The organism is Streptomyces sp. NRRL F-6492, from assembly GCF_001280125.1.
In the GTDB taxonomy this organism is placed as follows: Bacteria; Actinomycetota; Actinomycetes; order Streptomycetales; family Streptomycetaceae; genus Streptomyces.
Map to the genome: position 1 here is coordinate 1 of NZ_LGEG01000243.1, position 43,552 is coordinate 43,552.

Consider the following 43,552-nt stretch of genomic DNA (forward strand, 5'->3'; position numbering starts at 1 on the left):
CCCCCCCCCGCCCCCCCCCCCGCCTCCCCCACGGACGCGGGCTCCGCGGGCGCCACGGCCTCCCCGGGCGCCGCGAGCGCTCCGGCGCCCACGCCCTCGCCGTCGGACCGCCGCCACCGCCCCTCGCGTCCCGACCGGGACGAGGGCGGACGGGACGGAGACGACCGGGGCGGGGACGGGGACGGCTGGGACGGGTGGGACGGGAGCGGACGGGACGGGGTGGGGCGGGGAAGCACCGGCCCCGAAGTCGTCGACCTCCAGCGGCGGCTCCAGCAGCTCCAGCTCTATCCCGGCCCGGCCGACGGCGTCTTCGGCGAGTCCGTGGAGACGGCCCTGCGCCGCTACCAGGTGGCGCGGAACATCCCTCAGGAGGACGGGGTCTACGGCCCCCTCACCCGCGCCGTCCTGCGGACCGAGACCGACTGAGCCCATCCCCGTCCACCCACCCCCTCACAGGAAACCAAGAAAGGTTCACGCACATGAGCTACACCGGAAGAGCACGCACGCGGCTGAGCAGCGCCGTGGCCGTCGCGCTCGTCCTCGGCGTCACCGGCGCGGGCAACGCCCTGGCCGCGCCCCAGGCTCCCGCCCCGGGAACCGCCCGGACCTGCCCGGCTCCCGGCCAGGAACCCCGGATCGGTCACGAGCCGCGGTTCCTCGACGCCAACGTGGCCCTCTACGCAGGCGGCGACTACACCGCCGACGGCGCCACCGCCGAGGCCGAGGGCCTGCTCGTCATCGGCGGGAACGCCACCTTCGCCAAGGCGTCCGGCGGCACCTTCAACGTGGGCCGCGTCGGCGCCGGTTCCGGCATCCTCCCCGACTCCGGAGCGGTCATGCTCTCCGTGGGCGGGAACCTGACGATCGCCCGGGGCACCCGGGTCGACGTCGGCCACGGTCTCACGGCCGGCCCCCGCTACGGCGGCGCGGTCCGCGTCGGCGGGAAGATCGACGACAAGGGCGACCTGGAGACGAACGGCGGCAGCCGCGCCTCCGACCTGGGCGCGCGGGCCGCCCTCGCCCCGTACGACGCCTTCGGCGACACCATACGGGGCGAGTCGACGTCCCTGGGCGCGCTGAAGCCCACCGGCACCAGCGAGCGCTCGGGCGACACCGTCTCCTTCAAGGGCGCCGGCTCCACCGGCCCGCAGGTGTTCGAGATCTCCGCCGGGGAGCTCGACGGCGCCTCGTCCTTCGACTTCCGGGCGATCCCCGACGGGGCCTCGGTCGTGGTGAACGTGACGGGTGACCGGCCGGTCGGCGTCTCCCCGCTGTCCGTCGGCTTCAACGGCGACCGCGTGGACGCCTACGACTCCGCGCGCTTCGGCGAGGCCGCGTCCCGGATCCTCTACAACTTCGAGGCGTCCCCGTCGATCACCCTCGGCGGCGGCGGGAACTTCATGGGCTCGATCCTCGCGCCCGAGGCGTCCGCCGACCTGACGGCCAGCACGAACGGCCGTGTCTACGTCGGCGGGGACCTGCGGACCCACGGCTCGGGCAACGAGACCCACAACTACCCCTGGAACGGCTCCTCGACGTTCGCCTGCAAGCCGACGCCGGGCACCACGCCCGCACCGACGCCGACGTCCACGCAGCCCGGGACCGAGCCCTCCGGGCCGGCGCCCTCCACCACGCCCCCCACCGGCGAGGGCACCACCCCCGCCGCGCCGGGGACGACGGCGCCGGGCACCTCCGAGCCCTCCGCGCCGCCCACGGAGGACGCCTCCGCCCCGGCCGCGCCCGGCACGACCGCCCCCTCGCCGTCCGCCACCGGCACCGGTGACGGCTCGCTCGCGACCACGGGAGCGCAGTTCACCCCGTACGCGGTGGCGGCCGGAGTCCTCGGCGCCGCCGGCGCCGGGATCCTGGTGCTCACCCGCCGCCGCCGGGCCCTCGGCCGGCACTGACCCGGCGACGCCGGTGTCGTCGTCGGCGGGCGGTTCCCCGTCAGCCGACGACGGCACCGACCGGTGCCGGTGCCGGTCGCGGCGCCCCGGCCGCGTACCCTCGCCCCGGAGCGGCGCTCCGTCCCGGTCCTGCGGGACACGGCCGGACGCACGACGAGCGGGGAACGGAAGATGGGCGAGGGGCCCGGGCGGAGGACGCGGTCCGCCGAGTCCGGCGGGGACGGGCGGGAGCGGTCCGCGACCGTGCGCGTGTTCATCGCGCTCGCGCCGCCCGACGACGCGAAGGACGAGCTGGCCGAGGCACTGGGCCCGGCCTACGAGGCGTACCCGCGCATGCGGTGGAACCGCATCCAGGACTGGCACATCACGCTGGCGTTCCTCGGCGAACTCCCGGTCGCGACCGTTCCGCCCCTGCGGCCGCCGCTCGCGGACCTCGCGGCCTCGCGCCGGCCGGTCGCGCTGTCGCTGCGCGGCGGCGGGCACTTCGACGACCGGGTGCTGTGGAGCGGGATCGACGGGGACCTGGAAGGACTGCACGGGCTCGCGGCCGAGGTGCGCGCCGTGGTCGGGGAGTGCGGGATCCCCTTCGAGGACCGGCCGCTGCGCCCGCACCTGACGCTGGCCCGCGCCCGCCGCGACGATCCGGCCTCCGTGGTGGAGGCCGCCTCGGGGCTCGCCGGGTTCACCGGGCGCCGGTGGCTGGCCGGGCGGCTGCACCTGGTCGGCAGCGACTACGGCCGGGGCCCGGGGCCGATCCGCTACCGCGACATCGAGTCCTGGCCCTTCGGCGGGACCTGAACCCGTCCGCCCCGGCGCGCCCGCTCAAGGGCCGTACATTCCGCGGCAGAGGTCGGCCGCTCCCATGGGGGCGTCGATCTGTTCGGCCTGCCGGCAGAGCCGGCGCAGCTCGGGCTGCCCCGCGGTGACGGTGGACGGGCGGCTTCGGGTCCGGAGGGGCTTCTTCTTCGGGGGGTGGGGGACGGCTCGCGCCCGGTTCTTCCCCGTCCTCTTCTTCTCCTTGGACTTCTTCGACTCCTTCGGACTCTTCGGCCTCTGCGGTCCCTCCGCCCTCTCCCTCTCCCTCTTCTCCCCCCGCGCCCGGGCCGGTTCGGGCCGGGGCTCCGTGGTGGCGAGCGTCTCGCGCGGGGCCGCCTGCGTGGGCGCCGGCCAGGTCGGCAGCGGCGAGGGGGCGCGTTCGGCGGCCGGGTCGAGGGCGGCGGGGCGGTCCGGCGGGCCCGGCGCGGGGCCGTGCGGGACGGCCACGCAGCCGGCCGTGAGGAACGCGGCGGTCAGGAGGTACGCGGTGCGGCGGGCGTGCATGGGGCCACGCTGCCCGAGCCCGTACGGGACGGGGAGGCGGCGCGGCCCGTATCACCGTGACGAGTGAACCGGACCCCTCGGGCGAACGGGTCTTGGGACCGGCTCACGTCGCGTTCAGGGCCACCGTCGGGTGGAGACGGGCGGCGCGGAACGCCGGGTAGAGGCCCGCGATCACACCGATCAGGAGGGTGGCGGCCAGTCCTCCCGCCAGGGACCGGGGCGGGACCACCGGCGTCCACCCCTGGAACCGGGCGAAGCCGTACGCCGCCGCCGCGCCCAGGAGCGAGCCCGTCGTCCCCCGAGCGCCGAGCGCCGAGAGCAGCAGCGACTCGGTGCCGAGCACCAGGGTCGTCAGGCCCTCGTCGGCCGCGGCCCTGGCGGCGAGCGCGTCCGAGGGGCGGGAGACCTTGACGCCCGCCTCGTCCCCGGGCCCGAGGGCGCGGGCCTGAGGGCGCGGGCCAGGACCGCCCGCACGTCCTCCACCGACGCGTCCGTGGACCGTTCGAGGACGGTGGTGGGATGCCCGTCGAAGCCGAAGTGGCGTTCGGCGGCGGGGAATCCGGCCAGGGCCACCCGGTCCGGGGTGGGGGCCAGTTCGATCGGCTTCCGCCGACACCGTACGGGCCTCCCTGGCGCTGCGGGGCTGGACGGACCGGGTGCGGACCCGGCTCGACGAGGGCGTACGGGCGGTGGTCGACCGGCGCCGGGTCGACGTGATCGTCGCGAACCTGGTGGGCAACGCGCTGCGGCACGGCGCCCCGCCGGTCACCGTGACCCCCGGGACGCGGACCGGGGCGGACGGCGCGTGGGGGGTGCTGGAGGTCGCCGACCACGGCCCCGGGCCGCCCCCGGAGGTCCGGGAGCGGGTCTTCGACCGGTTCTACAAGGCGGACGCGTCCCGTGCCCGGGGCACGGCCGACGACAGCGGACGGGGCGGCGGGCTCGGCACGCTCGTGCGGGAGCTGGGCGGCTACCCGGTGACGGGCTCGGGCACCCGGGGCACGGCGCGCCTGGAGGACCCCTACACGGGGAACGGGCGCGACCAGGCCACGGGCCGGCTGGTGTGCGCGCCGGCCCGCGCCCGGTCCGTCCTGGAGCCGGCGGCGCGCGCCGAGGACGTCGAGGTCACCCTGCGCCCGGCCGGGGGCCCGGCGGTGGGACCCCACCGGTGCGCGGACTTCCTCACGGGGTGAGGAGACCGGCCGGGGCCCGCGGCTCGTCGCGGCCCAGGAGCCGCGCCAGGGCGTCGCAGGTGTCCGGGTGGGCGGACAGGAGCGCGGCGCCGGCCGTGCCCGGGGGCGGTCCGCCGGCCGGGGCCCACTCCTCGTCGCAGCCCAGGAGCTCCGCCAGCGCGTCACAGGTCGCCGGGTGGGCGGACAGGAGCGACGCGCCGCGCGGGACGGCGGTGGCCGCCGGGGTGGTGCGGGGCGGGGCCGGGGGCCGGCGCCACGGCGGGATCCAGGCGTCCAGGGCGGGGAGCCGGGCCGGGAAGGTCCGTCCCGCCTCGCGGATGAGCAGCGGGGCGAGGTCCGCGGCGGTCGAGCGGAGGGTCGTGACGAGGACCGGCAGCCAGGGCAGCAGGACGGCGTCCGGCAGCCGCCCGAAGGCGTTCGACACGGCCTCCACCACGACGTCCGCGAGGCCGGGCACCGGTTCGAGGGCGTGCACGAAGCCGCTGAGGTAGCGCGGGTAGGAGGGCACGACCAGCGGGCTGGCGAGCAGTTCGTCGCAGCGGGCCCGCAGTTCCTCCCGGGAGAGGGTGCCGAGCCGCACCTGCGCCGCCCAGAGCAGCGCCGTCTTCGCCGGGTCCTTCGGGTGCGACTGGGCGACGGCCAGTTCCAGCTGGGTCCTGTCGCAGCCCAGGGACAGGGCCAGGCCCTCCATGCCGAACAGGAAGCCCAGCATGGCCGCCACCTGTCCCACCGTCGCGTCCTCGTCCCGGAAGGCCGTCGGCAGCAGGGTGCAGTAGTGCGCGTACCCGGCGCGGACGAAGGACTCGATCCACGGGGGCAGCGCCGGTTCGGCGGTGCGGTAGTACACGAGGAGGCCGCGCACCCGGCGCAGCACCTCGGGGGCTCCGTCGACCGTGCGCTCGCCCGACAGGACCTCCAGGGCGCGGGCGCCCAGCTCGTCGGCGAGCCGCCGGCCGCCGAGGTACAGGGTGGCGTCCTCGACGGCCGCGAGGACCTCCGCCGCCGTCGCCCGTGCCCCGTGGGCGGTGCGGCGCAGGCGCTGCTCCAGGACCTGTTCGAGGCTGACGCCCTCGTAGCCCAGCTCGATGAGGGCCCGCTGGTGGGTGCCGAGGGCGAGGTCCCAGGACTCCTGGACGGACCGCTCGCCCAGCCGCCGCTCCCCCGTGATCGGGCGGGCCGCGCCGTGGGGCATCAGGCGGCGCAGCATCCACAGCACGTCGGAGCAGGCCCGCAGTTCCGGCCGGGAGGCCGTGTCGAGCAGGGCCCGTCGCACACCCCGCTGCTGGAGGTCGAGCTCCAGCGGGGCGAGCCGGTCGTGCACGTCGCGGGCGAGGGGCGGCAGCGCCTCGTAGCCGACCCGGCCGATCCGGTCGCCGCCCATCATGCTCTCGACGATCCCGCGGACGTCCCGCCGCCCGGGCACGGTGTCCTTCTCGATGCAGGTGACCGCCGCGTCCTGGAAGTCGTACGGGGTGGGCTTGGCCCGGTCCCGCATCCCGGCGAGCAGGATCGAGGTCTCGAAGACGGCGATGGCGTCGGCGGTGGAGGCGAGGTAGCCGCTGCGGCGGGCGGCGCGGACGACGTCCACGGACCAGCCGAGCAGTTCGGCCTCGTCCAGGGCGTCGAGGGCGGGCGGCCGCTGGAGGAAGCCGGAGAGCCGGTCCTCGGCGGTCGCCGGGTCCGGGACGGGGTTCGCGGCGGGCGCCGCCGACTTCTTCGCCGCCGACTTCTTCGCCGGGGTCTTCCTCGTGCCGGCCTGACCCGCCAGGCGGTACGGCTCCACGCGGGTGCGCCCGAGGTTCTTCGTCCACTGCGCCGCGGCGATCGACACGGAGCCGGAGGCGAGGCCGAACTGCGCCTCGACGGCCGCGTGACTGGACGGGATCAGCCCGTACTGCCAGGTCGTGGCGGTGCGCCGGGGGATCTCGAAGCCGTCGGCGCCGTGCACGCCGAACTCCTCGACGCGGCTGGCGGCGTGGAAGGCGCCGCAGACGTACAGGCAGTCCGCCGGGTCGGTGCCGGTCGCGGCCAGGTGCTCGCGCATCCGGGTCCACATGTACCGCTCGCGGTCCTCGTCGACGCGGACGCGGTCCCCGTCGCCGGGGGCGAGCCGCCGGAAGAGGCTGCCGATGAGGAACATGACCTGGCGGTAGGTGTCGTGGTCGCCGTCGCCGAGGGGGACCTCGACGTACTGGTGCCACCACTCCGACCAGTGCCGCACCTTGCCGTGGCGCAGCAGGTGCTCCTCCAGTTCGGCGAAGCGCGGGCGCAGGTCCCCGATCTCGACGCCGACGGCCTCGCCGTGCAGCGCGGCCCCCGACCCGGGCTCGGCCTCGGTCCCGTCCTCGGGGACGTCGTCGCCGGCCGGCCGGCGGGTGTCCCACTGGAAGACGTGGTCGGAGGAGCGGTCGACGAGGACGAGTTCCACGCCGGGGGTGTCGAGGGCGTACGCGACGGCCTGGTACTCGGCGGAGGCCTCCGTGATCGGGGCGACGACGGACAGCGGGGCCCAGTCGGGCGGGAAGCCGTCGATGTCGCTCGCGAACGCCTGCACCGCGACCGGCAGCCGGCAGTTGCGCAGCTCGGTCAGGAGCGGGGCCATGTCCTCGCACAGCTCCAGATAGACGACCCTGGGCCGCTTCTCGCGCAGCCGACGGGCCATGGCGAGGGCGGAGGCGGGCGAGTGGTGGCAGACGGGGAAGATCTCCAGCGGTTCGCGGACCGCCCGGTCGACGTCGTCGACCATGCCGAGGAGGATGTCCTCCAGGGCGTCCGGTCCGCCCGCGAACTCCTCGGCGGCGGTCTGCAGTTGTCCGCGCAGCGGGGCGAAGGCGCGGGCGGTGTCCGTCCCGGCGCCGGGGGCCGTGCGGCTCTCGGGGGCCGTGCTCATGCCAGCTTCGCGATCGCTTCGCGGCCGCCCTCCAGGAACTCGGGCCAGGGCCCGCCCTCCTCCTTGCCCCGGGGCTCGACGACGCCGTGGAGGTACTTGTTGAGGATGGCGAGGTCCTCGGGCTCGCGGCGGGCGAGGGTGCCGACGAGCGAGGCGGCGAGGGTGCGGGCGGTCAGGGCGCGCTCGCCGAAGAAGTTGCCGTGCAGGATCGAGTCCTCCAGGACGCCGATCTGTTCGGCGGTGGAGAGCGCGGACTCCAGCTTCTCGTCGTCGCCGCCGGCCGCGGCGGCGGAGGCGCGCAGGTCGGCGAAGCTCCGGAGGAGGACGTCGAGGAGGGTGGGCGGCACGTCCAGCTCGATGCGGTGGCGGCGCAGCAGCTCCTCGGTGCGGAAGCGGACGATCTCGGCCTCGCTCTTCTTGTTCGTCACGACCGGGATGCGGACGAAGTTGAACCGGCGCTTGAGCGCGGAGGAGAGGTCGTTGACGCCCCGGTCGCGGCTGTTGGCGGTGGCGATGACGGAGAAGCCGGGCTTGGCGAAGACGATGTTCCCGCCGTCGGCGCCGTCGAGTTCGGGGACGGAGACGTACTTCTCGGAGAGGATCGAGATGAGGGCGTCCTGGACGTCGCTGGTGGAGCGGGTCAGCTCCTCGAAGCGGCCGATGGTGCCGGTCTCCATGGCGGTCATGATCGGCGAGGGGATCATCGACTCGCGGGACTGCCCCTTGGCGATGACCATGGAGACGTTCCAGGAGTACTTGATGTGGTCCTCGGTGGTGCCGGCCGTGCCCTGGACCACCTGGGTGGAGTTGCGGCTGATGGCGGCGGCGAGGAGTTCCGCGAGCCAGCTCTTGCCGGTGCCGGGGTCGCCGATGAGGAGGAGGCCGCGGTCGGAGGCGAGGGTGACGATGGAGCGCTCGACGAAGCTGCGGTCGCCGAACCACTTCTGCGCCACCTCGCGGTCCAGTCCGTCGGCGCGCTCGGAACCCAGGACGAACAGGCGGACCATCTTCGGGGACAGGCGCCAGGAGAACGGCTTGGGGTCGTCGTCGATCGACTCCAGCCAGTCGAGTTCCTCGGCGTACTTGATCTCGGCGGGAGCGCGGAGCAGGTCGGACATGCGGAGGGCCTTTCGGGTTCTCGGGTCTTGGGGCCTGCGGGTCTTGAGGTCTGCGGATCTCGGGGCCTGCGGGTCTTGGGGCCCGCGGGTTCTCGGGTTCTCGGGTCCTCAGGTGAGGAAGGTCTTGAGCTCGTGCACGAGCTTGTCGACGTGGCCGGAGATCACCGGGGTGCCGAGCGCCTTGAACCGCTCCCGGAACCAGGGGTTGACCTCCTGCCGTCCCGAGCTGGTCACCGAACCGACGGGGAGGAACCGCACGCCGGAGCGGTGGACCGCCTCGATGCCCTCGAACAGCGGCTGCGAGCGGTCGAACTCGTAGAAGTCGGAGATCCAGACCATGACGGTGTTCTTCGGTTCGGCGATCTTCGGCCGGGCCATGGCCATCGCCACGGGCCCGTCGTTGCCGCCGCCGAGGTTGGTGCGCAGGAGCACGTCGAACGGGTCGCGCACCCAGGGGGTGAGGTCGATCGCGCGGGTGTCGTACGCGACGAGGTGGACGTCCACCTTGGGGAGCCCGGCGAAGATCGAGGCGAGGATGGTGCAGTTGACCATCGAGTCGACCATGGAACCGGACTGGTCCACGACCACGATCAGCCGCTGGGGCGTGGTCCTGCGGGTCGTGTGCCGGTAGTGGAGGCGGTCGACGTACAGCCGCTCCTCCTCGGGGCTCCAGTTGGTGAGGTTCTTCCAGATGGTGCGGTCGAGGTCCAGGTTGCGGAAGACCCGCTTGGGCGGGACGGAGCGGTCCAGCTCGCCGACGGTGGCCTTCTCCACCTGGGTGCGGAGGACTTCGGCGACCTCGTCGACGTAACGCCGGATGAGGGACTTGGCGTTGGCGAGGGCGTCGCCGGAGAGGTTGCCCTTGTCTCGGAGCAGCTGCTCGATCAGGGACATGCTGGGGATGAGCCGGGCGGCCAGCTTCGGGTCCGCGAGGACCTCGCGCAGGCGCATGCGGCTCACGAGGTCGGCCTCGACGGCGCCGAGTTCGGGTCCGAGGCCGCCGGCGGCCGGTCCGGCGGCCCTGCCGCCGCGCAGCCCGCCGGGCGGGCAGCCGAGCGCGCGCTCCAGCCATCCGGCGTCCGACTGCCAGCGGGCCAGCTGCCCGGCGGACACGGCGCCCGAGCCGGTGGAGAAGACGTTGAGCAGGAGCTTCGAGGCGAGGGCGGCGCGCCGGACCTCGGCGGCCCGGTCGCGCGTCCCGTCCGGTTCGGCCTCCGGGGTCATCAGGCCGTCGAACGCGTCGGCCAGTTCCGGGTGGCGCTGGACGACGGAGTCGACGGAGGTGCCCGGATCGAGCAGGGCCGGCGGCAGACCGATGTCCTCGACGACGGCGAGGCTCGCCGACTCCAGGGCGGGCTGCTCCTCGGGGTCGAAGAGCCGGGCGAGCAGACGCCAGTAGACGACCTGGCGACGGTTGTCGTGGGAATCGGGAACGGGGCCGGTCCCGGTGGGGTCCGTGCTGGTCGGGTCGGTCCCGGTGAGGTCCGTCCAAGTGGGGTCGGTCATGTGCGCAGCAGCTTTCCGGCTCGTTCGCGCAGGACGGCGACCGCGTCCGTGGCCGCCTTCTCCGCGCGGGCCCCGGTCTTGTCGGCGGTGCCTCCGGCCCACGCGCCCGCGTGGACGGCGACGGTCTTCTTCCGGACGGTCGTCTCGACGGCGAGCGGCTGGATGACGAACTCCCCGGCGTCCCAGCGGAGCAGCCCCAGGCACGCGCGGGACGCGAGGACCGCTTCCGGGGTGAGCGGGCCGGCGGCCGGAATCCGGTCGGTGTCGACGGCCAGCCGGTGTCCCGCGACCGTGAGGGCGGGCGTTCCGCCGTCCGGGTGCTCCGCCGCGTATCCCTCCAGGAGGACGGGGACGGCGATGCGGGACGGGTGGCGGTCCAGTGGGGCGGTCACCGGGTCGGTCGCGGTGGAGAGGATCACCCGGGCCGTGGCGAAGGGGTCGGCGGGCTCTCCCGTACGGGCCCGCCCGTCGTCCCAGAGGAGGTCGCCCCCGGCGGTGACGGGCATGGCGTCGAGCTCCATGGAGCGGCCCTCGCCCGCGGCGGCGAGCAGCGACATGCGGGGCCGGAGCAGCTGCCACGGGCCGGCGCCGACGACGGTGTCCGGTTTGGGCGCGGACACCGCGGCCCGGACCAGGCGGGGCGCGGTGCCGTCGGCGGGCTCGAACACGGCGTGGACCTGGGCCTGTACGGCGGTCGCGTGCTCCTGGAGGTCGACGCCGAGCGGCAGGAGGCGGCCGGTCGCGGTGGAGACGGCGGTGGCGCGGTCGGCGCCGGGCAGGGTGAGGAGCAGGGCGCGCGACCACAGGTCGGCCCAGCGGCGCACCGGGACGCGGTCCAGGGTGACTCCCGGGCAGGAGGCGGCGAGTTCGGCCGCGAATCCGTCGAGGAGCGTGGCCTGCCGGCGCAGCGACGGGTCCGGGAGCAGGGCGGAGACGACGGGCGCGGCGCCACCGACGAGGTCGTGGTCGATGCCCCGCCAGCCGGCGCGGGCGAGGTCGCACAGCCAGGCGCGGGCGGCGGCGAGCACGTGCGCGGCGGGCTCCTCCCCCGCGGCGCCCGGGGGCGTCGGCCCGGCGGACGGACGGCCGGTGGCGTCCGCGACGCGGGCCGTCAGGGCGTCGTGCGCGGAGCCCATGAGGGCGGTGCGGGCGGCGGCGAGCGCGACGAAGTGGTCCTCTCCGGCGGCACCGGCCGCGGCCTCGTCGGCCGCCTCGGCGACCCGCGTCGCCAGCGGTGTGCCGGCGACGGCGTCCACGAGGGCGGCGAGTCCGTCGGCCTGTTCGGGGCCGGGGCGGAGCAGTCCGGCGACGAGCACCCGGTCGAAGGCGTCGACGGCGTCCAGGGCCTCGTCGAGGCCGTCGAGGGGATCGCCGAGCAGGTCCGTACGCATCAGGCCACCGTCCTGGTCGGCGGGAACCAGTGCATCTCGGGCACCGGCAGGGTGGTCGGTTCCAGTTCGAGGTAGGCCAGGTGCCGCAGGAACCGGCTGAAGACCGGGGCGGCGGCCGAGGTGTCGCCCTGCGCGGGGCGCGTGGCGGTCATCGCCGAGACGAGCGCGGGGGCGTCGGGCTCCGTGCCGGGCGTGTCGGCCTTCAGGTAGCGGGCGACGCGTCCGGCGCCGTACTGGAGGACGGCCTCGCCGACGAGCGCGCGGAGGTGGTTGCAGAACGTGCCGCGGGCGCCGCCGCAGGGGCGGTTGTTGTTGGTGCTGCACGCGAACGCGTACGTCCCGGCGGTGATCGAGGACACGTACACGCGTCCGATGTCGGATCCGCTGGACACGACGCCCTGCAACCGTCCGTCGGCCAGCTCGACGAACGGCACCTTGGCGAGTTTCCGCGGTCGCGCGGGCGGTACCACCCGCGTCGTACTCGACCTCTCCCAGACCGGCAACGTACCTCTCCCATGCACGTCGAAGGGGGTGTTCACGCCCGTCCGGCGGAACGTCGACGAACCTATCCCCGGCCACTGACAACGGCTCCGGGCTTCGTCGTCGTGGGGGCCCGGGCGGGTCTTCGGGGTGCTTCGGGAGAGTCTTCGCGCGTCTGCGCGGCGGGGAGTTCGGGCCGTGGGCCTCGGGGAGCAGCGTGACCGCTTCGGTGTCCGCGCGACGGCGAGCGGGGCCCGGCGGCCGGTGGGGCCGCCGGGGCGCGCTACGGCAACGCGCGCGTGAGCCAGGCCACTTCGCCGTTCTCCTCCGTGGAGACGCGGTCCCGTTCGAACCCGAGCTTCTCCAGGACGCGCAGCGACGGCGTGTTCCAGGTGCCGACGGTCGACCAGAGGCGCTTGCGCCCGGTCGCGACGGCGGCGTCGAGGACGGCGCACGCCGCCTCGGTGGCGTAGCCGTGTCCGTGCGCGCGCTGGAACAGCTCGTACGCGATCTCCGGCTCCTCCAGGGTGGTGCGGCCGATGATCAGCCCGCAGTAGCCGATGAAGTCGCCCTCGTCGCGGCGCCGGACGGGCAGCAGGGCGATGCCCGTCCTCTCCGTCGCGGCGAGCAGCTCCGCGACGGCAGCCCGGACGCGCTCGACCGGGGGTGTTCCGTTGCCGCGTTCGGAGAGGAGGGCGCTGAACTCGGCGGCGTCCGACTCGGCCCACGGCCGCAGTGTCAGGCGTTCGGTCTCCAGGTGGTACGCCATCGTCTTGTACGGAGTCATGCCCCTCACTCTGCCCCACGGACGATCACGGACCGGGGCCGGGGCGGATTCGGGGCGGAGTACGGGCGTGCGTGGTCACGCCCCCGTCGTGGAGCCGGGGCGGACGATCATCAGGACGGTGACGGTGGCCCACAGCAGGTTGAAGACGCCGGTGAGCGCGGCCAGTCGGCCCGGGTTCACGGGGGTCGGCGGCGCGGTGGGACCCGCCGTCCCGGTCAGGGCGCGGTCCTGGGCGGGCAGGACGAGCAGGGCCAGGACGCCGGCGGCGGCCGCGGTCAGCAGGATCGAGGTGATCAGCCAGGCGTCGCCGAGGACGCCGAGGCTGTTGGCCGTGGCGAGGCCGAAGACGGGGACGGCGACGCCGACGCAGGCGTAGACCCGGCAGATGCGGTGCAGTGTGCGCAGGGTCGTCCGGGCGTCGCCGTCACCGGGGTCGCCGAGGGCGCGGCGCAGCGTCGCGGGGAACATGCTCGCGGCGACGGTGACCGGGCCCACGGCGACGATGGCGGCCAGGACGTGCAGGGTCAGGAGCAGCTTGGTCATGCCCGGCGCTCCGGGGCGGTCCGGCGCTCGCCGGTCACCTTCGAGGCCGGAAGGCGGCCGGCCCTGGAGGTCCCCCGGAGGGTGTCGCCGTCGACCGTCACGTCGAACGCCAGGTTCAGCCGCATGGGCTTGGTGACGGACTGCTTCCAGGTGAGCCGGTCGCCGTCGAGGGCGAGGTCGCCCAGCGGTACCTCCTCGCCGGCTCCGCGGGCGACGCCGGTGAGGACGGTGTCCTGCACACGGAGTTCGAGCACGGCCTTCATCGTGCCGACGGGGGTGGAGACGGACAGGTTCCAGGTGCCTTCGACGGACATGCCGATGCCTTTCCTGACGGTGTGACGCGGGAGGGGGTGAGGGGGTGAGGGGGTTCAGAGGGTGGCGGGGGCCGGGCCCCGGGCGCTCCAGACGGTGCCGCGCCGCTCGTGGGCGAACAGCTCCTCGACGGCGTGGGCGACGCGGGGGCCCAGCTCGCGTTCGAGGAGGTACAGGCCCAGGTCGAGCCCGGAGGTGACACCGGCGCCGGTGACCAGGTCGCCGTCGTCGACGACCCGGGCGCGGACCGCGTGGGCGCCGGTGGCGTCCAGCATGTCCAGGCCCAGGTGGTGGGTGGTGGCGTGACGCCCCTCCAGCAGACCCGCCATGGCCAGGACGAGGGAGCCGCCGCAGACGGCGGCGACGGTGACGTCCGGGTCGTCCATCGCCCGCGTGAGGAGTGCGGGGAGTTCGGTGGTCAGCGTGCGGCCCAGCAGCACCGGAACGAACTCGTCCCGCCGCCACTCGCGCCCGCCGGCGCCCACCTCTTCCTCCGGGACCTCGCCGGGCTCGCCCACGCGGCCCGAGGCTCCGGGCACCAGGACCACGTCCGACCGCTCCGGGTCGAGGGCGCCGACGGCCCGCAGCGCCAGCCCTCCGGTGCCGCTGATCACCTCGCGGGGGCCCTCCGCGGAGACCAGCTCGACGGTCACCGCGCCGCCCGACGCCACGCCACCGGCGTACAGCACCTCGTAGGGGGCGACGACATCGAGCGGGTCGAAACCGTCGAACAGGACGATCTGGATGTGCACGGGACGTTCCTCCGGGGTCGCGTTCTCTCCGACGCGTCGAAGTCAACCGTCCGCCGACCCGGTCGCCCAGTGGCAGGAGTGACAGCTTTCAACGGGAAATCGCCAAGGGCCTGCGAGAGCCTGGGAGGTACGGTGACATGGGAATGTCCGTCTGCGGTCCCGGATCCGCAGTACGGCGAGGAGATAGGTTCTGGCCATGCACACAGTCGCCGTTCTCGCGTTGGACCGGGTGATCCCGTTCGACCTGTCCACCCCGATCGAGGTCTTCTCGCGGACCCGTCTGCCCGACGGGCGGCCCGGCTACCAGGTCCGGGTGTGCGCCGAGCGCGACGAGGTCGACGCCGGAGCCTTCGCCCTGCGGGCCCCCTGGGGCCTGGAGGGCCTGCGGGACGCGGACACCGTCATCGTGCCGGGCGTCGCCGACCCCACGGCCCCGCTCTCCCCCGCCGTACGCGACGCGCTGCGGTCGGCCGCCGCCGACGGCACCCGGATCGCCTCCCTCTGCGTGGGCACCTTCCCCCTGGCCGCCACCGGGCTCCTCGACGGGCTGCGCGTCACCACGCACTGGCAGGCGGCCGGGCTGCTGGCCGCACTCCACCCGGGCGTCGAGGTCGATCCGGACGTCCTCTACGTCGACAACGGCCGGCTCCTCACCTCGGCCGGCGCGGCCGCGGGCCTGGACCTGTGCCTGCACATGATCCGCCGGGACTACGGGTCGGCGGTCGCCGCGGACGCCGCCCGCCTGTCGGTGATGCCGCTCGAACGCGAGGGCGGTCAGGCGCAGTTCATCGTCCACGACCACGCCCCCGCGCCGCAGGGCTCCGAACTGGAGGCGCTGCTCACCTGGCTGCGGGAGAACCTGGGCCGCGACCTCACCCTGGCCGACATCGCCGCGCGGGCCGGGACCAGCACCCGGACCCTGATCCGGCGGTTCCGCGACCAGACCGGCACCACTCCGCTCCAGTGGCTCCACCGGGCCCGCATCCGTCAGGCGCAGCACCTGCTGGAAACCACGGAGCACTCCGTGGAACGCATCGGCGGCCAGGTCGGGTTCGGCTCGCCCACCACGTTCCGCGACCGCTTCAAACGCACCACCGGCGTCAGTCCGCAGACCTACCGGCGCACCTTCGGCTGAGCCGGCGGTCCGGGGCCGACCGGTCGGGGGTCCGGTGGAGCCGCGCCGCCGAACGGGTTCGGCCGGCCGGGGACCACGCGCCGGACCAGTGCTCGGCGCCGTACTCCTCGAACCGCTCCACCCCGGTGCACCCCGGTTTCGCCGCGGGGCGCACCGCGCGGTCGTCGACGGTCCGGGTGCGGATCACCACCGGTTCGCCGGGGAGCGCCCCGGCGAACCGGTCGAGCACCGCCGCGCACGCCTCGGCGGCGTATCCGCGTCCCCACGTCTCCGGCAGGAGCACGGAGCCGAGTTCGACTGCTCCGGCACCCGGGCGTTCCGCGTCGCGCCGGTCGAGCGTGATCACGCCGACCATCGCTCCGTCGAGGTCGACCACGAAAAGGCCGGGGCGCCGCCCGGGCACCTCGGGCATCGCGCGTTCGAGTTCGTCGCGCGGCCGGAGTCCGCCGATGTGGGCGCCCGCCTCCGGCGACGCGAACAACTCGACGAAGGCCGCGCGGTCCCGGGCCTCGGAGGCGCGGAGCACGAGCCGCGCGGTCCCGATCGGGGCGGGCGGCCAGGCGGCGGTCAGCGGTCCGGGCACGGCGGGCAGCCCACCGCACACCCGCCGAACGGCGTGCGGTCGAAGCCGTCCGGCCCGCCGCGCCGCACGGGGGATGATGGGGGTGGAAGAACGGAACACGAGGTCAGGAGCTTGCATGGCGAAGCGGGTCCACCAGCCCCGCGAGGACGCGGAGTTCGATTTCATCCTCGGGATGAGCGGAGTCCCGGTCCTCGCGTACTTCATCGGGACGTGGCCCAAGGCCGTCGAGGCCTGCCGGGCGATGGACCTCGTCGTCGGCGGCATCGCCGACGCGTACGCGGGCCGCCTGACGGTCGTCCGCACCGACATGACGCGCTGCCCGGCCGCGACCGGGCGGTACGGGGTGACCGGAGCCCCGTCCTGCGTCCTGCTGAAGGAGGGAGAGGCGGTGGCGCACGGCACGGGCCCCATGACCACCGCCGAGGTACGGAACCTCCTGGCCGGCCACCTCTGAGTCCCGGTGCCTCCGCCGGGTGCGCGAGGGGGCCGGCCAGGTCCCCCTTCCCCACCCGGGCAGCCCCGCCGGAGAACCCGCGCCTACCGGGGCATCGCCCTGCCCTCCTGAGGAGCACCCGGCCGGGCCGGCGCGACCGCTTCCCGGCGCGCCGGAGGCAAGTGCGATGATCGCGGGATGACCGCCGCACCCGCCTTCCGGCAGTTCACCTCTCCGGACGACGTCACCCCGCGCGTCCGGCGCACCCTGGTCGAGTGCTGGGTCGAGGTCACCAACGCGGGCGGCGCCGCCGGATTCCCGTTCCCGCCCGTCGACACCGCCGCGGTGGCCCCGGCCCTCGACCGCGTCGCCGAGCGCCTCTCCCCCGGCACCGACCGGCTGCTCACGGCGACCGTGGACGGGGAACTCGCGGGCTGGCTCGTCGTCCGCCGCGACCCGTTCGAACTGGTCGCGCACTGGGGCACCGTCCACCACGTGCAGACCCGCACGGCCGTACGCGGCCGTGGGATCGGGCGCGCCCTCATGGAGGAGGCGCGCGGGGTGGCGAGGGAGGAGATGGGCCTGGAACAACTGCGTCTCGCCGTCCGGGACGGCCTCGGTCTGGAGGACTTCTACGGACGGCTCGGCTGGAGGGAGGTCGGCCGGTGGCCCGGCGCCCTCCGGCTCGCGGCGGACGACGACCGCGACGAGATCCTCATGCTCCTCGCGCCGCTCTGATCCGTGCGCCGGGGGAAGGGGCGCGCGTTTTCGGGGCGCCGGTTCGGCCGGGGCGGGATCGCTCCGGCCGGAGCGTGGTCAGCCGCTCGTGGTGACGGTCCCGGGGTCGACCACCTCGCCGGCCGACGGCTGTTCCACCTCGACCTTCTCGTTGTAGTCGCTGAACAGCGTCTCGCTGGGCTGCTTGCCGCCCTCGGAGACGGCCTTGAGGATGTAGGGGTCGCCCTCGGTGGCGACGTACAGGGTCAGTTTCTCGCCGTCGGCCCGCTGCTTGGTGAGGGTCAGGGCGTCCTTGCCGTCGACCTCGGTGGTGGCACCGCGCCGCATGCCGTCGCGCTCGGACTTGTCGCTGTCCATGGCGGCCAGGAGGGTCTGCTTGTCGCACATGCCCCGGGTGGACTTGTCGCCGGGCTCGCTCTTGACCCACTTGCCCTGGAGCCGGTCGATGGCCGTGTCCGTGCCGGGCCGGCCCTGCAGGGCGTTCTGCCAGAACCGCTCGTTGCCCCGGACGTAGACGTTCTGGCCGGCCTGCCGGATGTCGGCCTTCGCGTCGTTCATCGACAGGGTGCCGAGACAGTTGTCCTTCTCGTCGACCTGGAACTCCGTCTTCACGGCCGCGGGCGCGTCCTGTGCCTTCGAAGTGCCGGTGATCCGTACGGAGTCGGCGTCGCGGGTCGCCTTCACGGCCTCGGCCGCGATGGCGTCGGCGCTCTGCCCGGCGAAGGCCTCGTCCGAGTCGCCGTCGCCGCAGCCGGCGAGAGCGGTGGCACCCACGCAGACCAGCGCCGCGGCGAGAACGGCGTTCTTCCTCAGGATACGTGCGGCCATGGTGTCCCCTTCCCTGCGGAACATGTAGTTCCGCTTCACCCGGTTCGATTGCTGTGCGGCCTCACGTACCCGTCTTTTCAGAAAAGAACGGAAATAATCAGGACATCGTTTCCGGCCACGCGGTCCGAGTACGTGTCCGGACCGGCATCCAGATCCGTGTCCGAGTCCGCATACGCCGGGCCCCCTCCCCGCCCGGCCAACCTCCCCCCGCCCCGAGCCCCTTGACCTCCACGTACGGTCCTCGCGTGTAACCCGTACGGCAGCCGCCACGCGTCCGCACGCCGGGGCGCCCCTTTTGCGCGGGCGGCGCGGCGGGCACAGCCTGGCCACATGACCTCTGACATCCCCGGCGGGGCGACGACCGTTCCCGCGCACACCTCGGGCCCCGGCAACACCGTCGTGCGCTACGGCGACGAGGGCGCCACGCACGTGCTCGGCGTGTACCTGGACCCGCGCTGCCCGTACTGCAAGCGGATGGAGAACGGCTTGGGCACGGTGATCCGGGAGGCGGCCGACGCCGGGCGCTTCCGGATCGAGTACCACTTCGCGACGTTCCTCGACGACGGCGGCGGCAGCGGGTCGCTGCACGCCCTGGCCGCGCTGGGAGCGGCACTGGACGAGGGGAGCGGGCCGTTCGCGCTCTACCTGAGGCTGCTCTACGCCGAGCAGCCGCCCGAGGAGGAGGACGGCTTCGCCGACGAGGAGACGCTGCTCAAGCTGGCCGAAGAGGTGCCGGGGCTGGCCACCGGGGCGTTCGCGGGCAAGGTGTCCGAGGGCGTCTACCTGCCCTGGGCGCGCGCCGTCTCCGCCGCCTTCGAGCGCGGCGGGGTCGAGGCCACGCCGACCGTGCTCGCCGACGGCGAACCGGTCGCGGTGCTCGGCCCGGGCGGCTACGCGGTGACACCGGAGGCGTTCTTCGCGCAACTGTCCGAACGCTGGGGGTGAGGCGGAGGCGGCCGGGGAGACCCGCCGCCGACCCGGGGCACCCGTTCGGCGGAACGCCCCCGGCCGAACTCCTCGCGTGACGGGGACCGGGACGGTCTCCGGTGGATCGGGAGTTCGACCAGCCACGGTCGACAGCACCGGCAGACGAACGGGCTCCGGGTGCCGGGCGTCATCACCCGTACGAGGGACAGGGTGGCGGGCCGGACCGCACCTCGGCCACGATGCCCGGATGCGGGATGACGAACCGCTGGAGGAGTGGGCGCGCCGGCGCGACGGGCGCCGGGCCGCCTCGAAGGGCAAGCGGCGCGCGGTGCCGCTCGGCGACGGCCCTCACCGCGCGGCCCATGTCGCCCCAGGCGCGCCGAGAGCGATCGAGGAGTGGACCGGCACGGAGTGGCAGGTGGTCGGTGTCGTCGAGAGCCTGGCCGCCGCCCAGGCTCTTCCGCACCCGCCGCCGCCCGAGCGGGCGAAGCCTGCCGAGCGGGACCGGCCCTCGATGGGCGAGGGCCGGGGCCGACACCGAAAGCCCACCTCGGCGGAGGAACGGGACCAGTAGGCGACCCGACGCCCGAAGGCGGTCACTGCACGCCGGCGTCGCTCGGCGAAGGCGCGCCGCAGAAGCAGGCCGCGGGAGTAGACGGTCGCCGACCGGGCGCCAACGGCCGGGATGACCGACGACACGGCCCGCCGCCGCCCCCGAGATTCCGAAACGGCGCGCGAACCGGAGAACGGTCAGGTTCGCGCGCCCCTGCGCACTGACCGCACAAGCGGTACGGCCGGCCGCTCCCCGCTCGCAGAAGCACCCATCACCCCCCACACCCTCGGGCCGGCTTCGCCCGCAACCAGCAGAAACCAGATCCCACCACCTACCCGCGCTTGCAGATATAGCGCGTATGCAATTATTGTCGAAGCATGCAAAGGGATCGTTCAATCAATTCCGGAAGGGGACGAGCCATGCCGCTCGCGCTACTCGCTCTCGCGGTCGGGGCCTTCGGCATAGGGACGACCGAGTTCGTGATCATGGGTCTACTGCCTCGGATCGCCACCGACTACGGCGTCTCCATCCCCACCGCGGGCCTGCTGGTCACCGGCTACGCGCTCGGTGTCGTCGTCGGCGCGCCGCTGCTGACCGTCCTCGGCAACAAGGTGAGCCGCAAGCGGATGCTCATGCTGCTGATGGGCCTGTTCGTGGTCGGCAACCTGCTCTCCGCGCTCGCCCCGAGCTTCGGGCTGATGCTGACCGGCCGCGTGGTCGCCTCGCTCGCCCACGGATCGTTCTTCGGCATCGGGTCGGTCGTGGCCGCCGAGCTGGTCGCGCCGGACAAGAAGGCCGGTGCCATCGCCACCATGTTCACCGGGCTGACCGTCGCCAACATCGTCGGCGTGCCGCTCGGCACCTTCATCGGGCAGGCGATCGGCTGGCGCACCACCTTCGCGGTCGTCGCCGCGCTCGGTGTGGTCGGGCTGCTCGGCATCGCCCGGCTCGTGCCCGCCATGCCCCGCCCCGAAGGCGCCCGTCTGCGCGGTGAGCTCAAGGCCTTCCGCAACCCCCAGGTCCTGCTCGCGATGGCGATGACCGTGCTCGGTTTCGGCGGTGTCTTCGCCGCGATCACCTACATCGCGCCGATGATGACCCACGTCGCCGGTTACGCGGACGGCTCCGTCACGTGGCTGCTCGTGCTCTTCGGCATCGGCATGTTCCTCGGCAACCTCCTCGGCGGCCGCTTCGCCGACCGCGCGCTGATGCCCATGCTGTACGCGGCCCTCGGCGGCCTGGCGATCGTGCTCGCGCTGTTCACCGTGACCGCGCACCACAAGGTCCTCGCCGCGCTCACCGTCCTCCTCATCGGCGCGCTCGGCTTCGCCACCGTGCCGCCGCTGCAGAAGCGCGTCCTCGACCATGCCCACGGCGCACCGACCCTGGCGTCCGCCGTCAACATCGGCGCCTTCAACCTCGGCAACGCGCTCGCCGCCTGGCTCGGCGGCACGGTCATCGCCGCCGGCTTCGGCTACACGGCCCCGAACTGGGTCGGCGCCGTCCTCGCCGCCGCCGCGCTCGGCCTCGCCCTCTGGTCCGCCGCGCTGGAGCGCCGGGCCCCGGCGGCCGACGCCGACGCCCCCGAGGCCGTCGACGGCGGCGCCCGCGTCCCCGTACACCACTGACCCCCCTCCCCCGCCCCGGGCGAACCACTCCAAGAGAAGGCCGCACCCCCATGTCCCTCCCCCACGTGCCCACCGTCGCCCTCAACGACGGCACCGAGATCCCCCAGCTCGGCTTCGGCGTCTTCCAGGTCCCCGACGACGAGACCACGACCGCCGTCGCCCACGCCCTGGACGCCGGGTACCGCTCCGTGGACACCGCCGCCGTCTACGGGAACGAGGCCGGTGTCGGCCGGGCGCTCGCCGACTCCGGCATCGCCCGCGACGAGCTGTACGTCACCACCAAGCTGTGGAACGCCGACCAGGGCTACGACGCCACTCTGCGGGCCTTCGACGACAGCCTCGCCAAGCTCGGCCTCGACCACGTCGACCTGTACCTGATCCACTGGCCCACCCCGGCCCGCGACCTGTACCTCGACACCTGGCGCGCCATCGGGACGCTGGTCGCGGACGGACGGGTCCGCACCGCCGGCGTCTCCAACTTCCAGCCCGCGCACCTGGAGCGGCTGCTCGACGGCGGCGGCCCCGTGCCCGCCGTCAACCAGATCGAGCTGCACCCCGGCCTCCAGCAGCGCGAGCTCCGCGAGCTGCACGCCGTCCACGGGATCGCCACCGAGGCGTGGAGCCCGCTCGCCCAGGGCGCCGTCCTCGCCGACCCGGTCGTCGCCGGCATCGCCGCCCGGCACGGGAAGTCCCCCGCCCAGGTGGTGCTGCGCTGGCACCTCCAGCTCGGGAACGTCGTCATCCCCAAGTCCGTCACCCCCGCCCGCATCCGCGAGAACCTCGACGTCTTCGACTTCGTCCTCTCCCCGGAGGAGATGGCGGCGGTCGCGGGCCTCGACCGCGGCCTGCGCACCGGGCCGGACCCCGACGCCCTGAACTGAGTCCGCCGGGACCGGCGGCGGAGGCCGGTGGTTCTGCCGATGCCGGCCGGGCGCCGGACGCGGAGAGTGGCCGGGCCAGTCCAGGACCCGGCCGCTCTCCGTTCCTGTCGGAGGGCGGCCGCCCCACGACACGAGAGGACGACTCCGTCGTGAGACGACACCTTGCCGCGGCCGCCGCCACCGCCGCCTCCCTCACCCTGCTCCTCGCCCCCGGCGTCCGGGCCGCCGACGCCTCCGCCGCCAATCCGTACGAGCGCGGCCCCGCGCCGACCCGGGCGAGCGTGGAGGCGCTCCGGGGCCCCTACGCCGTCTCCCAGACCGGCGTCTCCTCCCTCGCCGTCACCGGTTTCGGCGGCGGGACCCTGTACTACCCGACGTCCACGGCCGACGGCACCTTCGGCGCGGTGGTGATCTCGCCGGGGTTCACCGCGTACCAGTCCTCCATCGCCTGGCTCGGGCCCCGCCTCGCCTCGCAGGGGTTCGTGGTGTTCACCATCGACACCCTCACCACCCTCGACCAGCCCGACAGCCGGGGCCGGCAGCTCCTCGCCGCGCTCGACTACCTGACGCAGCGCAGCGCCGTACGGGGCCGGGTCGACGCGAGCCGCCTCGGGGTGATGGGGCACTCCATGGGCGGCGGAGGGGCCCTCGAAGCCGCCAAGAGCCGGCCCTCCCTCAAGGCGGCCGTCCCCCTCACCGGCTGGAACACGGACAAGACCTGGCCCGAGATCACCACGCCCACCCTGGTCATCGGCGCGGACGGGGACACGGTCGCGCCCGTCGCCACCCACTCGGAGCCCTTCTACGAGAGCCTGCCGGGCTCGCTCGACAAGGCGTACCTGGAGCTGAACGGCGCCACGCACTTCACGCCGAACACCTCCAACACGACGATCGCGAAGTACGGCATCGCGTGGCTCAAGCGCTTCGTCGACGACGACACCCGCTACGAGCAGTTCCTCTGCCCGCTGCCGCGGCCCGACCTCACGATCGAGGAGTACCGGGGCAGCTGCCCGCTCGGCTCCTGACGGCCCCCGCACCGCCTGTGCGCCGTCACAGGGCGGGGCTCCCGGGTCTGGTCGGCCGCCCAGACCCGGGGGCCTTCCGCCGTTCCGTACCGTACGGATCGGTAACGTGGCCGGTGTGAGCGGAGCGACGCACGTCACCGCCCCCGGTCCGCGGCTGTACGACCGCGCGGCCGAACTCGCCGCGGTGGCCCGCCTTTCGGCCCCCACCGGTACCGGGGACGGCGGGATCCTGTTCGTCACCGGAGGTCCCGGCGAGGGCCGTTCCGCCCTGCTCGCCCGGGCGGCCGGCGACTTCCCCGGCACGGCCCACCGGGTCGCCGCGCCCGGCCACCGGGTGCCGTGGAGCGGTGCGCGGGCCCTGTTCGCCGCCCTCGCGCCCGGGGCTACGGACGCCCGCCGGGCGCTGCGGACCGCGCGGGGCGAGGACGGCGTCGCCGTGGCCGTGTCCGGGCTCCTCGGGGACCGTCCGGTCCTGCTCTGCCTGGACGACCTGCACCTCTGGGACGCCCATTCGCGGGCCGCGCTCGCCGCGGCGTGGCGGCGGGGCCCCCTGCCGGGCCGCCCCGGACCCCGCTGGCTCGTGTCGGCCGCCCGCCACCACCGGCCGCCCGGTGTGCCGGGGGCGGAGACCGTACGGCTCGGGCGGCTCGGCCCGGACGGCGCGCGGGCCCTCCTCGGCGACCTGGCCGCCCCTCCCCCGGCGCCGCCGGTCGTACGGCGCCTGGTGGAGGAGGCGGCGGGGCATCCCGGTGTCCTCGTCTCGGCGGTACGGCGTCTCGGCGCCGCCCAGCTCGCGGGCACCGCGCCCCTCCCGGAACCGCCGGTCGACGGGGCGGTCCTCACCGAGGTGTACGGCGGCTTCCTGGAGCACCTGCCCGCTGACTCCCGGCGGCTGCTCACGGTGGTGGCGCTCGCGGGCCGTACCGGGGAGGAGGGCGCCGCCACGGCGACGCGCCGCCTCTCCGGCGTCGCCGTCGACGCCGTCCTCGACGGCGCGCGGGCGACCCGCACCCCCGCGGAGCCGCTGGACGGTCTGGTCGCGGACGGGCTGCTGCGCCGCGTCGACGGGCTGCTCCGCTTCGAGGACCCGTTCCTCGGGCGGGCCGTCCTCGCGGCGGCCCCGGCCTCCCGGCACCGCGAGGCCCGGCGGGCGGACGTGCCCCGGGCGGCCCGTACGGCGTCGGCGCTCGCCCGGGGCGAGCGCCACCGCGCCGACCGGCTCGGACCGCCCGCCGCCGTACGCGCCCTCGCCCCCGTGGTCCGGGGCCGCTCGCACCTCGTGCGCGGTCTGGCGGCGCTGGCGGACGGGCCGGTCATGGACGCGCACGAGGCGCTCCTGCGGGCGGCGGAGCTGCTGCGGGACCGGGCGCCGGCCGAGGCGTCCGACGCCCGGTTCCTCGCGATGGAGGCCGCCTGGGCCGGGGGCGACGCCGACGCGTGCCTGGTCGCGCTCGACCGCGGCGGGGACGCCGGGGGGACGGAGCGCGACTTCCTCGACGGGCTCGGCGCCGCCCTGACCCTGCGGTTCGACGAGGCCCGCCCGGCCCTGGCGCGAGTGGTCGCGCGGGACGGCGCCGAGGACGACCCCCGGCTGCTGCTGCGGGCGGGGTCGGCCGCGCTGGTGCTCGGCGACACCGCGGCGGCGGCCCGGGTGCACGCCCGCGCGCTCGCCCGGGCCCGGGCGGAGCACCGTACGGCCCTGCTGCCGCGCGCCCTCGAACACCTCGCGTACGCCGAGCTGCGGGACGGGCGGTACAGCAGGGCCGCGCGCACCGCCCGGGAGGGGCTGCGGGCGGCGGAGCCGACCGGGCAGCGGAACGTCGCCGCCCACCAGCACGCCGTCCTGGCCCTGGTGGCCTCGGTGGCGGGCGACGGTGACGCGGTGGCGGAGCACGCGGGTCTCGCCCTCGACACGGCGCGCCCGCACGGCCTCGTCCAGGCGGCGACGCTCGCGGAGTGGGCACTGGCCCGGGCCGAGCTGGGGCGCGGTCTGGCCGCGCAGGCGGCCGCGCGGCTCGTTCCGCTCGTCCGGGCCGGGCCCCGGGGCGGTCACTTCGCGCTGCGGATGCTGGTGGTGCCCTGCTTCGTGGAGGCGGCCGTCGCGGCGGGGCGGGCGGCCGAGGCCGGGGCGGCGGCCGCGGAGTACGCGGTCTGGGCGGGGTACGGCGTCGACGGCGCGGCACCGGCCCTGCTGGCCCGCTGCCGGGCGCTGCTCGCGCGGGGCGAAGAGCGCGGGGAGGGCGGGGAGGCGGCGTACTGGTTCGGTGAGGCCGTCCGCCGCCACGACGGCTGCGGCAACGACTTCGAGCGGGCCCGGACCCTCCTCGCGTACGGGACGTGGCTGCGGCTCCGGCGGCGTCCGGGCGCGGCGCGGGGGCCGCTGCGGGACGCCCTCGTCACCTTCGAGCGGTCGGCGGCGGACGGCTGGGCCGACCACGCCCGGTCCGAGCTGCGCGCCACCGGCGGCGCCGGCGGCGGGGCCGCCGACCCGACGGCGTGGGGCCTGCTCACGCCGCAGCAGCAGCGGATCGCCCGGCTCGCCGCGCAGGGCGCCACCAACCGGGAGATCGCGGGCCGGCTCACGCTGAGCCCGCGCACGGTCGACCACCACCTCCGGGGGGTGTTCGCCCGGCTGGGCATCCGTTCCCGGGTCGAGCTCCCGGGGCTGGTCGGCGCCGGGCTCCCGGCTCAGGCCGGCGGTACGGAGGCGAAGGGGCTGGTGTCGAGCCGGGCGAGGAGGTCGGCCGGGCCGTCGTAGACGGCGATGGCGCCCGCACCGGTCAGATCGGCCTCGGGGACGCCGCCGCACAGCACCCCGGCGACGGCCACTCCGGCGCGGCGGGCGGCCTTCATGTCCCAGACGCTGTCGCCGACGAACACGGCCCGGTCGGCCGGCACGCCCACGAGGGAGAGGGCGTGCTCGACGGGGTCGGGGGCGGGCTTGCCCTCGTCGACGTCGTCGGAGGTGGCGGTGTCCGTGAGCGCGTCGTCCGCGTCGATCGCCCGGCGCAGGGCCGTCAGCTCGCGGCTCCTGGCCGAGGTCACCAGGACCACCTTCCAGCCGTCGCCCGCGAGCTTCCGCAGCAGGTCGGCGGCGCCGTCGAAGGCCTGGAGCCGCTCGAAGTACGTCCCGTAGAGGGTGTCGTGCGCGGTGCTCAGGCGCTCGTCGTCCGACCGGTCGCGGTCCTGCCCGAGCAGGTGGTCGAGGAGCCGCCCGCCCGGCAGGCCGATGGACCGGTGCACGGCGTGCATGGTGACCCGGTGGCCGCCCTGGCGGAGCGCCTCCCACCAGGCGACGGTGTGCAGGTGGTTGGTGTCGGCCAGGGTTCCGTCGACGTCGAAGAGCGCTGCGCGGTCGCGGTCCATGGTCGGGATCTCCTCACGGGGCACGGGTGTGGTGCGGGACGGGCACCCGGCGGCTACCCGGAACGCCTCCGTTCAGTCGCCGCCCCGGTCACCTCTCCGCCCGCGGGATTCCTCGGGGCCCGTCGGCGCGTCGGAACGCCTTCGCGGGGCGGCACCACGGAGCATCGCGGTGCGGAGGCGTCGGGCGGGTAGGCGCGCACAAGATCGCGCCCGACCCGGGACGCGTCCCTCGCCCACCGGAGGAGGAGTACTTCATGCCCCACCGCTCCGTATCGCTCGCCCCGCTGCGCCAAGGGCGCCTGTGGCAGTGGTGGGAGCGCCAGCGGCGGGACCCCTTCGTGGTCCAGACCCTGCGTTCCACCGCGGCGGCGACGATCTCGTACGTCGTCGCCCTCCAGCTCAGCTCCGAACCGGCGCCGCTGACCGCGCCGCTGACCGCGCTGCTCGTGGTGCAGGTGACGCTGTACTCGACGCTCGTGACGAGTCTGCGGCGGGTGAACTCCGTCGTCGTCGGCGTCCTCATCGCCATCGCGTTCAGCGTGCTCGTCGGTCTGACGTGGTGGAGCCTCGCGATGGTCATCCTCGCGGCCCTGGTGGTGGGGCGGTTCGTCCGGGTGGAGGAGTTCGTCGCCGAGGTGGCGATCAGCGCGATGCTGGTCCTCGGCGTCACCCAGGTCGCCGACACGGCCTGGGACCGCGTCCTGGAGACCCTGATCGGCGCGATCGTCGGCATGGTGTTCAACATGGTGCTCGTCCCGCCGGTCTGGGTGGACACCGCCGGGGACTCGATCGTGGACCTGGCCCGGCGGATGCGCCAGCTGCTCCTGGGCCTCGGCGAGGAGCTGACGGATCCCGACGTGCCCCGCGAGCCCGATCCGTTCGGCGACTTCGACGGGCCGACGTCCGTGGACCTGGCGGCGGCGCGGCTCTACGAGGCGCGGCGCCTGGACAACGACGTCGCGGACGTGGACGCGGCCCTGCGGCAGGCGGAGGACAGCCTGCGGCTGAATCCTCGCGTGAAGGAGGGGCTGCTGCACCGGATCGTGCTGCGGACGGGGCTCGACACCCTGGAGATCTCCGCCGTGGTGCTGCGCGTCCTGACCCGGACCCTGACGGACCTGGCCCGGGAGCGGGACGGGGCGGTGCTCTTCCGGCCGGAGACGGCCCGCACCCTCCAGGAGGCGGTGCGGCACCTCGGGGACACCCTGGTGAGCTTCGCGGTCCTGGTCACCTCGCACTCCAGCTCCGGCGCGGAGACGGCGGAGAACCGTCTCGCCGAGCAGTTGGAGGCGGCCCGCGAGGCCCGTGACCGGGCCGCCGGGATGCTGAGGACGGAGGCGGCGGACGACCCGGAGCGCTGGCAGCTGTACGGCGCCCTGCTCGCCGAGGTCGACCGCGTCCTGAACGAGCTGGACCCGGACCACCGGGGCCGCCGTCTCATGGAGGAGCTGGACCGGCACACGCGCCTGCGCGAGGAGCGGCGGCGCAAGGTCGCCTCCCTCGCGGGACGCCGCGCGCGCCGCTCCTCCTGACCTCCTCCCCCGGCGCGGGTCAGACGGGGCGCAGGGCTCCGTCGGCGCGCAGGTCGGCGAGGGCGGGATAGCCGTCGACGGCCATGATCAGGTCGGCCTCGGCGAGGAGCGAGCGCAGGACGTGGACGACGCCGTCCGTACCGCCGAGGGCGAGTCCGTACGCGTACGGGCGGCCGACGCCGACCGCCGTGGCGCCGAGGGCCAGGGCCTTGACGACGTCGGCCCCGGTGCGGACGCCGGAGTCGAAGAGGACGGGCAGGCCGTCGGCGGCCTCGACCACCCCGGGCAGGGCGTCGAGGGCGGGCAGGCCGCCGTTGGCCTGGCGTCCGCCGTGGTTGGAGCAGTAGACGCCGTCGACCCCGCCGTCCCGGGCGCGGCGGACGTCCTCGGGGTGGCAGATGCCCTTGAGGAGGATCGGCAGGTCGGTGAGGGAGCGCAGCCAGGCGAGGTCGTCCCAGACGAGCGGCTTGCCGAAGACGCCCGCCCACTCCACGACGGCGGCGCGCGGGTCCTCCTCGGGGGGCTTGGGGAGCCGGGCCCGGAAGACGGGGTCGGAGGTGTAGTTGGCCAGGCAGTGTCCGCGCAGCTGGGGGAAGTTGCTGGTGGCGAGGTCGCGGGGGCGCCAGCCGGTGATCCAGGTGTCGAGGGTGACGACGACGCCCCGGAAGCCGGCCGCCTCGGCGCGGTGCACCAGGCTCTCCGCGAGGGCCCGGTCGGTGGGCGTGTAGAGCTGGAAGAGGCCCGGGGTGTCGCCGAGTTCGGCGGCGACCTCCTCCAGGGGGTCGACGGTGAGCGTGGAGGCGATCATCGGCACTCCGGTGCGGGCGGCGGCGCGGGCGGTCGCCAGGTCGCCGTGTCCGTCCTGGGCGCAGAGGCCGATGACGCCGACGGGGGCCATGAAAAGCGGCGAGGGCAGTGTCATGCCGAAGAGGTCGACCGACAGGTCGCGCCGCGCGGCGCCCACCATCATGCGCGGGACGAGCCCCCACTTGCGGAAGGCCGTGGCGTTGGCCTCCTGGGTGTACTCGTCGCCCGCGCCGCCGGCCACGTACGACCACAGCGAGGGCGGCAGTGCCGACCGCGCCTTCGACTCCAGTTCGGCGAAGGTCATCGGCAGCGCGGGGACGGTGCCGAAGAGGCCCTCGAAGTAGATCTCGTTCTGGTAGTCGCCGAAGTGCGGGGGCATGGGCCCGTCCCTTCCTATCGGGGGCGGGCGCCCGGGCCGCCCGCCGTGGTGCCGTCCAGGGTGCCCGTCGCGGGCCTCCGTGACCATGGGTCGGGCCCATGTCTCCCGTCCGGGCCGCCCGGCGGATGATGAGGGGATGACACGCACCTTCGAAGAACTCGTCGCGGAGGCCTCCGCGGCCCCGGTCGACGGCTGGGACTTCTCCTGGCTCGACGGGCGGGCGACCGAGCGGCGCCCCTCCTGGGGATACCACCGGCTCCTCGCCGACCGGCTGGCCACCGCCTCGGCCGGACTGGACGTCCAGACGGGCGGCGGCGAGGTCCTGGCCGGGGTTCCGGTGCTGCCGCCGACGATGGCCGCCACCGAGTCGTGGCCCCCGAACGTCGCCCGGGCCACCGCACTGCTCCACCCGCGCGGGGTGGTGCTCGTCGCCGATCCCGACGAGCCGCCGCTGCCCTTCGGGGACGCCGCCTTCGACCTCGTCACCAGCCGGCACCCGGCGACCGTGTGGTGGTCGGAGATCGCCCGCGTCCTGCGGCCGGGCGGCACCTACCTCGCCCAGCACGTCGGACCCGCCAGCGTCTGGGAGGTGGTGGAGCACTTCCTCGGGCCGCAGCCGGAGGCCGCCCGGGCGCGTCACCCCGACGACGAGGCCGCGGCGGCGCGGGCGGCCGGGCTCGACGTGGTGGACCTGCGCACCGAGCGGCTGCGGATGGAGTTCCACGACATCGGCGCGGTCGTCTGGTTCCTGCGCAAGGTGGTCTGGATCGTGCCCGGGTTCACGGTCGACGCCCATCTGTCCCGGCTGCGCGACCTCGACGCCCGGATCCGCGCGGAGGGGCCGTTCGTCGCCCACTCCGCCCGGACCCTGATCGAGGCGCGCAGGCCCGCCGCGTGACGGGCGCGGGCCCCGCTCAGGCGCGCGCCGGCGGGAGCCCCCAGTCGAGGCGCAGGACCGCGAGGTCGTCGGAGTGCCGGCCGGCGTTCCGCGCGTGGGTCTCCTTGATGAGGAGGTCGACGTGGACGTCCGGGTCCTCCGTCGGCAGGGTCGCGATCAGGTCGAGCAGTCCCTCGACGCCGAGCCGCTCGTTCGTCGTCCCGCTGTGGCCCTCGGTGAGGCCGTCGGTGTAGAGGGTCAGGGCGCCGGTGGCGGGGAGCGGGACGACCGTGGGGGGCCAGCGGTGGGGGCCGGGGAAGATGCCCAGGGCGATGCCGTGGGCGGCGTCCAGCTCCCGGGTCCCCCCGGGCGTGGTGAGGAGCGGTTCGTGGTGGCCGGCGAGGTGCAGGGTGGCGGTGCCGGCGTTCTGGTCGAGGGTGAGGAGGGTGCAGGTGGCGAACATCTGCTGGCCTCCGCGCTCGGCGAGCAGGATGCGCTCCATCAGGTGCAGCAGGTCGTCGCCGCGGTGTCCGCCGAGCACGAGGGAGCGCCAGGCGATCCGCAGGCAGACGCCGAGCGCGGCGGCGTCGGGCCCGTGTCCGCTGACGTCGCCGACGACGGCGTGCAGCAGTCCGTCGTCGCCCTCCACCACGTCGAGGAAGTCCCCGCCGAGCAGGGCCAGGGTGGCGCCCGGCAGGTAGCGGGAGGTCACCTTCACCGTGGAGGTGTCGAGGATCGGCTGGGGCAGCAGGCCGCGCTCCAGGCGGGCGTTCTCCTCGGCCCGCAGCCGGGCGGCCTGGGCTTCGGAGTTCGCGCGTTCGGTCTCGCTGCGGTAGACGGCGTAGCGGACCGTCCGGTGCAGCAGGTCCGCCTCGACCTTTCCCTTGACGAGGTAGTCCTGGGCTCCGGCGGCCATGGCGTCGGGGCCCGCCTGCGCCTCGGCGAGGCCGGTCAGGACGATGACGGCGGTGTGCGGGGCCATGGCCCGGACCGTGGTGACCGCGTCGGTGCCCGACACGTCGGGCAGGTGCAGGTCGAGGAGGATGCAGTCGATCGGCGTGCCGGCCAGTTCGGCGCGGGCCCCGGCCAGGGTGGTCCGGGTGGTCAGCTCGAAGCGCAGTCCCGTGTCGTGGAGGAGTTCCTCGACGAGCAGGGCGTCGCCGAGGTCGTCCTCGATCAGGAGGATGCGGTACGTCGGTTCGTGGGGCGCCGGGGCCCGGCCGATCGCGGTGGTGGTCATCGCGTCGGCTCCGTGCCGGAGCGGACGGCCTGCGGCAGGGCGGCCGGTTCGGGGGTCTGCGGCGGCTCGGTCGCCAGGGTGAAGGTGATGCGCGCTCCGTGGCGGTACTCGGTGTCGACGGCGATGGTGCCGCCGTGGAACTCGACGATCTTCTTGCACATGGCGAGGCCGATGCCGCTGCCGGAGTACACGTCCTTGGTGTGCAGCCGCTGGAAGATCACGAAGACCTTGTCGGCGTACTCCGGGGCGATGCCGATGCCGTTGTCGGTGACGGTGAACCGCCACAGTTCGCCCTCCCGGGCCGCCGTGACGCGGATCCTCGGCGCTTCGTCCGGGCGGCGGAACTTCACCGCGTTGCCGATCAGGTTCTGCCAGAGCATCCCCATCTGGGTGGGGTCGGCGACCAGGGCCGGCAGCGGGTCGTGCGTGATCTTCGCCCCGGACTCCTCGATGCCGACGCTCAGTGCGGACAGGGTCCGCTCCAGGACCTCGTCGAGGTCGACGCTCTGGTGGGCGTTGTGCAGGCGTCCGACGCGGGAGAAGTCGAGCAGGTCGTTGATGAGGACCTGCATCCGGTTCGCCCCGTCGACGGCGAAGTCGATGTACTGGTCGGCCCGGCTGTCGAGCTGTCCTCCGTAGCGCCGCTGGAGGAGCTGGGTGAAGCTGGAGACCTTGCGCAGCGGCTCCTGGAGGTCGTGCGAGGCCACGTACGCGAACTGCTCCAGTTCGGCGTTGGAGCGCTGGAGGTCCGCGGCCTGGGCGTCGAGGCGCAGGCGCGCCTCCTCGGTGAAGGCGAGTTCCCGCACCAGGCGGCGGCGCATGAAGTCGATCTCCTCGCCGAGGCGCCGCAGGTCGGCGGGGCCGGACGGGGTGATGGGGTGCTCGAAGTCGCCGCCGGCGATGGCGCGGGCATCCGCGCCGAGCCGGTCGAGGGGTTCGTTGATGCCCCGGCGCAGCCCTTCGAAGATCAGGGCCGTCAGCACGGCGATGAGGATCGCGATGGCGCCGAACACCCAGTTCCGGACGCCCATCGTGTTCATCAGCTCGTCCCTGGTGCGGAGGCGCTCCGCGCGCAGCCGTTCCTGCTGCTCGCCCAGGGCGGCGCGCACGGTGTCGAAGCTCTCCTTGCCCTCGGCCGCCCGCTGGACGGCCAGCGGCGAGGACGAGCCGGGCGGCGCGGCGGCGATCGGTCGCGCGATCCGCTCCTGCCAGGCGGTCACGGCCACGCGCACGGTTTCGAAGTCGGCCAGGGCGGCCCGGTCGCCGGCGAGGAGCCCGGAGAGCTGGGCGGTCCGCGACTCCTGTTCGGCGACCCCCTCCCGGTAGGGGGCGAGGAAGTCCGGGTTGCCGGTCAGCCCGTAGCCGCGGATCCCGGTCTCCTGGTTGAGGACGGCCGATTCCAGCCGGATGGCCGTGGTGAGCGCGGGGGACCGCACGTCCACGAGTTCCTTGCTGAGCGACTCGGTGCGCGAGAGGATCCAGCCGCCCGTCACTCCGAGCAGGGTCAGGACGACCAGGGATATGGCCGCGCCCACGCGAAGCCACCGCCGGGTCGTCCATGCGGACAGTCCCCGCTCACGCGATCGCTTCCCATCGCCGGTCATGGTGCGGACTCCTCTGCTGCGACAGCCGCGAAGGTGCGGCGCGATCACTGTAATGGGCGACAACGGTTGTTGTCGCCGGGCTGCCCGGGGACCTAGAGTGCCGGGTGTGCCAGGCAAGAACTTCGTGTTGCGGACCACTCCGCAGGAAACGGCCGCCGCCGCGGAGACGGCGGTCGGCGAGCTCGCGCAGCGCCTCGTCCAGCGTCTCCTGAACGATCACTCGCGCCCGGCACCGGACGACCGCGCGCAGGCCCTGGCCCTGCTCCACGTCCTGGACCACGTCCAGAAGGCCGCCGAACGGCTCCAGCAGGAGGCGGTCACGGCCGCCGCCCGCGCGGGAGCCGGCTATCCGCAGATCGGCGCGGCCTGCGGCATGACCCGCCAGGGCGCCCGCCGCCGCTGGCCGGGGCTCTTCGACCACTCACACGACAAACCCACGGAGCAACCGATCATGACCACCCCCGCCCGCCCCTTCGACGTCCTGCTCGTCGAAGACGACGTCGCCGACGCCATGCTCATCGAGGAGGCACTCTCCGAGCGCGGGGCCCGCAATCTGGTCCAGGTCACCGACGGGGTCGCCGCCCTCGAACACCTGCGCGACCCGAACACCGCACGGCCCGACCTCATCGTCCTCGACCTGAACATGCCCCGGATGAACGGCCGGGAGCTGCTGAAGGTCCTCAAGTCCGACGAGAGCCTCCAGACCATTCCCGTGGTCGTCCTGACCACGTCGACGGCGCCCGACGACGTGACCGGGGCGTACAGCAGCCACGCCAACGCCTATGTGACCAAGCCGGTCAACCTGGAGGAGTTCGAGCAGGCCGTCCAGAGCATCGACGCCTTCTACCTCGACACCGCCGCCCGGCCGCGCCCCTGACGGCGCCGGGCCGCGCTCCCCGCGTCCGGGAGGAGCGGGTTCAGGCCAGGTCGATGCGGGCCGTGATGCGCTTGCCGACCGGCTCCCGCCGGACGCGGAGGTCCTGGGCGACGGCCTTGACGATCTCCAGGCCGTGCTGACCGATCCGGTCCGGATCGGCGGCGTGGGCCTCCGGCACCGTGGGCTCGCTGTCCCACACCACCACGTCCACGGTCCCGGCGACGATGCGCAGTTGCAGCAGGACCGGGCCCGGGGCGTGCCTGCGGGCGTTCGTGACCAGTTCGCTGACGACCAGCCGCGTCAGCTCCGTCGCGCGCGCGGAGACGGGCACGCCCCAGACGGTGCGGGCCTTCTCCAGGAAGGCGGTGGCGTGGTCGCGGGCCTCGGCCGTGAGTCCCTCCCCCTCGTCCCACGCGTAGCCGACCTGCATGAGGCCGCCCTCGGGCACGGCACAGTCGTCGCCGTCGCCGGCCTTCGTCGTCATCGTTTCCCCCCGTGTTCACGCGCGCGTCCACCCGCCATGACGTCGTGTCCACCCTAGGTGTTCCCGGATGCGGCCGAGAGGGCCGATCCGGGGGTCAGTCGCCCGGCGCGATGAGGACGACCTGATCCCGCGCGTGCCAGTACCGTACGCGGGTCTTGGGCGGGTTGAGACGCGTTCCGTGGCCGGGCGCGGTCGCGGAGCGGTAGCCGATGGCGCATTCGCCGCGGCGGGCGGCCGACGCGGCGACGGCGGCGAAGGAGGTCGTCCGGCCGGTGGTGACGTAGTGGGCGGCCGGGCGGAGGTGGAGGGTGTTGCCGGCCGGGGAGAGGAGTTCCTCGAACACGGCGGTCAGGTGGGGGTTCTGGGAGATCTGGGTCATGAGGAGGCCGACGAGCCTGCCGCTGACGACGAAGTCGGCTCCGGAGGCCCGGGGCGCGATCAGCCGGTTGCGGTCGTCGGCCATCTCGGTGACGACGGGCACGTGGTGGCCGCTCTCCTCCTCCCTGGCCCGCAGGTGGAGGAGGGTGACGAGCGTCCGGTCGTCCGGGTCGCCGCGGCCGGGGCGGGGGTCGGGGCCGAGCACGATCACCACGTCGTAGCCGGTGAGGTCGAGGGCGTCCGTCGTCGACCGCAGCGCGGGGTCGCCGGGGTGGTGGTGGACCGGCATGCGGGGGGCGAGGGCCGCGGCGACGGACCGGACGGCGGCGGCCGTCGCACCACGCGGACCGGCCACGACGTCGAGGGTCGAGCCGGGCGGTGTACGGCGTGACAGCTGGTCGGCGATCCGGGGCGCCCTGCGGTTCCAGCCGAGGAGGAGGATCCGTTCGGCCGGGGCGGGGGCCGGGTGCGGCGCGGGGGTGAGGGCCCTCGGGTCGTGGGGCACGGAGAGGTCGGCCAGCCGGGTGGAGTACGCGTCCCGGGCGATCACGAGGAGGCCGTCGCCGTCCCGGAACCGGGCGGGGAGGGGCGGGTTGAGCGCCACGGTCCCGTCGTCGTGGGCGATGCCGACGGCGATGGACTCCGGGCAGGCCCCGGCGGCCTCCTCGAAGGTCAGGCCGGGCAGGCGGGGGTCGCGCAGGGTGTGGAACTCGTGTCCGGCGAAGTCGAGGAGTTCCTGGTGGACGAGGGAGAGTCCCGGCTGCCGGGCGCAGTCGACGACGAGCCGGGCCGAGATGTCGTCCACGTCCAGGACGGTGGTCCGGGGGCCGCCGGCCAGCCGGGCGGCGGCGAGGTGGCGGTCGTCGCGGACGGCGGCGACGACGCGGACCCGCCGGTCCTCCCCCAGGGAGGCGGAGAGGGAGAGCAGGGTCTTGACGGTCTCGGCGTCGTCCCGGGGGTCGTCGCGCGGCAGGACGAGGACGCAGTCCGCGGTGGCCGGGCTCACCCGGGCGAGGGCGACGGGGTCGGCGGGACGGCCGGTGCGGCACAGGACGCGGGTGCGGCCCGTGGCGCGGGCGGTGGTGTGGAGGTCCTCCTCCATGGCGGCCTTGTCCCGGTCGGCGAGGACCGCGATCACGCGGCGGTACCGGTCGGTGTGGGCGGCGGCCAGTTCGGAGACGACGGTCGGGATCTGTTCGGACCAGCCGAGGACGACGGTGTGGCCGCGCTCCAGGATCACGGCCCGGCCCCGGTCGAGGGCCATCAGCCGGTCGGTGAGGCCGGTGGTGATCAGGCTGACCAGGGTGGAGACGTACAGGAGGGCGATGAGGGCGAGGAGCACGGACAGGACGACGCGCAGGGGCGGTCCGACCTCGCCGCCCAGGCGCATGGTCTGTCCGGTGCTGCGCCAGACCGCCGCGATCCTCGACCCGAGGGTGGCGGGGGCGCGTTGGTCGGTCCACACGAGGAGGGCGCTGACGGGGACGACGAGCGCCAGGCAGCCGAGGGCGAGCCAGCCGCAGAGCGCCGGTATGCCGCGGGCGAGGGTGGTGTCGAACCAGTAGCGGAGGCGCGCCTCCGCGGAGGGGGCCGGGTACGGCGGCCGGGGCCGGGTGTTCGCGGCCCGGCCCGTTCCGGGTGCCCGTGGGGCGTTCCGTTGTCCGGGAACGACCTTGTTGCCTTCTCTGCGCACGTCGGCAGCGTGGCGCCCCGCCGCGTCCGGCGGGGCGCCATCGCCGGGGATTCATCCCTTCGTGAGCGACCGGAGGGGGTCGGGTCAGCCGTTCGGGTCGAAGGTGATCCCGGCGGGTTTGGCCTTGGCGAGGTGGGCGGCGAAGCTGCCGTCCTTGAGGCCGAAGTGCGCGCTGCCGAAGTCGGCCGCGACGAGCTTCTCGCGGATGCCGGCGGGGTAGCCGTTCCAGCCGACCAGGGTCGGGAACTGCCAGGTGCGCCGGTGGTTCTCGGGCGGTTCGTCGTCGGTGCCGGCGGGGCGGAAGCAGTGGGTGCCGATGCCGTCCTTGTGGTAGACGACCTTGGGGTGGTCGCCGTCCCAGCGGATCCGGTCGCGGGCGTAGGTGTCGAAGTCGCCGTGGGCGGAGGTGGAGACGTACTCCGCCCGGCCGTCGCGCACCCACACCACGACGTGCTCCCAGTCGTGGCGGTGTCCGCCGAGGCCGCTGCCGGCCACCGCCTGGTCCTTCTCGAAGTAGAGGGCGTAGAGGATCGCGCACCAGCCGTTGTTGCACTTCGCGCGGGAGTACCCGTTGGTGCCGGCGAGGTCGGAGGCGTCGCGGCACTGGCCGTTGAGGGCGCCGGACGGCTTGAGGCCGCCGTTGAGCGTGCCGTCGGGGCCGATCGCGGCGGTGGAGTAGCAGCCGTCCGTGTCGTAGTCGAAGGCGGGCTGGAAGGCCTGTTCCAGTGCGTCGGCGTTGCCGGGCAGGGCGGGGGGCGGTGCGGCGAGCGCGCTGCTCGGGAGGGCGATGACCAGCGCGAGGGCGCCGGCGAGGGCGAGGGCGCCCCGGGCGGCGTACGCGGGTGTCTTCAACTGCGTCCCCTTGGGTCGGACGGCGTCGGGCGGTGGCGTGCGGGGGCCGTACGGCGTCGCGGGGCGCCGCACGGCACGCGTCATCGTGACATGACCGCGTCAATATGGGGAGACGTCCACCGCTCCGGACGGTGAACGCCGCCCGTCGGGCACCGGACCGGCGCGCCCGCCTTTTCGTCAAAACATCTAGACGATACGTATCGTCTCGTCTAAGGTGATCGTCATGACCACCGCTTCTCCCGCCCACATCGCCATGTTCTCCATCGCCGCCCACGGCCACGTGAACCCCAGTCTGGAGGTCATCCGCGAGCTCGTCGCCCGGGGCCACCGCGTCAGCTACGCCGTCCCCGCCTCCTTCGCCGCCAAGGTCGCCGAGACCGGGGCCACCCCCGTCGTCTACACCTCGACGCTGCCGACCGACGCGGACCCGGAGGCCTGGGGCACCGAACTCATCGACAACATCGAGCCGTTCCTGGCCGACGCCGTGCAGGCGCTCCCCCAGCTCGCCGAGGCCTTCGACGGGGACCGGCCGGACCTGGTGCTCCACGACATCACCTCGTACCCGGCCCCCGTCCTCGCCCACACGTGGGGCGTCCCCGCCGTCTCCCTCTGGCCGAACCTCGTGCCGTGGGAGGGGTACGAGGAGGAGGTCGCCGCGCCGATGTACGCCGAACTCAAGGCCTCGCCGCGCGGCAAGGCGTACTACGCCCGGTTCGAGGAGTGGCTCGCCGGACACGGCGTCGACACCCACCCCGACCGGTTCGTCGCCCGGCCGCGCCGCGCGGTCGTCCTCATCCCGCGCGTCCTCCAGCCGCAGGCCGACCGGGTCGACGAGTCCGTCTACACCTTCGTCGGCGCCTGCCAGGGCGAGCGCGCCGACCAGGGCGAGTGGCGGCGGCCGGCCGGCGCGGAGAAGGTGCTCCTGGTCTCCCTGGGCTCCGCCTTCACCAAGCAGCCCGGCTTCTACCGGGCCTGCGTCGAGGCCTTCGGCGACCTGCCGGGCTGGCACGTCGTCCTGCAGATCGGCAAGTTCGTCGACCCGTCCGAACTCGGCGCCCTGCCGGACAACGTCGAAGTGCACTCCTGGGTGCCCCAGTTGTCGATCCTGCGGCAGGCCGACGCCTTCGTCACCCACGCGGGCGCGGGCGGCAGCCAGGAGGGCCTGGCCACCGCCACCCCCATGGTGGCCGTGCCGCTGGCCACCGACCAGTTCGGGAACGCCGACATGCTCCGGTCCCTGGGCGTGGCGCGCCACCTGCCGCTGGCGGAGGTGACCCCCGAGCGGCTGCGGGAGGCCGTCCTCGCGCTCGCCGGCGATCCCGAGGTGGCCCGCCGCGCGCGCGAGATCCAGGAGTCGATGGCCCGCGAGGGCGGCACCCGGCACGCCGCCGACCTGATCGAGGCGGAGCTGCCGGGCTGACCTCCCGGCCCTCCCGGCGCGCCGATTGTGAACGCCTCGCCAACAGGCGGCCGGAGCCGTTGCCCCTCCTCCCCGGCACCGATAGGAATCAAGGCACATACGTGATTCCGCACATAGTCGGCGAGGAGGAGGCATGGCCCTGGAGTACGGGCTGCTCGCCCTGCTGTCGTTCCGTCCCCTCTCCGGGTACGACCTGCTCAAGTGGGTCGAGACGGAGGGGCGGTTCATCCGCTCGCGGATCCACCACAGCCAGATCTACCGGCTCCTCGGCCGGATGGTCGCCGACGGCCTGGTGGACTACCGGGTCGACCCCCGCGAGGGACGGCCGGACGCCAAGGTGTACCGGCTGACGGAGGTGGGCCGCGAGGCCCTCCTCACCTGGGTGCGCTCCCCGTACGAGCCGACCGGCCGCTTCCAGGACCCGGACTTCCTCACCCGGTTCGCCTTCGCCGCCTCCCTGGAGCGGGAGGCGGCCCTGCGGCTGATCGACACCGAACTCGCCCACCGGCGCGAGCAGATCGCCCGCAGCCGCGACCGGGACCGGACCCTCGTCTTCGAGGACCCGCTGCCCGAGGTGGACCAGGAGCTGACCCGGCGGGTCTTCGAGGAGATGCACCGGTACGGAGCCGCCTCGGTGGACCGCTGGGTGGAGTGGCTGGAACGGACGCGCACCCTCCTCGCGGACCCGACAGAAGGGAAGTCCGTCCGATGAGGGCGATCATGGTCATGTTCGACAGTCTCAACCGGCGGATGCTGCCGCCGTACGGAGGCGAGCGGACGCACGCCCCGAACTTCGCGCGGCTCGCCGCGCGCGCGGTGACCTTCGACCGGGCCTACGCCGGATCGATGCCGTGCATGCCGGCCCGCCGCGAACTGCACACGGGGCGGTACAACTTCCTGCACCGCAGCTGGGGGCCGCTCGAACCGTTCGACGACTCGATGCCCGAGCTGCTCAAGCAGAACGGCGTCCACACCCACCTCGCCAGCGACCACCCGCACTACTGGGAGGACGGCGGCGCCACCTACCACGGCCGGTACAGCACCTGGGAGTTCTTCCGGGGGCAGGAGGGCGACCCGTGGAAGGGGCAGGTCGCGGAGCCGGAGATCCCCGAGGACCTGAAGCGGATCCGTTCGGCCGTCTACCGGCAGGACTGGGTGAACCGGCCCCACATGGCGACCGAGGACCTGCACCCGCAGACCCTCACCTTCGACGCGGGCCTGGAGTTCATCCGCACCAACAGCGCCGAGGACCGCTGGTTCGTGCAGATCGAGACCTTCGACCCGCACGAGCCGTTCTTCAGCCACCAGCGTTACAAGGACCTCTACCCGCACGCCTACGACGGGCCGCACTTCGACTGGCCCGACTACAAGCGGGTCGTGGAGAGCGACGAGCAGGTCGCGCACGCCGGGTACGAGTACGCCGCCCTGCTCTCCATGTGCGACCACTCGCTCGGCCGGGTCCTGGACGCCATGGACGAGCACGGACTGTGGGACGACACGCTCCTGGTCGTGAACACCGACCACGGACTGCTGCTCGGCGAGAAGGGCTGGTGGGGCAAGTCCGTACAGCCCTGGTACAACGAGCTGGTCCATCTGCCGCTGTTCGTCTGGGACCCGCGCGCGGGCGGCGCGGGCGAGCGGCGCGACGCCCTGGTGCAGACCGTCGACCTGGCCCCCACGCTCCTGGAGTTCTTCGGCGTCGGACGCCCGGACGACATGCAGGGCTCCCCGCTGCCCCTCGCCGCCGGGTCCCCCGCCGTGCGCGAGGCCGGGCTCTTCGGCATCCACGGCGGGCACGTGAACGTCACCGACGGCCGGTACGTCTACATGCGGGCGCCCGTCGCCGCCTCCAACACCCCGCTGGAGGAGCACACGCTGATGCCGACGCACATGCGGGGCCGCTTCACGCCCGCCGAGCTGGCGGACCTGGAGCTCGCCGAGCCGTTCGGCTTCACCAAGGGCGTCCGCACCCTGCGGATGCCGGGCCGGACCTTCGTCAACCCGTACCAGCACGGCACCCTGCTGTTCGACCTGGAGACGGACCCCGAGCAGCTGGACCCGGTCGTCGACGACGCGACGGAGCTGCGGCTCGCGACGCTGCTCGTGGAGCTGATGCGCGCCACGGAGGCGCCGCCGAGCCAGTACGCGCGGCTCGGACTGCCCGCCGAGGGGCCGGTGACCGGGGATCACCTGCTCGTACGGGCGCAGCGCGAGCAGGCCCGGCGGGCCTCGCTGCCGCTGCCGCGCGCCGAGGACTACCCGGAGGGGCGCCTGTCCCTGCGGACCCCGGTGGCGGCGCTGATCGGCGATCCGGTGGCGGTGGAGGTGCTCCGGCGGCACCTGCCCGGGATCGCGGACTCGGAGCTCCTGCAGTTCCTGGGGCCGACCCCGCTGATCGACGTCGCCGCCATGGCGGGCGGCATGCTGCCCGCCGAGCGGCTCCGGCTGGTCGCGGAGGAGCTCGCGAAGCTCTGAACGCCTCCCCGTCACCCCGCCGTACGGGCGGGGTGACGGGAGCGGGGTCAGACGACGGCGCCCGTACGGCGGCGCGGTGCGGGAGCCGCCGGGGCGGGGGCCGGACGACGGGTCTCCAGGGTCACGGCCAGCGGGACGGCGGTGAAGACGGTGGACGCCATGCCCAGGACGACACCGGCCAGCAGCGCGACCGAGAAGTCCGTCAGCGAGTCCCCGCCCAGGACGGCGAGCGCCACCAGGACGAAGAGCGCGCCCATGCCCGTGTTGACCGTGCGCGGAAGGGTCTGGGCCACCGCCCGGTCGGCCAGGTCGGTCAGCGGTACGCCGCCGCGCCGCCGCAGTTCCCGCAGCCGGTCGAGCACCACGACGGAGTCGTTCACCGAGTAGCCGACGACGGTCAGCAGCGCGGCCAGGAACACGCTGTCCGCCGGCTTGCCCAGCCAGGCGAACAGGCCGATCACCAGGAGGACGTCCTGGGCCATGGCGGCGACGGCGGCCGTCGCGTACGTCCAGCGGAACCGCACGGTCAGATAGAGGAGCTGGGCCGCGACCGCCAGGCCGAGCGCGAGCAGGGCGTGGGTGCGCAGCTCGCTGCCCAGGCTCGGGCCGATCAGGTCGTCGCGCTCGACCGTCACCGGTCCGGCGACCCCGGTGAGCGCCTCCCGGATCTCCCGCTGCTCGCCGTCGCCGGTCTCCTTCACCCGTACCGACACGTCCCCGTCGCCGGTGGTCTGCACGACGGCGTCGGAGAAGCCGGCGGCCGCGACGGCCGCGCGGGCCGCGTCGGCGTCCACCGGGCGGTCGGCCGCGTACTGGACGACCCGGCCGCCGGTGAACTCGACGCCGAACTCCACGCCCCGGACGCCGATCCCGGCGAGGGCCACCAGGAGGAGGCCGGCGCAGCCGGTCAGCCAGCGGCGGCGGTGGGCCGTCAGGCGCGGGACGCGCCGGGTCAGACGGGTCCGCAGACGGCCGAGCCCGGCCATGCCGGTCACCGCCGGCCGCCGGCGCACGGCGGGCAGCCGGAGCGCCGCGTCGGCGAGGAGCCGGGTGATCACCATGGCGGTGAGGAGCGAGGTCACGACACCGACGGCGAGCGTCACGCCGAAGCCCTTGACCGGGCCGGTGGCGAAGACGAACAGCAGCCCGGCGGCGAGCAGGGTGGTGACGTGGGAGTCCGCGACCGCGCTCCACACCTTGCCGAACGCCGTCGTCACCGGCCGCCGCAGATCGCGCCCGGCGGACCGGCCCAGGGCCGCGTACTCCTCCCTGGCCCGTTCGAAGACCAGGACGTTGGCGTCGACGGCGATGCCGATGGCCAGGACGAAGCCGGCGAGGCCGGGCAGGGTGAGGGTGGCGCCCAGGGCGACCACGGCGGCGTACGAGATCAGGCCGTACAGCAGGAGGGCGACGGTGGCGAGGAGGCCGAGGAGCCGGTAGACGGCGATGACGAAGAGCCCGGTGCAGGCCAGGCCGATCACCGCCGCCAGGGCGCTGGCCCGGATCGCCTCCGCGCCGAGCGTCGGGCCCACGGTGCTCTGCTCGACCGTCGTCACGGGGACGGGCAGCGCGCCGCCCTGGACGAGCGCGGCGAGGTCGCGGGCCTCCTGGCCGGAGAAGCCGCCGGTGATCTGCGCGGAGCCGCCGCCGATGCCCGCCCCGCAGGGGACGCCCGTCTGCATGCCGGGCGCGGAGACGATCCGGTCGTCGAGGACGACGGCGACCCTGCGGGCCGGGTCCCCGGGGGAGGCGCAGGCGGCCTCGCCGGTGATCCGGGCCCAGTCGCCCGCGGCCCGGTCGCGGAAGGAGAGGTCGACGGTCCAGCCCCGGACGCTCGTGGTGTCGAGGACGGCCTCCGCGCTCTCGACCCCGTCGCCGGTGAGGGCGGGGGCGGCCAGGGAGAGGAAGCGGCCGGGCGCGTCGGGGTCGGCGAGGACGCGCGTGCCGTCTGCGGCGGCCGGTCCGGCCGGTCCGCCCGCCTCGCCGGTGACGGCGTGGAAGGTGAGCTGGGCCGTGCGGCCGATGGTCTCGGCGGCCTTGCGCGGGTCGCGCAGGCCGGGGAGTTCGACGACGATGCGGCGCTCGCCGGAGCGGGCGAGGGAGGGCTCCGCGACGCCGAGTCCGTCGACGCGCTTGCGGAGCACCTCCAGGGCGCGGTCGGTGGCCGCGGCGTCGGCGCGGGTGATGGGGCCGTCCTCGGTCTGCAGGACGATGCGGGTGCCGCCGCGCAGGTCGAGTCCGAGGCGGGGCGGGGTGGTCAGGGTGATCCAGAGGGAGAGCGCGACGACGGCGAGCGCGAGGAGCGCGCGCCACAGCGCGGCACGAGAGGACATGGGTACTCCACAGGCAGCGCACGGGCCGGCCGGGCGCCGCCCCGGAGGGGGCGCGGGCCGTTCCCGTGCCGGACGTACGGTCGGAAGCGCGTCGGCGACCGGCCCGTGGACATGCCGGGGGCCCGGACGGCGACGCGGGGGAACGTCAGCTGTGCCGGGTGGGGGGAGGGCCCCGGGGGTCCCTCGGGACGTGGGGCCCGCCGGGCGGCGCCCGCTCGCGGCGGGGATCGCCGGCGAGGAGGCCGCGCGGGGGGAGGGAGAGGTCGAGGGCCGCGGCCGCGGGGGCGGCGGGCGCCGCCGGGAAC

General features: G+C 74.7%; 38 protein-coding genes and 2 pseudogenes. 19 read left to right on the forward strand and 21 right to left on the reverse strand.

Translation table 11 applies throughout. The annotated features are described in order from the left end of the window. The 3 genes from ADL08_RS38420 to thpR form a co-directional block, all read left to right on the forward strand. A partial coding sequence (locus tag ADL08_RS38420) for a peptidoglycan-binding domain-containing protein (RefSeq protein ID WP_234352253.1) occupies nucleotides 1-426 on the forward strand: 426 nt, incomplete at its 5' end. Nucleotides 427-479: 53 nt separating this feature from the next. Continuing rightward, nucleotides 480-1,907 carry a choice-of-anchor A family protein gene (locus ADL08_RS25880; RefSeq protein ID WP_053647033.1) on the forward strand — a complete coding sequence of 476 codons (1,428 nt, stop codon included), beginning with the start codon at nucleotides 480-482 and terminating at the stop codon, nucleotides 1,905-1,907. Nucleotides 1,908-2,078: 171 nt separating this feature from the next. Beyond that, nucleotides 2,079-2,705, forward strand: coding sequence for an RNA 2',3'-cyclic phosphodiesterase (gene thpR / locus ADL08_RS25885; protein WP_053647106.1), 627 nt, complete (start codon nucleotides 2,079-2,081; stop codon nucleotides 2,703-2,705). Between the two features lie 24 nt (nucleotides 2,706-2,729). Here the strand turns inward: thpR and ADL08_RS25890 are convergent, their stop codons facing one another. Both ADL08_RS25890 and ADL08_RS35925 read right to left on the reverse strand, forming a co-directional pair. After that, nucleotides 2,730-3,227 carry a hypothetical protein gene (locus ADL08_RS25890; RefSeq protein ID WP_053647035.1) on the reverse strand — a complete coding sequence of 166 codons (498 nt, stop codon included), beginning with the start codon at nucleotides 3,225-3,227 and terminating at the stop codon, nucleotides 2,730-2,732. 103 nt (nucleotides 3,228-3,330) lie between these two features. Then, nucleotides 3,331-3,833, reverse strand: a pseudogene (locus tag ADL08_RS35925) (ABC transporter permease); the annotation flags it as partial. Between the two features lie 2 nt (nucleotides 3,834-3,835). On the opposite strand from ADL08_RS35925, the pseudogene ADL08_RS39255 reads away from it, so the two are divergent. Continuing rightward, nucleotides 3,836-4,420 (forward strand): annotated as a pseudogene (locus tag ADL08_RS39255) (ATP-binding protein); the annotation flags it as partial. Here ADL08_RS39255 and ADL08_RS25905 read toward each other — a convergent pair. From ADL08_RS25905 to ADL08_RS25945, 9 genes are all read right to left on the reverse strand, one after another. Continuing rightward, nucleotides 4,410-7,310 (reverse strand): DUF5682 family protein, encoded by a 2,901-nt coding sequence (locus tag ADL08_RS25905; protein WP_053647041.1) that lies wholly within the window; start codon nucleotides 7,308-7,310, stop codon nucleotides 4,410-4,412. The pseudogene ADL08_RS39255 and the gene ADL08_RS25905 overlap by 11 nt on opposite strands. Beyond that, a complete protein-coding gene (locus tag ADL08_RS25910) occupies nucleotides 7,307-8,428 on the reverse strand; it encodes an ATP-binding protein (RefSeq protein WP_053647044.1) in 1,122 nt (373 codons plus the stop codon). Before ADL08_RS25910 ends, ADL08_RS25905 begins: the two co-directional genes overlap by 4 nt. Before the next feature lie 108 nt (nucleotides 8,429-8,536). Further along, entirely contained in the window at nucleotides 8,537-9,934 is a 1,398-nt protein-coding gene (locus ADL08_RS25915; protein WP_053647046.1) for a VWA domain-containing protein, read from the reverse strand. Continuing rightward, nucleotides 9,931-11,325: a hypothetical protein gene (locus tag ADL08_RS25920; RefSeq protein WP_053647048.1), complete on the reverse strand. Its 1,395-nt coding sequence runs from the start codon at nucleotides 11,323-11,325 to the stop codon at nucleotides 9,931-9,933. The genes ADL08_RS25915 and ADL08_RS25920 overlap by 4 nt, the downstream gene beginning before the upstream one ends. Continuing rightward, the gene (locus tag ADL08_RS25925; RefSeq protein WP_053647050.1) at nucleotides 11,325-11,828 is read right to left on the reverse strand and encodes a hypothetical protein; all 504 of its coding nucleotides are present in this window, start codon (nucleotides 11,826-11,828) and stop codon (nucleotides 11,325-11,327) included. The genes ADL08_RS25920 and ADL08_RS25925 overlap by 1 nt, the downstream gene beginning before the upstream one ends. A 260-nt stretch (nucleotides 11,829-12,088) precedes the next feature. After that, entirely contained in the window at nucleotides 12,089-12,592 is a 504-nt protein-coding gene (locus ADL08_RS25930; RefSeq protein ID WP_053647054.1) for a GNAT family N-acetyltransferase, read from the reverse strand. Nucleotides 12,593-12,667: 75 nt separating this feature from the next. Next, nucleotides 12,668-13,135 carry a DUF2269 family protein gene (locus ADL08_RS25935; RefSeq protein ID WP_053647056.1) on the reverse strand — a complete coding sequence of 156 codons (468 nt, stop codon included), beginning with the start codon at nucleotides 13,133-13,135 and terminating at the stop codon, nucleotides 12,668-12,670. Beyond that, on the reverse strand, nucleotides 13,132-13,449 hold the full coding sequence (locus ADL08_RS25940) for a hypothetical protein (protein ID WP_053647058.1): 318 nt from the start codon (nucleotides 13,447-13,449) through the stop codon (nucleotides 13,132-13,134). The genes ADL08_RS25935 and ADL08_RS25940 overlap by 4 nt, the downstream gene beginning before the upstream one ends. A gap of 54 nt (nucleotides 13,450-13,503) precedes the next feature. After that, entirely contained in the window at nucleotides 13,504-14,199 is a 696-nt protein-coding gene (locus ADL08_RS25945) for a DJ-1/PfpI family protein (RefSeq protein WP_053647060.1), read from the reverse strand. A gap of 196 nt (nucleotides 14,200-14,395) precedes the next feature. Here ADL08_RS25945 and ADL08_RS25950 point away from each other — a divergent pair, with 196 nt between their 5' ends. Then, nucleotides 14,396-15,334, forward strand: a complete 939-nt coding sequence (locus ADL08_RS25950; RefSeq protein WP_053647063.1) for a GlxA family transcriptional regulator — start codon at nucleotides 14,396-14,398, stop codon at nucleotides 15,332-15,334. Here the strand turns inward: ADL08_RS25950 and ADL08_RS25955 are convergent. After that, nucleotides 15,300-15,917 (reverse strand): GNAT family N-acetyltransferase, encoded by a 618-nt coding sequence (locus ADL08_RS25955; protein ID WP_234352254.1) that lies wholly within the window; start codon nucleotides 15,915-15,917, stop codon nucleotides 15,300-15,302. The genes ADL08_RS25950 and ADL08_RS25955 overlap by 35 nt on opposite strands. Before the next feature lie 115 nt (nucleotides 15,918-16,032). Here ADL08_RS25955 and ADL08_RS25960 point away from each other — a divergent pair, with 115 nt between their 5' ends. Both ADL08_RS25960 and ADL08_RS25965 read left to right on the forward strand, forming a co-directional pair. Beyond that, on the forward strand, nucleotides 16,033-16,371 hold the full coding sequence (locus ADL08_RS25960; protein ID WP_053647064.1) for a thioredoxin family protein: 339 nt from the start codon (nucleotides 16,033-16,035) through the stop codon (nucleotides 16,369-16,371). Nucleotides 16,372-16,548: 177 nt separating this feature from the next. Continuing rightward, nucleotides 16,549-17,088 (forward strand): GNAT family N-acetyltransferase, encoded by a 540-nt coding sequence (locus ADL08_RS25965; RefSeq protein ID WP_053647067.1) that lies wholly within the window; start codon nucleotides 16,549-16,551, stop codon nucleotides 17,086-17,088. A gap of 78 nt (nucleotides 17,089-17,166) precedes the next feature. Here ADL08_RS25965 and ADL08_RS25970 read toward each other — a convergent pair whose 3' ends face one another. Then, a complete protein-coding gene (locus tag ADL08_RS25970) occupies nucleotides 17,167-17,916 on the reverse strand; it encodes a hypothetical protein (protein WP_053647069.1) in 750 nt (249 codons plus the stop codon). Between the two features lie 330 nt (nucleotides 17,917-18,246). On the opposite strand from ADL08_RS25970, the gene ADL08_RS25975 reads away from it, so the two are divergent. The 6 genes from ADL08_RS25975 to ADL08_RS26000 all read left to right on the forward strand — a co-directional run bounded on the left by ADL08_RS25975 (nucleotide 18,247) and on the right by ADL08_RS26000 (nucleotide 25,688). Then, complete coding sequence (locus tag ADL08_RS25975) at nucleotides 18,247-18,861, forward strand: thioredoxin domain-containing protein (protein ID WP_053647071.1); 615 nt, start codon at nucleotides 18,247-18,249, stop codon at nucleotides 18,859-18,861. A 229-nt stretch (nucleotides 18,862-19,090) separates the two neighbouring features. After that, complete coding sequence (locus tag ADL08_RS25980; RefSeq protein WP_053647073.1) at nucleotides 19,091-19,417, forward strand: DUF6087 family protein; 327 nt, start codon at nucleotides 19,091-19,093, stop codon at nucleotides 19,415-19,417. Between the two features lie 398 nt (nucleotides 19,418-19,815). Further along, on the forward strand, nucleotides 19,816-21,024 hold the full coding sequence (locus tag ADL08_RS25985) for an MFS transporter (RefSeq protein WP_053647075.1): 1,209 nt from the start codon (nucleotides 19,816-19,818) through the stop codon (nucleotides 21,022-21,024). Between the two features lie 50 nt (nucleotides 21,025-21,074). Continuing rightward, on the forward strand, nucleotides 21,075-21,905 hold the full coding sequence (locus ADL08_RS25990; protein WP_053647077.1) for an aldo/keto reductase: 831 nt from the start codon (nucleotides 21,075-21,077) through the stop codon (nucleotides 21,903-21,905). Nucleotides 21,906-22,054: 149 nt separating this feature from the next. Then, the gene (locus tag ADL08_RS25995; RefSeq protein WP_234352255.1) at nucleotides 22,055-22,930 is read left to right on the forward strand and encodes an alpha/beta hydrolase family protein; all 876 of its coding nucleotides are present in this window, start codon (nucleotides 22,055-22,057) and stop codon (nucleotides 22,928-22,930) included. A 115-nt stretch (nucleotides 22,931-23,045) separates the two neighbouring features. Continuing rightward, on the forward strand, nucleotides 23,046-25,688 hold the full coding sequence (locus ADL08_RS26000) for a helix-turn-helix transcriptional regulator (protein WP_078968328.1): 2,643 nt from the start codon (nucleotides 23,046-23,048) through the stop codon (nucleotides 25,686-25,688). Here ADL08_RS26000 and ADL08_RS26005 read toward each other — a convergent pair. After that, complete coding sequence (locus ADL08_RS26005; RefSeq protein WP_053647080.1) at nucleotides 25,619-26,296, reverse strand: HAD family hydrolase; 678 nt, start codon at nucleotides 26,294-26,296, stop codon at nucleotides 25,619-25,621. The two genes, ADL08_RS26000 and ADL08_RS26005, sit on opposite strands and share 70 nt — an antisense overlap. Nucleotides 26,297-26,550: 254 nt before the next feature. Between ADL08_RS26005 and ADL08_RS26010 the strand changes: the two genes are divergently transcribed. Next, on the forward strand, nucleotides 26,551-27,828 hold the full coding sequence (locus tag ADL08_RS26010) for an FUSC family protein (RefSeq protein WP_053647082.1): 1,278 nt from the start codon (nucleotides 26,551-26,553) through the stop codon (nucleotides 27,826-27,828). 19 nt (nucleotides 27,829-27,847) lie between these two features. On the opposite strand, the gene ADL08_RS26015 is transcribed toward ADL08_RS26010, so the two are convergent. After that, the gene (locus ADL08_RS26015; RefSeq protein WP_053647084.1) at nucleotides 27,848-29,014 is read right to left on the reverse strand and encodes an alpha-hydroxy-acid oxidizing protein; all 1,167 of its coding nucleotides are present in this window, start codon (nucleotides 29,012-29,014) and stop codon (nucleotides 27,848-27,850) included. Nucleotides 29,015-29,150: 136 nt separating this feature from the next. Here ADL08_RS26015 and ADL08_RS26020 point away from each other — a divergent pair, with 136 nt between their 5' ends. Next, nucleotides 29,151-29,912, forward strand: coding sequence for a class I SAM-dependent methyltransferase (locus tag ADL08_RS26020; RefSeq protein WP_053647086.1), 762 nt, complete (start codon nucleotides 29,151-29,153; stop codon nucleotides 29,910-29,912). 16 nt (nucleotides 29,913-29,928) lie between these two features. On the opposite strand, the gene ADL08_RS26025 is transcribed toward ADL08_RS26020, so the two are convergent. Further along, nucleotides 29,929-31,131 (reverse strand): PP2C family protein-serine/threonine phosphatase, encoded by a 1,203-nt coding sequence (locus ADL08_RS26025; RefSeq protein ID WP_053647088.1) that lies wholly within the window; start codon nucleotides 31,129-31,131, stop codon nucleotides 29,929-29,931. Beyond that, on the reverse strand, nucleotides 31,128-32,735 hold the full coding sequence (locus tag ADL08_RS26030; protein ID WP_053647090.1) for a sensor histidine kinase: 1,608 nt from the start codon (nucleotides 32,733-32,735) through the stop codon (nucleotides 31,128-31,130). The genes ADL08_RS26025 and ADL08_RS26030 overlap by 4 nt, the downstream gene beginning before the upstream one ends. A 106-nt stretch (nucleotides 32,736-32,841) precedes the next feature. Between ADL08_RS26030 and ADL08_RS26035 the strand changes: the two genes are divergently transcribed. Continuing rightward, a complete protein-coding gene (locus ADL08_RS26035; RefSeq protein WP_078968324.1) occupies nucleotides 32,842-33,612 on the forward strand; it encodes a response regulator in 771 nt (256 codons plus the stop codon). A gap of 40 nt (nucleotides 33,613-33,652) precedes the next feature. Here ADL08_RS26035 and ADL08_RS26040 read toward each other — a convergent pair whose 3' ends face one another. From ADL08_RS26040 to ADL08_RS26050, 3 genes are all read right to left on the reverse strand, one after another. Continuing rightward, a complete protein-coding gene (locus tag ADL08_RS26040; RefSeq protein ID WP_053647092.1) occupies nucleotides 33,653-34,096 on the reverse strand; it encodes an ATP-binding protein in 444 nt (147 codons plus the stop codon). Between the two features lie 94 nt (nucleotides 34,097-34,190). After that, complete coding sequence (locus ADL08_RS26045) at nucleotides 34,191-36,167, reverse strand: CASTOR/POLLUX-related putative ion channel (protein WP_078968325.1); 1,977 nt, start codon at nucleotides 36,165-36,167, stop codon at nucleotides 34,191-34,193. An 84-nt stretch (nucleotides 36,168-36,251) separates the two neighbouring features. Next, nucleotides 36,252-37,019, reverse strand: a complete 768-nt coding sequence (locus ADL08_RS26050; RefSeq protein WP_053647094.1) for an NPP1 family protein — start codon at nucleotides 37,017-37,019, stop codon at nucleotides 36,252-36,254. Nucleotides 37,020-37,242: 223 nt separating this feature from the next. Between ADL08_RS26050 and mgt the strand changes: the two genes are divergently transcribed. From mgt to ADL08_RS26065, 3 genes are all read left to right on the forward strand, one after another. After that, on the forward strand, nucleotides 37,243-38,439 hold the full coding sequence (mgt, locus tag ADL08_RS26055; RefSeq protein WP_053647097.1) for a macrolide-inactivating glycosyltransferase: 1,197 nt from the start codon (nucleotides 37,243-37,245) through the stop codon (nucleotides 38,437-38,439). A gap of 133 nt (nucleotides 38,440-38,572) precedes the next feature. After that, on the forward strand, nucleotides 38,573-39,151 hold the full coding sequence (locus ADL08_RS26060; protein WP_053647099.1) for a PadR family transcriptional regulator: 579 nt from the start codon (nucleotides 38,573-38,575) through the stop codon (nucleotides 39,149-39,151). A 14-nt stretch (nucleotides 39,152-39,165) separates the two neighbouring features. Next, entirely contained in the window at nucleotides 39,166-40,914 is a 1,749-nt protein-coding gene (locus tag ADL08_RS26065; RefSeq protein WP_324615458.1) for a sulfatase, read from the forward strand. A gap of 47 nt (nucleotides 40,915-40,961) precedes the next feature. Here the strand turns inward: ADL08_RS26065 and secD are convergent, their stop codons facing one another. Beyond that, nucleotides 40,962-43,247, reverse strand: a complete 2,286-nt coding sequence (gene secD, locus ADL08_RS26070; RefSeq protein WP_053647104.1) for a protein translocase subunit SecD — start codon at nucleotides 43,245-43,247, stop codon at nucleotides 40,962-40,964. Nucleotides 43,248-43,552 lie beyond the last annotated feature (305 nt).

Bases quoted from the DNA above. Each gene is read 5' to 3' on its own strand.
- ADL08_RS25930 (WP_053647054.1), bottom strand. From the start codon at position 12,592: ATGACTCCGTACAAGACGATGGCGTACCACCTGGAGACCGAACGCCTG.
- ADL08_RS26060 (WP_053647099.1), top strand. From the start codon at position 38,573: ATGGCCCTGGAGTACGGGCTGCTCGCCCTGCTGTCGTTCCGTCCCCTC.
- mgt (WP_053647097.1), top strand. From the start codon at position 37,243: ATGACCACCGCTTCTCCCGCCCACATCGCCATGTTCTCCATCGCCGCC.
- thpR (WP_053647106.1), top strand. From the start codon at position 2,079: ATGGGCGAGGGGCCCGGGCGGAGGACGCGGTCCGCCGAGTCCGGCGGG.
- ADL08_RS25990 (WP_053647077.1), top strand. From the start codon at position 21,075: ATGTCCCTCCCCCACGTGCCCACCGTCGCCCTCAACGACGGCACCGAG.
- ADL08_RS25985 (WP_053647075.1), top strand. From the start codon at position 19,816: ATGCCGCTCGCGCTACTCGCTCTCGCGGTCGGGGCCTTCGGCATAGGG.
- ADL08_RS25880 (WP_053647033.1), top strand. From the start codon at position 480: ATGAGCTACACCGGAAGAGCACGCACGCGGCTGAGCAGCGCCGTGGCC.
- ADL08_RS25935 (WP_053647056.1), bottom strand. From the start codon at position 13,135: ATGACCAAGCTGCTCCTGACCCTGCACGTCCTGGCCGCCATCGTCGCC.
- ADL08_RS26065 (WP_324615458.1), top strand. From the start codon at position 39,166: ATGTTCGACAGTCTCAACCGGCGGATGCTGCCGCCGTACGGAGGCGAG.
- ADL08_RS26010 (WP_053647082.1), top strand. From the start codon at position 26,551: ATGCCCCACCGCTCCGTATCGCTCGCCCCGCTGCGCCAAGGGCGCCTG.
- ADL08_RS26025 (WP_053647088.1), bottom strand. From the start codon at position 31,131: ATGACCACCACCGCGATCGGCCGGGCCCCGGCGCCCCACGAACCGACG.
- ADL08_RS25890 (WP_053647035.1), bottom strand. From the start codon at position 3,227: ATGCACGCCCGCCGCACCGCGTACCTCCTGACCGCCGCGTTCCTCACG.
- ADL08_RS26020 (WP_053647086.1), top strand. From the start codon at position 29,151: ATGACACGCACCTTCGAAGAACTCGTCGCGGAGGCCTCCGCGGCCCCG.
- ADL08_RS25950 (WP_053647063.1), top strand. From the start codon at position 14,396: ATGCACACAGTCGCCGTTCTCGCGTTGGACCGGGTGATCCCGTTCGAC.
- ADL08_RS25940 (WP_053647058.1), bottom strand. From the start codon at position 13,449: ATGTCCGTCGAAGGCACCTGGAACCTGTCCGTCTCCACCCCCGTCGGC.
- ADL08_RS25975 (WP_053647071.1), top strand. From the start codon at position 18,247: ATGACCTCTGACATCCCCGGCGGGGCGACGACCGTTCCCGCGCACACC.
- ADL08_RS26030 (WP_053647090.1), bottom strand. From the start codon at position 32,735: ATGACCGGCGATGGGAAGCGATCGCGTGAGCGGGGACTGTCCGCATGG.
- ADL08_RS25980 (WP_053647073.1), top strand. From the start codon at position 19,091: ATGCGGGATGACGAACCGCTGGAGGAGTGGGCGCGCCGGCGCGACGGG.
- ADL08_RS25960 (WP_053647064.1), top strand. From the start codon at position 16,033: ATGGCGAAGCGGGTCCACCAGCCCCGCGAGGACGCGGAGTTCGATTTC.
- secD (WP_053647104.1), bottom strand. From the start codon at position 43,247: ATGTCCTCTCGTGCCGCGCTGTGGCGCGCGCTCCTCGCGCTCGCCGTC.
- ADL08_RS26005 (WP_053647080.1), bottom strand. From the start codon at position 26,296: ATGGACCGCGACCGCGCAGCGCTCTTCGACGTCGACGGAACCCTGGCC.
- ADL08_RS25970 (WP_053647069.1), bottom strand. From the start codon at position 17,916: ATGGCCGCACGTATCCTGAGGAAGAACGCCGTTCTCGCCGCGGCGCTG.
- ADL08_RS26040 (WP_053647092.1), bottom strand. From the start codon at position 34,096: ATGACGACGAAGGCCGGCGACGGCGACGACTGTGCCGTGCCCGAGGGC.
- ADL08_RS26015 (WP_053647084.1), bottom strand. From the start codon at position 29,014: ATGCCCCCGCACTTCGGCGACTACCAGAACGAGATCTACTTCGAGGGC.
- ADL08_RS25915 (WP_053647046.1), bottom strand. From the start codon at position 9,934: ATGACCGACCCCACTTGGACGGACCTCACCGGGACCGACCCGACCAGC.
- ADL08_RS25905 (WP_053647041.1), bottom strand. From the start codon at position 7,310: ATGAGCACGGCCCCCGAGAGCCGCACGGCCCCCGGCGCCGGGACGGAC.
- ADL08_RS25910 (WP_053647044.1), bottom strand. From the start codon at position 8,428: ATGTCCGACCTGCTCCGCGCTCCCGCCGAGATCAAGTACGCCGAGGAA.
- ADL08_RS25920 (WP_053647048.1), bottom strand. From the start codon at position 11,325: ATGCGTACGGACCTGCTCGGCGATCCCCTCGACGGCCTCGACGAGGCC.
- ADL08_RS25965 (WP_053647067.1), top strand. From the start codon at position 16,549: ATGACCGCCGCACCCGCCTTCCGGCAGTTCACCTCTCCGGACGACGTC.